The organism is Lysinibacillus sp. FJAT-14745, from assembly GCF_001275675.1.
GTDB lineage: Bacteria > Bacillota > Bacilli > Bacillales_A > Planococcaceae > Lysinibacillus.
The window spans coordinates 489813-545128 of record NZ_LITM01000006.1; the positions used below are offsets into that span (position 1 = coordinate 489813).

A 55316-nucleotide genomic window follows, 5' to 3' on the forward strand; every position below is an offset into this window, starting at 1 on the left:
TGATTTTCTAGAAGATAAGCCTTTGAAGCAATATAAGGATGTAGAAATTTTTAGTAAATAATATAAGAAAGGCGGGATAGTATGACTATATATATTGCGCTTCTTAGAGGAATTAATGTAGGCGGGCACAATAAAATCATTATGGCAGAATTAAGAAGTTCTCTTGAGCAACTAGGATTACATAATGTGAAGACATATATTCAAAGTGGAAACATCCTTTTTGAATCTGACGAAGCCGAGGAACTTTTGCAAACGAAAATTCAGGATAAAATTAAAGAAGATTTTGGAATATCAAGTGTTGTTGTCATTAGGACCGCAGAAGAAATACAGCAGATTGTTAGTCAATCCCCTTTTTCAAATCAGGAGATTTCAGAAGCAGAGCAATCATGTAAAGGGGAATGTCTACATGTTGCTTTGTTGCCGACAGCTCCTTCGAAGGTTAATAGTGACCTGTTTTTATCTTTTACAAATGAAAGAGAACTTAGTGTCATAGATGGAAGAGATGTGTATCTTTTATTTTATGACAGCATTCGAAATTCCAAACTCGGTAATAATCTGAAAAAACTTGAGATTCCAGCAACTGTCCGTAATTGGAAAACGCTCATGAAGCTTTCGAATATGGTCGAAGAGCTCAAACATTAAAAAGTGAATACAAGAAATGAATTATTCAATTGACTTTTTGTATTTTTCCTTTATATTAGAAAAAAATGAAGTAAGAGGGTGATGGATAATGACAAACAAACTTGTAAACAAGTTCTTGCCATTCAGTTTGTCCAATTTCTCTCACTGCTTGTGTACGTTGTAAACTAGACGTATACTCTCTTGAGCGTGGATGAAACCTTGTGACTGCTGAAGGCAAACACGAGGTTTTTTATTATGTAAAAAAACGAGGGAGTAGATTATGTATTTATGAGGTAAAAGGGCCGGTAGTAGTACACGTAACTAAGATATTTGAAAGAGTAGAGGATACGAAAGAGTAGTTTAGTATACGATGCTGGCATTGAAATTGAAATTGCAACTGACGAAAGACACCAGCGTAAAGGTTTAGCTGCGGCAACAGCTGCATTGCTAATTTTAGACTGTTTAGAGCAACGAATTTACCCAAACTGAGATGGGTAAATTTTCCATCAATTAAGTTAGCTGAAAAGTTAGGTTATGTGTTGAAGGAAGAGTATGATACGTATTTTATAGAAAAATAAAGAGCTATAAAATATTCATCTAAAAGGCTGAAGGTTGAAAGTAATGAGTAAAAATGCAATGTGACTTGAAAGCTTAAATGAATCAGAAGGCACGCTCAATGCCATTTGTCGGAGTAAAACAAACATACATTATAAGATCAAAAAATAGAGAACTTCATGATTTGTTCAGAATTTGTTTAGAATGATGTGGTAACCTAGTTATGTCATGGTTAACAAATGAACACGCATAAAAACGGCTAGGTATTCACAAATTTTTTGTGAGCCTAGCTTTTTTTGTTGATGAATTATCACAGTAAAAGTCAATAAAGCTAATTGAACAGAACCTCTATTATTTAGTTAGTTCCAAATAATGGAGGTTCTGTTTTGTGTAGATTATCACTACTAGAGATTTACAATTAATAAATTTGTAAGGAATGAGTAAGAAAAAAGAGATGATCGATCCGTACAATTAAGTACATGAAAGGGGTCTTTTCGGATGGAAACATGTATGTGAAGAAGGGTGAAGTTCTATTGCTTTTTTTGATTGAGAGTGCTGAACGGATATTAACTCATGTTAGCTACTCTCGATTGAAAATATCAATAACATAGCTCTTTATAGGAGTATTTTTAAATAACGAACGGAGAGAGAATCCATGTTTAAACTGATGGAACTAGGATGGAAAAAATATCATTTATCTAAATATTTTACAGGAATAATCATTTTTCTTGTGGCAACCAATCTTCCGGTTAATCTTGTACCGTCTGGATTTAAAGTTGTAAGTGGACTGATGTTTTCAGAGTATATAGGACAAATGCCTATATTGAATATTCTTTTTAAAACAATATTGACGATTATTTTAGCTATTATTTTATTACGTTTAATAATTGATGAATACAAGAATAGTTATAGGCTATCACTATTCAACATAATGAGTATTGTTTATTTTATCATGCAATAACAAACTGAAGAGGAGAGATGGTGCTATGCTACATCTACTAAAGCTGGAATTGAAGAAATGTAACTTAGGTTGGTATGTAAAAGGAGCGATGATTGCAAACGTTATTATAACTGCAGTAGTGTGCTCTGTAATTTATATAGCACAGAGAGAGGGAGATATACCCATTTCAACGTATCAAGATGTTTATGTACTGATTGGTGCAAGCGTGAGGGCAACGTTTATTGTGTTTGCCTCTGTATTAATTGCAAAATTAGTTATTGAAGAATATAAAAACAGAACAATTTTGATTATGTTCTCTTATCCTGTTAGTCGAAAGAAACTGATTGCTAGTAAATTGACCTTGATCGCTTTTTTAACATTCACGACTACGATGCTGTCGAATATCGTTGTCGCTGTTCTATTTTCGATCATTAATAATTATTTTCATATCGTTCCATTTACAATAACTGCAAACCAGTTTATAGGTGAAGTCATAAACATAGTCCCTTTTGCTATTGCCGCAACAGGAACAAGCTTAATTCCATTGTATTTTGGGATGCGTAATCATTCTGTTCCTGCTACTATTGGTTCATCTCTACTCGTGGTGGCAATTGCTTGTTCTTATAACCCAGAAATTTCATTCGTGACCTTCATTCCACTGCAATTAGGGCTTGCTGCAGTTGGAGTAATAATTGCGTATCTAGGAATTCGTAATATTGAAAACGTGGATGCGATGTAACTTGGAGTACGGTAAAACTGAATCGAAAGACTAAGTGAAACGGAAGAGTTTTAGTAATAGATATTGGCGTTTACAATAGAAAATGTAAAGAGAGAACGAACAAGTAATGGGAATGATAATAGGGATTATTACAGGTGCGGTTTTGGGTATCATTTTATTATTAATCAGCATGATATTAATTTGGATAATCAAGGGGTACCGTCAGGAAAATGCGGATTTACAACGTTAAGGAAATTTAATGTGAAAAAGCCGGATTCCAATAGCTATGGAATCCGGCTTTCATGACGTTTTTTAATAAAACCCGTTATTCAACTATCGCGTGTTCGTTAGCTTAAGGTACTTCCGCGATATGAGTAAACAAAGCAAACGAGGTCATTATTTACTTTTATTTAAAGGAACGACTAATTCTAATTCCTTTATTTCTTCACTAAATCCTTCACTATTTGTTCGACTTGGCTTGAGTGTAAATGATTTTGGTATGGTATCCATTGGAGGCAAAGTCAGTACCATATGATGACCATAGTTCCCAATAGCCATGCCTTCCTGTAGTTTTAGTTTATCATATACATGACCATTATCATCGACTACAGAGAAATTAAACCATGGCCAACTATCGTTTTTATCCATTTCGGCAGGGTAATCAATCGTTAGGTCTATTCTTGTTGATAAAGGTGAGAATGTTACTTTGTCGGCTGTTAGTGTATACACTTCATCAACAGTTTGAGTTGTAACTTCTGGATAAAACTCAAATACATCACCTTTTATTTTTTCAAGTGGGAAAGCCACCTTCAACTTGCCTTCATAGCCAAATAAATCTTCTCCATGGACCTCAATCTCAATGTTATCGCCATATTCATTATACTTAGAAAAGGTAAATTGATGATGTTCAATTATTGTTTTCGAGTTTACGTCATCTTGCCCTGTTGAACCCATCGCTGGTTTAACTTCTTGTTGTCCATTAACTGTTATATAGCTAAAGCCGGCCTTTTCTTCTTTCATCGAAAGTTCTTTTTGACCTGTGTAAACAACTGTTACGATTAACCGGTTTCCATCATAAGCTGCTTCTTTTACAGTCATTGTTAAGCCGTTTTTACTATCTTGTTTATCAATTACTGTCGTAAGTTGATCGTGTTCAATTTTATCTGAGGCAATGTCTCTAAAATCTTTATAAATTGGACCAATTAGGGGAACATTTGATAAGGCTTCCGCCATGCCTGTTGAAACAAATCCAGAACCAAGCAAAGATAGACATAACCCACATGCAACCAAGATCGACCGTTTTGTGGTTCTTCCGGATTTTCTTTTTTTCTTGGCTTGAAAGATAGCCGCCTTCTCCCTAGCCATTAGCTTTTCAACAGGTACATTTATGTTGTCGATGGATCGATTGAATTTGTCTTTATTCATAAAGATAGCCCTCCTTTAAAATGGGTCTTAACTCTTTTTTCGCCCTATTTAAGTGTGATTTCACGGTTCCTTCCGGGTAATTCATAATGGTGGCAATTTCCTTAATGGACAAATCGTGATAATACCTCAACAAAATAATGGTCTTAACAGTAGGATTTAAGAATTTAAATGCTTCTGATAAATCCATCGAATGCATGATAAAATCAACATTTTCAGAAGCGATTAATTCAGTAAAGATTTCCTCATTATCTGTAGTAAAATGGCGAGACTCTTTCCGAATAAAATCAATCGATTTAAAAACTAGAATTTTTGTAATCCAACTCGAAAAATGTTCAGGCTTTTTTAATGTCTTTATTGAAATATAGGCTGTATAAATTGTTTCTTGATAGACATCAAGAGTATCTTGTTCATTTCTAACATATGCATAGGCTGTTCGATACAGCTTTTGTCGAACAGAATCAATCAGTTGTTCAAATGCTTCATCATCACCCTTTTTTGCTTTTTTCACTAATTTTGCTATATCCATTTTGGTTCTCCTCTCCGTTACACAATAAAGTCGAATGAGGAAGTAAATTGGTTGCAAAATAATTAAATATATTAAAATTGTTATCCATTATCTTTTTCCATTTCCTTTAGCCTACGATAAAATGCCGCCTGACTGATTCCTGTAATTGCACATATCTCCTTTACAGTTTTATTGGTAGTTTTACGTAATTCAATGGCATGATTCATACCTTGATGCTTATCTGTATATTTTTTAACTCTTCCTCGATATTTCCCCTTTTGCTTGGCCAATTTAATTCCTGAACGTTACTTCTCTTTAATCATTTCTCGATCTAGTTCACTAAAGGCTGCCATTACCGTTAAAAAGAATTTACCAGTTGGTGTTCTGGTATCTATTCCTAAGTTAAAAATAACAAAGTGTATATCTCTTTCTCTAAGTTGTTCAACTAACTGCAGTAACTGAATAGTGTTTCGACCAAGACGATCCATTCGTGTCACAACTAATGTATCATTAGGAGCTACCTTGGAAAGAAGTTCATCTAAAAGTGGCTTTTGTTTAGAAACGCCACTTATTTTCTCCTCCACAAGTTCATCTACTCCGTATTTTGTAAGTTGATCAATCTGGCTATCTAGATTTTGATCTTGTGTACTTACTTGAGCATATCCATAAATCATTTTTATCCCTCTTTTAATCTATAATTTTGATAAGTGTTATTGAGAGTCTATTAAGCTAATAATATCAAGGAGCCAATGTCTTCATACATGCGCCATTGAGACACATTGGCTAGTTGCTTATATGAATCTCTAAGAAGAAAAATACAAAGAGGATTGAATAAAGGAGAAGCCATGAATGGACTGGCAAGAGATATTTTCTTTGGAAAACAAGGAGAGCTTAGGGAGCGAACCATACAGCATCAGCTTCAAAGAGCCAGTGCATTAAATATAATTATCAATGCCATCAGTATCTGGAATACTCTACATCTAACAAAAGCAGTTGAATATCAAAAACAAACAGGTAGTTTTAATGAAGATTTATTGCACCATATGTCACCTTTAGGCTGGGAACATATTAATTTATTAGGAAATACCATTTTAATTCGGAGAAAATAGTCTCGTTAGATTCTTTAAGACCACTGAAACTTTCTTAACGTTGTTAAAAACAGAGGAATCGTCAGGGAAATGGCCTTAGCGTTGTAAATCCTCATTTTCCTGACGGTACCCTAGCAAGAGAAAACAACAAGAGAATCGCTATGCAATATGGATCATGGTTGCAGGTCTTTTGGCGTAAGACCTTTGTTGGGGGGTTCGAAAGATTTTAATGGTTCCATATAAAAAGAAAAAATTATGGGTATATATGCGAAATCATAAATTTCCCTTTATGTTCTTTGTTTGATAACGTATAAGAAAGGAGGCGGTAAGATGAAAATTTTTGATGCACACTTTCACATTATTGATTTTGATTACCCTATTACTGAAAATCAAGGATATGTACCACCTAGCTTTGTTGTAGAGGATTATCAAAAAGAAACAGCGACTTATCATATTGTCGGTGGTGCAATTGTATCAGGTTCTTTTCAAGGTTTTGACCAAGATTATTTAGTGAATGCTTTAGAGAAAATGGGTTCTGCATTTTGTGGTGTTACGCAGCTACCATTTTCAGTGACGGATGATAAGATTATGGATTTACATAAAAAAGGTGTAAGGGCACTACGATTCAATGTGAAGCGTGGCGGCTCTGAAGATTTAACGAAGCTCGATTATTTTGCGAGACGTGTGTATGATTTAGTTGGCTGGCATAGTGAATTATATATCGACGCAAAAGATTTGCCTGAAATTGCACCAACGATTGAAAAATTACCGGCGATTTCAATTGATCATTTAGGGTTATCCGAAGAAGGCTTACCTCATTTGATGCGACTCTTAGAAAAAGGTGTACGAGTAAAGGCGACTGGTTTTGGTCGTGTAGAGCTCGATGTAGAACAAGCTTTGAAATCAATTCATGCTGTCAATCCAGAGGCGTTAATGTTCGGCACAGACTTACCTTCCACACGAGCAAAAAGACCTTTTGCTTATGCAGATATCGAACTAATTCAAGAATTGTTTGATACAAAGTCAGCTGAGAAAATTCTTTATCAAAACGCGATGGATTTTTATTTCAAGTGATTTTTTAAGAAGTACCTTTATTACGCATTTAAATCGCAAATTGCCTTTCACAACTATTGTGGAAGGCAATTTGCGATTTGAGAACAATAGAGAGCGTAATGGTTTTCGAAGCTTTTGAAAGTTAAATAATGTTATTACTGCAACATGTTTCAACAATCAAGTAACATCTTGAAAAATGACAACAGGAATAGAACGTTAATTACACTAATACCTGTTGCCAACAGTCTATAATAATCAATTGAGTTACAATTTAATCGAAACAGTTTTAGTTCAAACTCCCAGCATCGTTACTTTCTTTTAAAATATCTTCTTTCTTTATATTTGCAATAAATACACCTATTAAAGTAATCAAGCCACCTGTTACGGCAGAAAAATGTGGAACCTCACCAAGCCAAATCCAGGCGATAAGAAATGCAAAAACAGAGGTTAAATAAAGGGTACTTGTTGCTTCAGCAGCTCCTGTTCGTGAGGTAACATAAGCTAGCGTAAAATAAGGAATGATTGTTGGAAAAATGCCAAGATACAAAATAATGAATGTTGCATTTAACGGGGCATTCGAAATTGCTTCACCTAGGCCAGGTGAGAATAGGAGCATAAAAATAGTACCTGACCAAATGGCGTACATTGTGAAGGGAATAGCCCCATATTTTTTTAGATAACGATGTTGAAAAACAAAGTAAATACTTTCTGAAAGGGATGCTATTAAAACGATGATAATCCCAGAATTAAAAGAAAAACTTGCAGTTGAACCTCCTACTGAAATAAATGCTACACCAGAAAAACTAAGCAGCGAACCTACCCATCCCCATAATCCAAGCTTCTCACGATAAAAGAATACAGCTAACAGAGCAGTGAATATAGGGGTTGTGGAAACAAGTAAACTTGCAACGCCAGCACTAATCGTTTGCTCTCCATAATTTAGTGCTACTTGATACACGGTGAAACCTAAAAAGCCAAGTAATAAAATAATAGGGATATCTTTTAACGCAGGTAAAGGAATTTTTGTAATAACTGCGATGATTACTAAGACGAATGAGCCGACTAATAATCGTAAAAGAGATATATGTTCAGGTGAAAAAGCCGTCAAGGCCACTCGTATTCCTGGAAAAGCTGATGCCCATAAAATGATTGTTATGAAATGAGCAGAAATAATTTTAAGATCTAATGTTTTTAACATGAATACACCTCGTTATCCAACCAATTAAATTTATATTTTCAATATTAATAGGATTTTGGTAAAATTTCTCCAACAGGTTAAAATGAAAAAAACCAACCAGTTTAACTTCTTTCAGCGGGTAGCTAAACATCCGCTGAAAGAAGTTAAAGCCTCCGGCGGATGTCACGGAATCGGAAAGGAGTTCTTTGTGCCAGCACAAAGCCGATTCCAGACACAATTATGCCAAGGCATAATTGAATTAGATGAGGGCGTACATATGAAAAAACCAAAATATCAATTGATTATTGATTTTATAAAAGAAAAAATTGCAAAAGGGGAGTGGGCGATTGGTAGTCCCATACCAAGTCAACGTAATCTGGCAAAACAGTTTGAGGTTAATCGTAGTACAGTTATAACAGCATTAGAGGAACTAATGGCGGAAGGCTTAATTGAAGGTAAAGCAGGTAAGGAAACAGTGGTCACCAATAATACTTGGACTTTAATGGGGGCAAAATCCTTAACGAACTGGAATGAAAATGTCACTTTAGGCATTCATAAACCTAGCGTTACGATGGTACAGGAGATTAACGAAGCGGAATCGAATACGAATCTTATTCAATTGAGTAAAGGGGAGCTATCACCAGAGATGTTCCCTTTAGAAGAGATGAAATTCATTGTTCAAAAGGTATCGAATCAATTAACCTCGTTTGGCTATGAAGAGCCAAAAGGAAATATAAAATTACGGCAAGCCATTAGTGACTATTTAAAGGTAAGAGGGGTCGAAGCGTCTCCGTCGTCCATTCTCGTAGTTTCTGGTGCGCTCCAAGCTTTACATCTAATTTCAATTGGACTCCTAAAACGAGGTTCAACGGTATTACTAGAAATGCCGTCCTATCTTTACTCGTTGACTGTTTTTGAGTCTGCGGGGATGGAGTTGCAAGGATTAGCGATGGACAATGAGGGAATTATCATAGATTCTATTTATCCGATAAAGGAAAAAGGGAAGAATATTTTATATACGATTCCAACTTTCCACAATCCAACAGGTGCCTTAATGCAAGAAGACAGACGGGAAAAATTAATGGCCTACTGTGAAAGAGAGCAATTGCCAGTTATAGAAGATGATGTGTACCGTGATTTATGGATTGATAATCCACCACCTAAACCACTAAAAGCCATGGACCATTACGGGAATGTATTATATGTTGGAAGTTTATCAAAAACTCTCAGTCCAGGATTGCGAATTGGTTGGATTGTTGGCTCGGAGTCAGTCATTAATCGATTAGCAGATTTAAAAATGCAGTCCGATTATGGATCAAGTACTCTTTCACAACTCGTTGCCGCAGAGTGGCTATCTAGTAATTTCTATGATGAACACCTTGATAAAGTAAGAGAACAACTTAGGATTCGTAGAAAAGTGGCATTAGATGCAATGGACAAATTTTTGAGTCCGTACGCTACATGGGACATCCCAAAAGGTGGATTGTTCATATGGATGAAAATAAAACCTGAATTTAAAGTAAAAAGACTATTTGAAAAAGCATTATCCAACAATATTCTTCTAAATCCTGGTAGTATTTATGCTGAAAAGTCAGGACAGTTTATACGAATCTCCTATGGCTATGCTGCACTCGATGAAATTAACGAAGGCATATTCCAATTAAGTGAAATTGTTAAAAATCAATAGATCGTAATGGAGGGTTTAAATGAAAATACTAAACAAATTGCCAAAAAGTAACCCAAATTTACATGTGGACTTAATTAAAAATGGTTGGATTCCAATGAAAGAACCTAAAAATTTAATAAGTGCTATATTGTTATCGATCCCATTAATGATTATAGCTTCAATGATTTCTATTGGGGTAATAAATATTTTTTCTAGTATTTCTTTGAGAGATTTTGGATTTACATCTGGTGGAATATCAATAACCATTAACTTAAGCGTTATTTTGGGGCTAGTCTTACTATTAATCATTCACGAATTACTTCATTTGATGTTCATTCCTAATTTTATGAAATCAGAAAAAACTTCTGTAGGGCTTACTCTGTTCGGGGGTTTTGTAGTTTCGGAAGAAGAGATTTCAAAATCAAGATATATCGTCATTACGATTGCCCCTTTTTTGATCATTTCGATAATATTCCCACTAATTTTAAGTGTATTTGGACTTTTAACAACAACATTAAAGTTCTTGATCATACTAAACTCCATAGGATCGTCAGTGGATTTACTAAATCTTCTACTTATCATGAAACAGGTACCGAAAAATGCAACTATAAAAAGTAATGGACCAAACACTTATTGGAAAAACGCTCAGACTAAACAAAAATGCTAAAGATAGCTTTGCTCTGTGCGAAAGCGAAGCGACAGCAACAAAGCGCCCAGTTGGAACAGAATTCAACTACACGTTATGATGATGATCAATATTTTTCATTAGGCTAGACCTTTCATATATTTCGTTACATTCCCTAAACAACAACTACCTTGAGGATTGTTTATCTCGCAGCCACAGCGGTTTTCTTTTATATTTGCACGAATATGTTCTAATGGATTAGGCGTAAATTCATTTTCAACATATTGTTTAATTTTTTCTTTAGTCCAATCAAAACAATAACAAACCGGTGTACTTAATGAATCATCCTTTTGATGTACTTCTACCTTTATATCAGCTAGAAGGTACTCTTTATTACTCGTATCAAAATAAGCGACATGACAATCTTTAGTAGCACAAAAATAGTGATTTTCCTTAGCATTTATTGATCCTAATACAGATGGTTTCATCATTGATTTAATTGTTATTAGCTGCACATTTTTAGCTTTATTTTTGCAAGAAGGACATACAATAGCGTTTTCATTTACATTTTTTTTATGGCTACTTTCACAACAGTTTCCCATCATTTTTCCACCTTTACTTATTATTTTTAGTCTCTAAAAGTTTCAATAACAGGATAATCGCACATCATTTTTTTTGGTTAGGATTCATAATTCATCTTATATTAAGTATAAACCATTATGCTAAGGTACAGGGTAAAGAAAATTAATAATTATTTGAAAACAAGATCGTGAACACGTATGAAAAAATGACGAGTTACTTACATAAATTGCACTGCAATTATATTCTTTTACAATAAACGCTGTTAAGGCATTTGTCCGTGGTCATGATTGGTTAACAGTAGATGAATTACTACAAAATGTCGGGGCTCACTACTCGAATCCAAAAGCATTCTTAAGGCTACATTGCAAACAAAGTGGAATGAAGATTGATATGGAAGAATAATTATTTAACGAAAAAAAGGGAGATTTATAGAGTAGAAAATAGTAAAATATATAAGCTGATAGCCAAAAGAGTATTTGTTTGGAAATTTTACAAGTGTTAACGAAAATGAACAAACACTTCGAGGTTCATGTCAGAAGGATAATGAATTAAACGTGAAGAGGGGGCTATTGGAAATGTTTATAGTGGCAATATTGATTACTTTAATTTTCGGCAGTATTTCTTATATGCTGTTGAAGCATCCTGAGGGTGCTATACAGCTGAGTTCCTTTTCAGATGATTTCAAAAAGAAACCATTTTTAAAAATGTTCCTAAAGTTTATGGGTTGGTGGTTTTTATTACTTGTTATAGCAGCGTGGATTGTTGCATTCATCTCCCTGTTTGAATGAGCTTTTTGAGGAAATTTGACTGAATGAAAAAAGCTGTAGCGGAGTAATACGCTACAGCTAAAAATTGGTTATGCCCATCAATGACTTGTTCATATAAGCATAATAATACATAAGAAGGGCAAGTATAGCTATATTTGGTTATTAAACTCATATTGGAAGATACACATGCGAAGGGCGTCTCGATATTTACCTTCAGTAAAAAATTCTTCTTTAAGTTCTCCCTCAATATGAAATCCAGCTTTTTTATAAATGTAAATGGCTTTTTCGTTTTGTTTATCAACAATTAAATATAGTTTGTGTAGATTTAAAATATGAAAGGCGTATTTCATTGCCAAAATAGTAGCAGAATAGGCATATCCTCTTCCTTGGGAATTAGGATCAATAATAATTTGAAATTCTGCATTACGATGGATTAGGTCAATTTCAACTAATTCAACTAATCCAAGAATTTCCTTTTCTTTTTCAACTATAAAACGTCTTTCACTTTGTTTATGGATATGCTTTTCAAATAAATCTTGTAGTTCTACAAAAGATTCATAAGGTTCTTCAAACCAATATGACATGATTCTAGAATCATTATTTAATTTATGAACATATTTTAAATCTTCTCTTTCTAACGGTCTTAACTTAATACTTTCTGACATAATCGATGTTCCTCCCAAATTTATAAAAATGTATGTTTTACATACAAACAATTATTCTAGGTATAAACTATATGCTGTATAGTAACTATATAGTCAAGGAACCAACGAAAAAAATACTTTTCAGAGGTATATGGTAAAATAAGCGGGGAATTATTCCAGAAAATGTATTGCTTCATATCTTCAAACCTTTGTACCGTGGAGAGTACTCTCGTAATCGTCAAACAGGAGGTTCGGCTCTTGGATGAACGATTGCTATGCATATTTTTGTCTTTCTCTGCCAAACCCGTTTGATGTACCTCAGGAAAGATGTTTAGTGACTCTGTTAAGAAGACAGGGAGATTAATAAAAATGCTTTAAGCAGCGCCCCTTTGGCCAAGTTTACAATACAAATTTAGTGAAAAGAAGGTAGATTAGTATTTATGTTCTCAGGATTTGAATGGTTACCGAAAAAATGGGGCAAAAGAAAAGTTTCGGAACGGTTTCTTCAAGCGAAATTTACTGAAGAAGGTAAAGGGATTACGATTACTACATATGCTATTGATTTATATATAATATCGATTCCTTTAGAAGTGAAAAAATATAATTCACTTTAATGTCGGCAGAGTGTCAACAAATTTTGTTGACATTTTTTTCTATACAGCTTAGGTTCAATGTTTTAGTCTTAATTTGAAAGTGATGTTTTTAGATAAGTTGTTTTTGTTTTAAAATGCGAAAATAACAAACATCCAATAATAACAATCAATCCCCCAATCCCTTGCGTCCAAGAGATGCTCTCTCCTAAAAATAAAAACGCTAGAAGTGCCGTGAAAATCGGATTGAAATTAAGGAAAACACCGGATGTTGTAGCCCCTAATTTTTGAATACCAATGTTCCAAAGTACCATACAAACGACAGTGGAGATTAACCCTGTATATAAAAGGGATAGTATAAAAGATTGATTAACATTAGAAACGGTAAAATCCCTAAAGTTAAACGGCAATAGTACAAGAAGTCCAAATATTCCTGAATACAAATTAGCCATTAGTGGCGAGGTAGTTTTCATCGCCCATTTACTACAAACAGAATAAATTCCCCATACACATACAGCTGCAAGCATCCATAAATCACCCAAATTAAAATGGAAAGACAATAATAGGCCGATATTCCCCTTTGACAGGACGAGAAGAACACCGAACAGTGAAAGAAGCATTGCAAGTGCTTGAAGTATATTTATCTTTTCTTTTAGAAAGACAAATGAAAAAAAAGCAATTGAAATTGTATTTAATGTTGAAATGAGGCCAACATTCGTCGAGGTAGTTCTTTCCAATGCTAAAAATTGAAAGATATTGAACAATACCACACCTGTAATGCCCATTAACAATAATGGAAAAAGGGCCTCTCGGGAGGGAAGCAATCTTTTTTCTTTCCACCAAACCATTGGAAGAAGTACAGCGACGGCAATGAGCCATCTTAAGCTCGTCAATGTTAAGGGAGAGGCATGATCGACAAGAGATTTGGCAACTACAAAATTGCCTCCCCAAAGTAAACTAGTTAATAGCATTAATAAAACATAGACATTCGGCAAATAACGTTCTCTCCTTTGATTCTCGTATGTATAAATCGAGTTATATTAGATAAAAGAATAATAACATTTTCGCTTTTTGTGCAGTATAAAATTTTGTATAATGAATAAAAATCAAAATAATAGTAAGAAAAAGAGGGTTTTACAGAACAAAATTAATTATAACCTTCGAATATAGATGGAATTTCGAAGAATAAAAGGAGAGAAAATAGCATGAAAGATATTGATAGAAAATTATTAGATAGCGTTGATACTCAAATACTAGATATTTTACAGAGAGAAGTTCAAATAAGTAATGCAGAGATAGCGAGACGTGTGAATTTGTCTCCACCGGCAACACATGCAAGGATAAAACGTCTAGAAAGTGAAGGATTTATTGACAAACAAGTTGCCATTTTAAATCATGAGAAACTGGGATTCGATTTACTGTGCTACGTTTTCATGAGTACAAATATTCATCAAGCTAAGGAATTAGAAGCTTTGGAAAATGCTTTAAAAACAATGACAGAAATATTAGAATGTCATTGTTTAACGGGAGAGTATGATTATCTATTAAAGGTTATTATAAGAGATCGAAAAGAATTAGATCGCTTTATAAGAAAATTAAATAGGCTGGGTATTTCCCGCATTCAAACTAACTTATCTTTAAGAGAAGTTAAATATTCTACAGTTTTACCAATATCAGAGGATGAACAGTAGAAGTTCTTCCGAGCACTGTGGATTTTTAGCTTCGTTGCATATGGTATAGGTAAAAACTCAAGCATAATAGGAGGCATTATGAAAACATTCATATACATGGTACGACACGGCGATTCACCAAAAGACGGAAATGAGAGAACGAGAGAATTAACTGAAAAAGGTAGAATAGACGCTCAACGACTAACTGATATTCTACAAAAAGAGGACATTGATACAGTTATTTCAAGCCCGTATAGTCGTTCAATCCTAACTGTTCAGAAAATAGCTGAACAAATAGAAAAAGAAGTAATTATAATGGAAGATCTTAAAGAGCAAATTTTTAATGCAGAAGAGAAACGCATCTCTGACAAGGAATTATACCCTTTATTAGAAAAGTCATTTTCTGACCCAACCTATGCTTTAAAAGGGGGCGAGTCGAATGCTGACTGTCAGCAACGTGCTATAAAAGTTTTAAAAGAATTATTAAACACCTATCAAGGACAGAAAGTAATCATTGGCACACATGGGGCTGTAATGACTTTAATGATGCAGTTTTATGATAGTAGATACGATTTGAATTTTTTACTGCATACATCAAAACCAGACATATACAGAATGGAATTCGAGGGGCAAGAATTGGTTGATGTAAAAAGATTGTGGGAGATTTAACTACTTTCAGCAGAATAATAAAGAAAAGCATGGCATTGATTACTATATTGTTTGTACCTAAAATATGTACCCTTTTCAAAATTTTTGGTTCATCACTAAAAGTCGTGGATGACTTTTGGTAAAACGTATACTATGTAAATAAGTTGATTGAAGTGGAGAATGGGCGACTCCTTGGGGATTAGCGTCACAGATGAGACCCTGCAGCGAAGCGAAGCGGCTCATCGGACGCCCCCAGGAAAGCGCCCAGTCGGAACGGAAATCAACCACACGTTTTGGTGATGAGCCAAATTTTTGTATATCGTAATATAACAAAAATTGTATGTATAATACAGACAATTACTGAACAATTTGTGTAAATCTTAAAACAATCTGGGTTACTATAGGTGAGCCGATGATGATAAATAAACTGTTCAAAAATAAGAAACAAGGTAGATGATACTGAACGCTTTGAGGAAAGTAACTAAAAGGGTCACCATGCTGGGGCGACCCTAAAATCGGAAATGTTAATACCCTCTATGCATAAAAGTAGCGCCGATAATAATTAGAAGTATAAATAGAACAACAATTAAGGCAAATGTTGAACCATTACCATATCCGCGACCATAGCCGCATCTATTATTTATACCACCAATGTTTCCGTAGTATCCCATAAAATATCCCTCCTTTCTACAATCTATAATATGTAAGTTATAGAGAAGGAGTGGGGGTGTTAAACCATTTAGCTGTAGGCATTAAAAAATATATTTTCGTGAGATAAGACAATAAAAAAGGGTCACTTGGGATAGGAGTGACCCTTAGAAAAAAGTTTCGGAGGTGTAAGGCTAAATTAGCTTTACCTTACTATTATTATGAAGTGATAGCTATGTTTGTATAGTGAATTGCCTGTGAAAAAGATTTATAAAAAAGTTGCAGCGTCGTCACACGCTACAGTAAACTAATGAACAATATGAACATTATCAAGACCTAATTTTAAAAAAGATAGAAAATTTAAAGGGTTTTACATATTAGATATGACTAATATGTAGAACCCTTTCTTCTTTTACTAAAGCACTCCGTTAGCTTAGTAAATCAAATGGGAAGTATCATTAAATTTGTTTACAACATTTTGCTGAAAACTATTTTGACTGAGAACTGTAATCCCACCTACTGACGATGAAAAGTATGCATTAACTATCATTTCTGGCTCAAATTTCATCCACCATGCAAGTATGTAACCCAAAGTTCCTCCGTGTGTGACAATCAACAGGTTTTTATCCTTTTCTGATTCATATATCCTATCCATACAACAGCAAACCCGACTATAAAATTCTCCCCAGCTCTCACCATCTTGAAATTCCTGATAATCTAAATCAAATCCACTTCTTGTTCGGGGGTTTCTATTTGCTCTTGCCCAATCTTTTGTTTTTCCTGCGGCGACACCAGTATTTATTTCACGTAGTCCTTTATCTTGAATGACATCTAAATCTAAATGTGTTCTAACTATCTCCGCTGTTTGTTTAGCTCTGAGTAAATCCGAAGAATATAAAACAAAATCATCTTTATTTACTTTTTCTTTCAAGCACTTTCCGACAATTTCAGCTTGAGTTTTTCCAAAATCAGTTAATGGAGTATCTGTCCAACCACCAGACATATTATTTATGTGATGTTCGGATTGACAATGTTGAACCAAAATAATTTTATTCAATTCTATTCTCCTTATTTAAATTGATTTTTTTCTATTTCAAATTTGTATTCTATTATTTTCATCTGTAATCCTTCTTGCACTAAACTGTTTAATATAAGTGAAATACTTCAAATTCAATATAACATTGTTAATAGGGGGCATGGTAAACCTTTTACGGTTTGAGGTAAAAAGAGAAACCATTATTTATTTCGCAAAGATACATAAATTATCAAGAAAACAAGTGAACCAACTGATTTATTTGAATATAATGTTTGAAACTAAAAGAATAAGGGAGACGGTGTAATGAGCGAAATAGATAAACGAAACAGATTAGGTGAAGAACCATTTGCTTATCAAATAACGAAAAAGGGAACGATAGTAATATATTATGAAGGTAAACAAATTAAAATTGTAAAGGATAGGGAAGCCGAGCGTCTTATCGCAAGAATCAATGAAGTTAAAGAAGATATAACTGCAGTACAGTTATTGTTAGCTAAAATTACGGGTAATTTTAAACGTGGTAATGAGAAATTTGGGAAAAATAAAAGAAAATAAATCAGGTGTGTTGATTAACCATTTTTATACATCCAAAGAGGCTGATTTCCGCTACGGGCTACTCACTTTGTTGCTGACGCTTCGCTTTCGCACAGAGCAAAGCTTCCTGCGGGCGAGCGTCGAGCCGCTTCCTCCGCTTCGCTCCGTGCAGGGTCTCGGGCCAACACGATGTTGGTCACGAAGGCGTTATCACAGGATGTGATGGTTTTAGCCTTCGTTCCTCTATCGCTTTCCCGCGGGAGTCGAGTAGCCCTACGCTACAATCAGTTAAAATGGAAATATATTGGCAAAGTGGTAACGAAAAAATCCTTTTATCGCTCAACAATAAACTTATTTTTTCCTAATCAACACGCCTGATCTATTTATATTTTACAGTAACTTCCTGACTATAATTGTGTGAAATACGTGTAATGAAACGCTTATTTTATTACTAATTCATTTGGTCCTTTCCAAGGGTAAGTGAATATTTGAAATTATACGTAGCAAAGGAAGCTTGAAGAATGCGAAAAGTGACTGAGCAAAGCGATTGGTATGTAGAGCAAAGCTGAATTTGATAGGATTCACCGAGGTGTATCTAAGCACAAGAAACTTTTTTATTAAATACAAAAAGGCTGACAAGCTACTCAGCCTCTTGTTAGGAAAATAATAAGTAATAATGCATAAACAAAAAGGATAGATTATACTTACAGCCTCTAGCCCTATAACGGGGAATATCCGAGCTTATTAAGAGCTAAAGCCATTTGATAGTATCCTCTACTATTAGGGTGAACTCCTCCTGATGATATAAAAGCTTTTTCATTTCCCTTAAATACACTATAGATATCAGCTACTTTAACATTCATTTCCCGACCAAAACTTTTAATCAATGAATTAAACGCTCTAATCCCCTCATCTGCTATAGGAATATCGCTAAATGGATTGTATAAATTCTGTAACCGTAAAATATATTTATCTTGTTTGTCTAGATGATGAATTCTTTCTAATATTTTTGAGATGTTTTTCCCTGCTTGCTTAATAGCACGAGATACACTTTCTTCGTTTTTATTGATTTGAAATTTTTTAGCAGCGTTGATTAAATCATTCCCTCCAGCTGTGATCGTGATGATATTTGCACACTTTACAGCTTCCGTCACAATCGGGGCATTAAGTATAGTTAAAACATCCTCTGTCGTTGCTCCGGACCTTGCGAATTTTTGATGAAAAATTCGCTTTTTTAATATTTGCTGGCTTAGACATCTGTAATATTCAACAAATCCAGGGTCCAAAAACGGAACACCGATACCAACAGTAAGGGAATCGCCTATCGCAAGATAACGTAAATGATTGAAATCCATATTTCACCTCAACTAATTAGTTATAATTCTTATCATATTCAGCGAAATGTGGATGGGAAGCATTAAAAAGAATGGGGAAACGATGCCTAGACAAAGATAGCAATTCTCGTCACAAAGAATCGATAAAAAAATTATCATTACTTCTTTTTAAACTGAAATTGACACAGTAACTTGTATAGTTTAGCTTTTTTAGACATCAAAAAATCTCACTTACTTATGATAAGGTTCTCCTTAGTGTTAAGGATTGTCAGAACTAATTGTTGGAACTATAAAGATCTTGGTGGTTGGTACAGTGAGACAATTTGAGGGGAATGTGCAGTAAAAAAGCTGATTAGAATATTCAAATCAGCTTTTGGTTTTTAGCTTTTTTCCGTTTCCTCTTTTTTGCTTCTAAGTAGCAATGCCATGAATAAAAAACTTGCTACCCAAAAGGAAAAGAGAAAATTTTCAAGCAAAGGCAAATTACCGTTTTTGAAATAATCCCAAACAGTAGTAAATAAAAACAGTGTGACAAAGAAAGCGATATATAAGCATTTTCCGAATGTCGTCAATTAAAGCACCTCTTTATGTAATAATAGGAAATAAAAATATAAATTGTAGCTGTGAATAGAAAAAGGGTCGCTGATATAGAAAGAATTACTCTAAGTAACAAATGGGGAGGTCATGACGGTCAACTAACGCCACAACCTAATAAGTGCGTGCGATACACTCAATATTAATTTGTGCAAATTGATGATACTTATACATTAAAAATGCCGCTGCTTTTGCAGAATCAAAGAGAAGTTCGAAAAAAGAATGATTAAGGTTAAAAAAACGATAAACGATGGCTGCAATAAAAGCTGGATATGCTCCTGATAGCGCTCATGTAAGAGGGAGTAAGCTAGTAAGGTTGCCGCTGAAATCCGTAGACTGAAAGGTGAACAAGGGAAAGGGATATTTTTAGATGCTATGGATGTTTTAGATAAATACATCCGCATCGCATTTGCTGATATTACCGAATACGTTTCATTTGGTCAACGAGGGCAACAAGTCATTGGTATGCATGGACCTTTAGTGGACAAGGGAACTAAAAAGCCTATAATAGAAACGGTGAATTTTGTGGACTTGAATAAATCATCACATATAGATGGTGCTATCGTAACAGAAGTAAAACAGGGGAAAGATAGTATTGGAATCAAGTTAGCTGACAAAATGAAAGCATTAGATTTTCAGGCTAAACACTTTGATTTACTTGGTGACAGAGAACAACGACAATTACATAATGAACAAGCAAGATTGAACATTGATAAAACGAAAGTAGAAATAGAAAAGCTTGGTTCAGATGACCAAAACGGACCGATTGAAATTAAGATTGTTAGCAAAAAAGAGAATGATATTATACAAGAAATATTGGCGTTTGCGAAATAATCATTTTTCTGCATAAAAAAAGCAACCTTAATTGGCTGCTTTCTTATCGTTTTGTTCTAATCCTAAAGCATCTTTAAGAGACGCTTGAAGAATCTGAGAAAAATTTAAACCAGCATCTTCAGCAGCATCTCTTAACCAACGAGGTAATGTGCAGTTCTTTGTGACAGCTTTATTTGCTGCCTCGTTTCGATATGGTGGCATGTAAACATCTACAAAGATAATTCGATCAGTCGAGTCGAATAACTCGATCTTGTCAGGAGTTGAAGGTACTGGAATTGGTAAATCCTTCTCTTCTAATTCAAGAATACGAAATGCCAACATCTCTTTTGCTTCTCGGATGCCTGTTAAAATATCTTCAGCAGTAATCGCTGTACCTGGGAAATCAGGAAAGTACATTGAGTAATTGCTTTCAGCTACTTCAGCAACAACTGGGTAAACGAAATGATTTGGGTAACTCATTTGTTAAATACCCCAATTCTAATTTATTTTTTGTATTTCTTTATTTAATTTCGTTAGAAGGTAAAGTAATGGGTGAAACAGAGAGGGGTTAGAAATTAACCCCTGATGTCTGCTCGATACTCTTTAGAGTACCACGTTTGATAACTTGCAGACTTTATCTCATGTGTAACATGGCGCAAACAAGCTGAGAACCTAGCTAACTTCATGAAGAAAGGTAACTTAATAGGTTTGGAAGGGCGAATCCAAACAGGCAGTTATAAGGGGCAGGATGGCAAGCGTGTGTACACTACAGACGTTGTAGCCGATAGTATTCAATTTTTAGAACCACGTTCAAACGGCACAGGAGGCTCACAGAACAATTCAAACTATGAATCTAGTACAAATACAGGTGGAACGTATAAAGGCGGTTCACAGGGCAATTATGGAGGAAATAATAACCAGCCGAATTATGCAAGAGTGGATGAAGATCCGTTTGCTAATAGTAAGGGGCCGATTGAGGTTTCAGACGACGATTTACCATTCTGATTTTGGTTGAACAGGGAATAAGGAGCCAACACAGACCCGTATTACCTTATAACATACTATTTTTATTCGAATACTAGGAGGAATTATAATGCAAAATCAAATGATTAATCTAGACAACTTCGCTGGTGGAGCAGTAACAGAAAAATTAAATGCTGAGTTGCAAAAGGTCTTAGCTAACATTGCTGACCCGAATACAGATCATAAGAAAGCTCGTAAAGTTAGCATGACAATGACTTTGAAAGCAAATGAAAGTCGAGGTTTAGCAACAGTTACTGTAGATGTGAAATCAACTCTTGCACCAAGTAAAGGTGTAGAAACTCAAATGATGATTGATTTTGATAGCAAAGGAAATGTAGTAGGTGCTGAATTAAAATCTGGTATTCCTGGACAAACGTACTTCGATGGTGATGGTGTTAAAACTGACACTGGGGAGCCGGTAGAAAAGGTTGAAAATGCGCAGCCTTTAAAAGTTGTGCAGTTCAAATAAATCAAACAAAAAAATAAAAAAATTAAATGAAAAGAGGAAAAAAATATGTTAAAAAACGCAATGGAATATTTAGTAGGATTAGCACGCCCAACAGTTATCGAGGTAGAAGGACAAAACTTTTCAACAGTTGATTTAACACGAATTAAAGAACAGGCAAATGTTAGCGAGTTGCAAGTGAATACACTTACAGGATTAGTTGATTATATTAAATCTCAATTCGATGGCGAAAAACAATTAATGATTCAAGTTAAATCACCAACTGATGTGCGCCTGTTTGATGCACTTGATAGCACAAATGACCGTCGTACTTATATTCAAGCAAAGGCATTGCTGCCAACTATCACATTCGAAAGATTTATCGATCGTGAAGAATTCCAAATTATGATGCAGGCTAATTTCGTGGATAACACCGACAAGCAAATTGTTTTAGACATCATCAGTAACATTGTTGAAGATGGTAGCGCTGAAATTAAGGACAATGGAATGGCTCAACAGGTTACTGTGAAAAAAGGTGTTGCATCTGTAGGGTATGAAACGATTCCTGGACGTGTGGCATTAAAACCATTCCGAACATTTGCTGAAGTCACTCAGCCAGAGAGTGAATTTATTTTAAGATTACGAGAAGGTTCAAGAGTTGCATTATTTGAAGCTGATGGTGGGGCATGGGAACTCAACGCTATTCATTCAATCAAAGAACATCTGACAACTGAATTAGAGGAACAAATTGCGGCTAAAAAACTATTTATCATCGGTTAATTAAATCGAAGGTGCTTCGGCACCTTTTCCTTTTATGACATGGAGGGCAAACATGAGTAAAACAAAATACGGAAATAAGAAAGTTGTACATGACGGAATTACATTCGATTCAGCGATGGAAGCAAAGTATTATGATCTTTTGAAACAGCTACAAGCACAAGGTATTGTGACCTCCTTTGAATTACAGCCAAGGTTTGTGCTATTGCCAAAGTTCGAAAAGAACGGCAAGAAATATCGCGAGATTGGTTATAACGCTGATTTTACTGTTCATTATGCAGATGGGCATACAGAAGTAGTCGACATTAAGGGAATGGTTACACAGCAGTTTGAGTTGAGAAAGAAGTTATTTGAATATCGTTATCCGCACGAATTAAAGCTTCTAACATATTCAAAGATTGATGGTGGTTGGATAACTCATGATGATCTTAAAAAGGCTAGGAAAGCACGTAAGCAAGCAAAAGTAGGGTGAGGAAAATGAACACGGTACGCAAGGAAGTTAAACAGCGTAGAGAAAGGTTAATCAATCAACAGGACCACATAGCTTTTCTCGAATGTCGAGGATGTCCGAAACGTAGAGCATATGACCCTACTAAAAAGTGCGGAAGATGCAAGACTTATAGGCAACTAAGAAACATCGGGAAAGAGCTTGAGCAGATTAGTCGTTTGCGAAGGTGGAGTAAGTGAATTTTTGAAAGAAAATGTTCAGTAAAATTCAATTCCTTAGTCAATTTGTAAATTCAGATAGCTTTTTGAATTCTTCTGGAGTAATGTTTTTGGCTTCATATGAAATCACTTTATTCTTATTTTTAAAATCTCCAGCAGGGATACGAAAAGTAATGCGTATTTGTGAATAAGGTGGATTTATAGGGCCTTCGTAACCAAGCGCTCTTAACGTTACATCATAATAGTCTTCCTGAATATTTCTTTGAATTTTTTCAATTCGTCCAGATGTGAATAATTGCATTTTTCCGTGTGTAGACATTGCTTCAAGGATAGATGGACCTAATTCACGTAAAAATGCTAACTCTAATATACTCGGTGGTTGATCTTGAGGTAAATATTCTATATCTGATTTTGCAAAAGCAGAATTTATTATTAGGAGACTCAATAAAAGTAAGGAGACGATTTTTATTTTTTTCATATATTTAAATCCTTTCTGCATTTGTTCTTGTTATTTGCAGATATAAGAAATTTTATGTATATGAATTTGAATAAATATCAAATTAACCTAACTGAACAATATGAGGAAAGAAACTATAAAAAAGGCCACTCGGTGGAAAGTGACCCTAAACCCAAAAATCAGAAGGGAGGTGCCTAACTATTATTATTTATTGACCATCATAGCTATCAACAGATGTTTTTGTTAATACGATCTATTCATGAAACTAGCACCGACAATAATTAGAAGAATGAACAGTACAACGATAAAAGCGAATGGGTTTCGTTCGCGACGCTCTTCGCGAAATTCTCCACAGTATTCCATAAAATATCCCTCCTTTCTATAATCTATAATATGTAGAGTTATAAAAATGAGAGGTGGCGTTAATCTAATTAATATTTTCTTTTGAAAAAAATATACATGTTACGTATTTTGAGAAAGGTTTTGAGAAGGGAGGAGATTGAAATATGAAAGCTATAGAAGAGTTAGAAAAAAGACTTAGAGGTGAAATGGCTTCCAGAATGGATGATAGGGATATTGTAGACATCCTTGAAGTTCTTCAGGGTGCTAGACAGGAAATCGAACGTTTAAATCAAGTAATTACCAAACTTAGGGTAGAGCCATGTCCAATTTGTGATGAACAATAATTACTGTACACTTTGAGGAAAGAAACTATTAAAGGGTCACCAGACTAGGAGGCGACCCTTAAATCGGAAATGTTAATATCCAGTCATGAATGTAGCGCCGACAATAATTAGAAGAATAAATAGAACAACAATTAAGGCAAATGTAGAACCATTACCGCCGCCGTAATAGCCGCAGTTATTAAAGCCACCAACATTTCCACCATAGTATCCCATAAAGCACACCTCCTTTCTACAATATATAATATGTTAGCTGTAGAGAAGGAGTATGGTTGATAAACCATTTAGCTATAGGCATTAAAAAATATATTTTTGTGAGATAAGACCATAAAAAAAGGGCCACTTGGGATGGAGTGACCCTTAGTAAAATAGATTAGGAGGCGTAAGGCTAAATTAGCTTTACCTTACTATTATTATGATGTGATAGCTATGTTTGTATAGTGAATTGCCTGTGAAATAGATTTAAAAATAAAAAAGCCGCAGCGTCGTCACACGCTACAGCTCAGAATTGGTTATGCCCTTTGAGGTTTATCAAAAGTATTATACCACAACTTAGGAGGGCAAACCTATGAAACAAGGGCAAAAACAATTAAATCGTTATCAGTTGGACAAGGCAATTAAGAAGTATCACGACAACATGTGCAAGTACATGAGAATGAAGGATGAGCTTGATTCATTAACAGTTGCTGCATCTACAGCACAATATGGAATTGAAGCAACAATGCCAAAAGCAGTTGGAAGTACAAGCGATCCAGTACATGCACATGTTCAAATTAGAGCTTCACGTGAGGTTCGTATTAACAAAATCAAAGATGAATTATTAATGGTTCAAAATCTAACAGACAAGGTAACTGGCGACATCGAGCAAGAAGTGCTTTATTGGTTGCTTGAGGGCATGCCTTTCCGTTGGATTGGTGCAAAACTTAATATGAGTCATACAAGCGTACAGCGAGTGCGTGAACGAGTTATTGATATGATGATGAAGTAACCTTCGGGTTGCTTCTTTTTTAATTTAGCAGAATCTTATGTACTATTATGAATATAACTGAAAAATTTGGAAACCTTATGATACGCTTAGTTTTTATAGTTTTTAAGATATAAACATCGTTTCTAATTCAACTAACGGTGCAGTTTAGTTCAATAAGAGGTACGATATTTAGGAATATTAGAACTAAAATATGAGGGAAACAGGAGGATGAATTAATGAGTAAAACAGTTGCTTTTTCAGTTACTACAAAACAAGTGAAAGAAGCTGCTACTTTACAAGAATTGGGTATAGATGAAGATATGGACAATAAAGCATAGTCCATACTTCACCACTATACAAAAAGATATTGTTACTTATCTGCTAATCGTTTTTACACTTTGTTGATATATGAAAACACTGCTTATTATTCCAAGGCTACCAAGTAACAAAATCCATACGTGGTTAGAAAAAAATCCATACACCAGAATTGCACTACCAATAATTCCACTTGAAAATGCGCTGAATACTATGGATTTTTTTGTTGGTTTAGGGAATCGAATAGAGGTTCCTAGATTTTTATTTCCCCATTCACAAGCGGCATCCATTATCATATACATTTTGTCCAACATCTTTATCTCTCCCTTTTCTCCTAAATTTAAAATACGATGTAAGAAGCAAAAGCGTTAGAAAGAGCACCCAAAAAAGCTAACAATGAAGCTGATAAAAAAACCACTCCGACAAACTTTTTCTTCTTCTGTTCTCTATTCTTTTTGGATATTGATATTAAAATTAACCCTAAAATTAATAGGACAATCGCTACACTGATATCAAATAAGATAAAGAAAGGTGCTGTTTCTTTAAGAAAGTCTATAATACTCCAAAATAAACTCATTTCTATCCCGCCTATTCTATATTTGAAATAAATCCTCTACTCAAAAACACTTGCTACCAACTGTTTAGTCATAAATTTAAAAGCAGTTAAATGATCACAATTCTTTGAAATTCCTTCTTTACTTGCAATACTTGAAAGAAGTACCGAGAAAGTAGAAAAGGCTAAATTTTCAGGAACTTTTAATTTGAGATCTGCTTGTTTGATTGCAGTACGAAAAAGATCATTACTATCAAATGCTAATTTTCCTTTCATTTCCTCGGATAATTTACTATAAAATGATGTGAAATCGGTCGTTTTTACGTCATAAAGAAATGGTTTGCTTTCGTATTCATAGTAAAGCTGAATTATTGCTGTTTCAAAGCCGGACTTTTCAGGGCATAGTTTAATTCGCTCAATAAAATTCCCATAAATAGTTTCTTGAAGGTCGTTCAAAACCTCAAAAAAAAGTTCTTCTTTACTTGAATAAAATTTATAAAACGTACCTGTTGATATTTCTGTTTTCTCACACAATGCGCCAATGCTCGTCTCTTTATAACCCTGAGAAATCCAAAATGTCATACATTCATCTTTCAATTTACTTTTAATCAGAACTTTATCTTCTTCTGAAAAAACTTTTTTTCCTCTCGCCACAGGTGAACACCTCCTTTACGAATCATTTACACGAATATTCTTTATGAATATTCGTAATTTATATTCATATACTACCACCAACACTGACTCTTAACAAGGGATAAACAATAAATAATCCCTTTTTTTATCTGTGGCTTTAAAACGAAGTCTAAGAGCAATTACAGCTGAGGGTAGTAATTGCAACAATCTTTTAGAAAACAGCCATTTTAAAAGAGCCTTTATTTAATAAATATAGATGTTACAAACGTGCCAAATGTGACAGATGTTCCAAATGTTCCAAACGTATCATTTTAAACAATATACAGTGTAAACTTAAGGGGAGGTCGGACAGGTAAATGTTTCTTCCCTTGGTATTTATAAAATCCTAAATATTAGGGGAAGACAGACCGACGACCGACCTGCGCTTGACAGGCTAGTCCGGAGCGTGACATACATGGCCGGCCCATATTTTTAAGAGATTAGGTATCTTAATTAATATAAAAGGCTAAAAATTGCTGAAGGAGTGGTTTTTATGTGAACTTCGTCCACTTTCCATGATTCAGTCAAACTTACTAAACTTACTGAGCAACAAGTGCACGGAAATGCACTATAAATAAAAACACAATTTGCTTTACGATATAACGTGGTGCAGCTCTACCACGGTTCTAAAAGTGAGCTATCGACAATTAAATATTTTTACATGTAGAAAAAAGCCTTAAGAGGTAGTGTTGAAATCTACAACGAAACTTTTTATGTCCAATTCCGTAGAAATAATTGGAAACATATTAGGAGTTGTGGGTGAAAAGAGAATGAGAGATTTTTTTAAGGAAATTATTAAAGAAGTTAAAAGGCAACTAACAAACGAACAACCATCAATTGAGAACATTTTAGATGGAACAATTATAGATTGGTTCGTACCTATTTTCGATTTCATACTGTTCCCAGAAGTTTACCTTTTCCTAGCTTCTTCATTGGTGTGGAAAATGATTTTTTCATTACTATTGGCAGGAATGATTATTCTCATTACTTTATTGATAGAAAAAGTTATAGAGAAAAAGACTAGTAAAGAAAAGGTTAAAGAATTGGATGAAAAATTAGCATGGTTTATTCTCGCTCCTATTCTATTCTATGGAGTAAAAGGGTTAGCCTATGGTTTTCTTTTATTCAAACCAATGTTGTAGCTATAAGCTATCTCATATAGAGATGGCTTTTTCTTTTGCTTTGAAAACTGCATCAAACAGCCAATTGGAGAATGCGCGAAATGCAAATAGAGGGCGGAGTTTGGTGTGGTTTTGAAAGTAGACTTTGTAGAAAATTGTTCCAATTTGTTGCCTCTCGAATTATTATTGAGTGGGAGGTGAAAATATGAGTGATGATATTAAACGATATTTAATATATACTTTCTCTTTTTCGTGGATACTTTGGGGGATACTAATTGGCTTAGTAAAAATGGGTATTACTACATTCGGCACTCCATTAGCGATGGTGTTTTTTATTTGTGGAGGTATTATGCCAGCTATCATTGGAATTAGTCTAAAGAAAATATATAGATCAAATGAGGAGTTTAGTGTTTATATCAAAAATATTGTTAACCCTAAACATCATTTTGGATGGTATATTCTGATTATTGTTCTGGCTTTTATTAGTAGTTACTTGCCAACGTTATTTGGTGGAGCAACGATGCAAAAACCCTTATACATGGCATTTCTTAGTTTCCCAATGATGATTATTGGTGGCGGAGTTGAGGAAATTGGATGGAGGGGGTTCTTGCAACCTGCACTCCAGAAAAAGTTTTCGATATTTATTAGTACCATAATCGTGAGCATAATATGGGCTTTTTGGCACCTGCCGTTATGGTTCATTCCAGGCACTAACCAGTCTCAAAGAAACTTTATTTACTTTATTATCACGTTAGTTGCCATATCATTCATCTATTCTATAATTTATAATGCAACTAAAAGTATCTTCATGTGTATCGTTTACCATGCATTTATGAATTCTTTTTGGAGCGTATTTGTACCAAATGATAAGATTTTACCGGCTTTTTCTACTCTTATCTTTGGAATTTGCATTTTTACGGTATATAAATTAGTGATAAAAAGAAAAAGTGTTTTATTAACTGGATAATAAGGATAAAGAATGGAAATCATTTTAATTCTTACGTATTCTATAGGGGAGAAAAATAGAAAACGATATATCAAAAACAACATCGATTTTGATGTTGTTTTAATTTTTTTTAGAGCAAATAGCATAATGGGGTGATTACAAAACAAACAAATGACGTTGGAGGTGGTGGTTATGAGATATGGCTAGACCAAGGAATCCGAAACGTGATGAGGCGTTTCAAATGTGGCTTGAAAGCAAAGGGCAAATGCTCTTGAAGGATATTGCCGAGCATTTAGAATTATCTGATTCGCAAATCCGAAAGTGGAAGAATCAAGATAAATGGGATGACCAATTGAAAGGTAACGTTACTAAATCAAATGGTAACGTTACTAAACGCAGTAGAGGGGCACAAGTTGGGAACAACAACGCTAAGGGCCATGGTGCACCTAAGCAAAATCAGAACGCTGTTAGTCATGGTTTCTTTCAAAAGTTCCTACCCGAAGAAACACTTGAAATCATGGAAGCGATGAACGAACGTTCTCCTTCTGATTTAATCTGGGATCAAATACAAATTCAATATGCTGCAATCATTCGAGCACAAAAAATCATGCATGTTGAATCCAAAGACGAAATGATTAAAGAAGTAAAAAAAGTTAAATATGACGTTTGCAACGTTGAAGATGGCGTGATAAATGAAAAAACATCCGTGCCATTTGAAATTGAATATGAATTCCAACGTTCTTGGGAAAGACAGGCGCAACTACTCACTGCTCAATCGAGAGCAATAGGGGAGTTGCGTTCTTCTATTCGTCAGTTTGTTGAGATGGCTGATGCTGATGATGAACGTAGGCTTAAACTTGAGCAGATGCAGTTAAATATTGATAAGACGAAAGTAGAAATCGCTAATCTTGATAAAGACCGCGATAAATCAGTTCGAGTGGTGATTGTGGATGATGTGTAATGACTGATAAACGAATAAGTATAGCTAGTATCATTACAGAACAGTTTAAACCGTTTTGGCGTGCGTCCAGAGCGAAAGTACATCTACGCTATGTCTTAAAGGGTGGCCGTGGTTCTGGGAAGTCATTTCATATTCCAATGCGTATCTTGTTAGACATCATGGAGTATCCAGTATCTTCCCTTGGTATCAGGAAAGTGCAGAATACCATTTTGAAATCGGTGTACGCTAACTTTAAGGCTGCCGCAAACATAATGGGAGTTCGTGATCAATTCCGTTTTGTTGATTCTAAACTTGAGATTACTTACTTAGGCAGAGGGAACAAGATTTATTTCGCTGGTGCTGATGATCCAGAGAAGATTAAATCTATCAAAGATGCTGATTTCCCATTAGCTATCGTTTGGTTTGAGGAATTAGCCGAATTTAAGTCAGAAGATGAAGTAACGACAATTGAAAACTCAATCCTACGTGAGGAGTTGGAAGGGAAGATATTTTCGCAAGCTGACAGACAGCAAGCGTACCCTTTTGACTACTCTTTTTATTATTCCTACAATCCACCAAAGCGCAAGCAATCTTGGGTGAATAAGAAGTATGAAAGTTCAATGATTGATGCCAATACTTACGTTGATCATTCAACTTATTTAGGAAATCCGCATCTATCGAAAAAGTTTATTGAAGAAGCAGAAAATGTTAAGAAAAATAAACCTTTGAAATATCGATGGGAATATCTTGGCGAAGCAATCGGTAGTGGTGTTGTACCATTTGACAACTTACAAATTGAAAAAGGCTCAATCACTGATGAAATGGTTGCATCATTTGACAACATCCGAAATGGTAATGATTTTGGATATGCAACGGATCCACTAGCATTTGTCCGTTGGCATTACGACAAAAAGAAAAATGGTATCTATGCAGTTGATGAAATTTATGGTGTGAAAATCAGTAATCGAAAACTAGCCGAGAAATTGAAAGCTAAAGGCTATCAATCAGATCGTATTGCAGCTGATTCAGCGGAACCTAAGTCTATCGCTGAATTACGTGATGAACAAGGAATACTACGTATTTATGGTGTTAAGAAAGGTCCTGACAGTGTGGAATACGGCGAAGAATGGCTCGATGATTTAGATTTCATTTGTATTGATCCATTACGTACTCCTAACATTGCGAAAGAGTTTGAGAACATCGATTACCAGACAGATAAAGACGGTAATCCTATTGCTCGTTTAGAGGATAAAGACAACCACACAATTGATGCTACACGCTATGCATTTGAAGAAGATATGCGAGGCAACACATACAGTTTTGACTAGAAAGAGGTGAGAACATGGGTTTATTTCCGTTCCAGGGGGCTGTTACAGACACTGAGATTATCAACGAAAACATAACAGATGGTGCAAATGATGTTATAACAGATATCAAATGGCTAGAAAATGAGATTAATAAGTTTAAAAAGTCAGAGAAGAGAAAGTGGATGTTAATAGGCGAGGCTTATTATGAAGGTGATCAAGAAATTTTAAAGCGTAAACGTTGGGTTATTGGTAAAGGTGGGAAATTAGAGATAAATGATAACCTACCAAACAACAAGATATTGGATAACCAGTATGCCAAGCTTGTTGACCAAAAAGTAAATTATCAACTTGGCAAACCAATAACAATGGAAACTGAAAATAACAAGTACTTGAAGAAATTACAAGATATTTTCAATAAACGATTTCATCGAATATTGCGAAGTGTTGGTCAGGATTCTTTGAATGGCGGTATTGGTTGGCTATATCCGCATTACGATGGAAACGGTGAGTTTGCTATCAAAAGGTTTCCTCCACATGAAATTATTCCGTTTTGGAAGGATTCAGATCAAACGATTCTTGATTTCGCAATTCGTATATATGCTGTAAAGGTATACGAAGGTGATAGAGAAGTTGTAGTTGAAAAGGCAGAGGTATATAGCGAAAATGGTGTGGAGCATTATGAATGGTTCGCAGGTCGACTTATACAAGATGCAACAAAGGCTACAACGTCCTATATCACTATGAATGATGGCGAAATTGAATTAAATATGAATTGGCAGCGAGCACCTTTAATTCCTTTTAAATTTAATAACAAGGAAATACCTCTAATCAAGCGTGTAAAGTCTCTTCAAGATGGCATTAACATTATGTTAAGTGACTTTGAAAACAACATGCAGGAGGACGCACGAAATACAATTTTAGTTCTGCACAATTATGATGGGCAGGATTTAGGAGAGTTTAGACGCAATCTATCCATATACGGTACAGTTAAAGTACGTTCAGCAGATGGGGCAAAGGGTGGCGTAGAAACTTTAACGATTGAAGTCAATGCCGATAACTACAAATCTATCTTATCGCTATTTAAAAAGGCGCTGATTGAAAACGGCAGAGGCTATGACGCAAAGGATGAGCGCATGGCAAATAACCCAAATCAATTAAATATCAGAGCTATGTACAGTGAGATTGATCTCGACGCTGATGGTATTGAAACGGAGTTCCAAGCTTCATTCGAGGAATTGCTATGGTTTATCAATGTTCATTTAGCTAACACAGGACAAGGCGATTACGAAGGTGAATATGTAAATATCATTTTTAATCGTGATATCCTCATCAACGAGATGGAAGTAGTTGAGGTATTAAATAAATCTCCTTATTTATCTGAAGAAACAAAGATTGCACAGCATCCTTACGTAAAAGACGTACAAGAAGAGTTAAAACGAAACAAAAAAGAACGTCAAGAACGTATGAATGAGTTCGATGGATATGATGATCATTTTAAAGCTATAAATTCAAAGTCTGGTGATGACAATGGTCAAGAGTAGAGACTATTGGCGACGACGTTTTGAAATGTTGGAGCAAGCACAACATGAAAAGAGTGAGAGCTACTACAAGGATCTCGAAAAAGCATATATCAAGACGATGCAAGAAATCGAAAAAGACATTGCTAGATGGTATCAACGTTTTGCTGAAAACAATGAAATGACTCTTGAAGAAGCGAAACAGCTACTAAAGAGTGAAGAATTAGAAGAGTTTCGCTGGACTGTTGAGGAATACATCGAATATGGCAAAAAGAATGCTATTAATCAGAAGTGGATGAAACAACTCGAAAATGCATCTTCTCGTGTCCATATAAGCCGTTTAGAGAGTTTGCAACTACAATTACAACAACATGTAGAAAAGCTGTATGGTGGTCAAATTGAAGGGTTTCAGGAGTTAATGGAAGAGGTATATCAGTCTCAGTATTATCATACAGCATTTGAAGTGCAAAAAGCTTTTGAGATTGGTTTTACTTTGCAGCCACTAGACGAAACAAAATTAACGAAAATAATTAGTAAGCCTTGGACTGCTGATGGTCAAACTTTCAGCCAAAAGATATGGAGAGACCGCAATCTATTGTTAGATACACTGCACACTGAACTTATTCAATCAATGGCCCGTGGTGAAGCACCTGACCGTATGATTAGTTCTATATTTAAGAAAATGAATACCTCACGTTCCAACGCTGCTCGTCTAGTAATGACTGAATCAGCGTTTTTTAGTGCTTCTGCTCAAAAGGATGCATTTGATGAGCTTGATGTAGAAAAGTACGAGATTATAGCTACATTAGATTTTAAAACGAGTTCTATATGTCGAACGATGGATGGCAAGGTTTTTAAACAAGATGATTTCATGCCAGGCGTAACAGCGAATCCGTTTCATCCAAGATGTAGAACAACAACAGCACCGTATTTTGATGATGATTACAACGAAAGAATTGCTCGTGATTTAGAAGGTAAAACGTATTACGTACCGGGCAATATGAAGTATGAAGAATGGTATCAAACTCAAGTTGATAAACATGGCGAAGAGAGAATTGAACGCTATAAGAAGATGCAACGCAATCAGAAAACCGATAAAGAGCAGTATAATAAATACAAAAATATACTTGGTCAAAATGCACTTAAATCTTTTGAAGAATTCCAAGATATTAAGTATAGTAATGGTAACGAGTGGAATAAACTGCAAGATAATTTGTATGTTAAAACAAATCTACAAAATGGCACTTTCGGGACCTTGGTTAATCCAGAAAAACAAGCTCCACATATGGATTCAACTCAAACAGAAGGGAAAAGTTACTTCTTCGATACGGTGGATGTACAAAAGATACTAGACAAATACGCTGGGACAGGTATTGTTGAAAAAGACAGGCACGGGAAAAGAACTGTTAAAGAAGTAATCGTTGTTGATGATATAGTAGGAATAGCAGTTTCAACAAACGGTACTTATGAAACAAACAAAATAAAAATCCATCACTCGAAAAAACGGACATACTTAGTGCCGATTAGATCAGACTGAAAGGAGTGGAAGCGTGGACATTTTCTATGATCCAGGGAAAAAGATTAAAGTTACTTTTACTGACAATCAAACTCTAGTAGGGATAGTTGACCATTGGACTTCCGCAATTGATAGTGAAGATGGCGTTCAGGAATTAACTATAATGCCAGTTGATGGTGAGTTTAAAGATCAGTTAGTTAATTTTAATGAAAATGAAGTAGAAAAGATTGAAATTATCAAGTAGGCACTTAACCAATGAAAAAGGTTGAGTGTTTTTATTATGCCTTTTCGTCTTTTTAGCGCTTGTAGACGTTAAAGAACAAGTGTTTAATACCCTAACAGGTCGTTGCCTGTAAAAAACGAATTAGGAGGCTAATCAGATGAAAAAAGAAGATTTAATTGCAATGGGATTAAGCGAGGAGCAAGCTGATGCTGTTGTTGGTAAATATGGAACTATGATTCCAAAAGAGCGCTTTGATGAGGTCAACAAGGCAAAGAAAACACTTGAAGATCAAGTGAAGAATCACGAAACTCAGTTGAAAGATTTACAAGACAAAGCCAAAGGTAACGATGAGTTGCAATCTGAAATCTCACGATTGCAAGAGGCTCAGAAAGAGGCTAAAACCCAGTATGAGCAACAGATAAAAGATGAACGCTTATCTAGTGCATTGAAGTTGGCCCTTGCTGGTAAAGTACATGATACAGACTTGGGTTCAGGTCTTATTGATCGAAAGACAATTGAATTAAGTGAAGATGGAAACATCACCAAAGGACTTGAGGAGCAGCTTAAAACGTTGCAAGATTCAAAGTCCTTTTTATTTATGCCAGAAAAGGAGAAACCGACTTTTAAAGGATGGGTTCCTACTGGAGGATTAGGAGATGGAGAGGGCACGAGTGATCTAGGCACTAACTTCGCAAAAATGGCGAATGAAAAGGGTTCAAGTGGTTCGAATAACAACCCTTGGGACTAAATAAAAGGAGGATTTTATATGCCGTATGTAAAAGCAATTGAAAAATTCCAACGAGCAAATTTTTTAGCATCATCAAAAGTACAAGCATTTACTTATTTAGTGAGTGATGTAGGTGTAACACCCGATGCGAATGGTAAGAAAATTGTAAAGGCAGGTACAATCTTACCAACTAATGATGCGACAGCTGTAGGCATCTTGTATACCGATGTTGATGTAACAAATGGACCACAACCAGGTTCTTTAATCGTTGAAGCATATGTACTGGAAGCACGATTGCACACAGCACCAGAAGATGCTGCTAAAACAGCATTAAAAGAAATTAAATTCCGATAATTGGAGGGAAATCAATATGCCAGACATTTTAGAGTTATTTGGTCAAAAAACAGTATTAGATTACATGAAAGAACGTCAATATCAAACTTACGGTATTGGAGAAGCGCTTTTTCCAGAAGTTAAACACGACACGCTTGAATTTGAGTACCTCGTAGGAGCAAATGAACTGCCAGTCATTGCAAAAGTACACTCTTTTGATACAGAGGCAGAGATTGGTTCATTGGAGGCTGCTAAACAAGTGTTGGAGGCTGCTTATATCAAGAAAAAGTATCAAATTACTGAAAAGGATTTGATTGCTTTACAATTCCCACGTACAGCGCAGGAACAACAATTTTTAATGCAACGTGTATTCAACTTAATCGACAAAGCAGCAAATGATGTACGTGCTCGTGTTGAATTAATGCGTATGCAAGCATTAACAACTGGTGAGTTGAAATTAGCATTAAACACTGCAAACAGTACATCACCGACCGTTACAGTTGACTATGGTGTACCAACAGACCATAAAGAAGCACTTGCTGGTACTGATCAATGGGGAACTGGTTCAGAAGATATTTTAGGAGATTTAGAACGTTGGTCTGGCGCGTTAGATATTACGCCAACTCGTGCTTTAACTTCTAAGAAAATCGCAGGACTTATTTTACGTAATCCGAAGATTATCGGATACCTATATGGTGCAGGTTCTGCACGTGTAGCTAATTTAGCAGACTTAAATGCATTCTTTGCACAACAAGGTTTACCAACTATTGCTGTATACGAAGCAAATTCAAACACGAAATATCGTGAGCAAAATGCTGATGGCACATATACAACAAAGAGCTACTTCCCAGACAATAAATTTGTAATGTTTGGTGATGGACCACTTGGTGAATCGTTATATGGCCCAACACCAGAAGAATCTCGTCTTATCCGTAGTGCTTCTGACGTTGAAATGTCTACAATCGGCAAAGTTATCGGTATGGTGTATGAAGAAGGAAAAGATCCAGTATCAACATGGGCAAAAGCAGCTGCTACAGCTATTCCATCATTCCCGGAAGCTCAAAATGTATTCCAAGCACAACCGATTGCATAAGGAGGTTGCTTCTAGTGGCAAATATTAAAGTAAAAGTTAAAAATGACGCTTTCCCAATTCGTTATAAAGGAGAGCGTTTTTTAGTCGGCGATGAATTGACTATTGATGAAAAACATTTTATAGAATCAACAATGGAACAATTAGAGGAGCCTAAAAAAGCTACTCGATCTACTAAAACAGTAGAAAGCGAGTGATTTGCATGTATCTTGATACAGTAATGCGGTTATCTGCTTTAGGAGTCACTCTATCAAGTGCTCCAAGTAGTTCAGACGATATGTTACTAAAATTCGCTATCGATAAAGTGACCAATCACATCAATAACCAAACAAACCTTTATACAGTGCCACAAGGCCTACACGAAATTGCTGTAGATATGGTTGTTGGAGAATTTCTGCTTACAAAAAAGTCTATGGGCCTACTTGATGTTGAAACACTCAATTTTGAAGTCGTTGCTAAACAGGTGCAGGATGGCGACACAAATGTGGTGTTTGCAGTCGAAGCCAACAATACTCCGGAAGCTCAATTCAATGCCTTTGTAGTTTACCTACAGCACAATGAAGTTGATTTTGTCCGTTATAGGGTACTAACATGGTAAGCGCGAGACGTAAGGCATTAGAAAAGCTATGGCGAGGTAATTGTACAGTGAAGGCGTGGCAAGAAGTTGAGGATCCTATTACTCATGTTACGCAATCTAAAGAAGTGACGTTATATGAGAATCTTATGTGCAAGCTATCACATAAAACGCTAACAAGCGCTTCCTCAACGGGTGGGCCAGCTATAATTGCTGAACAAATCAAACTTTCGTTAGGTAATGAATATGAAATACCTGCAGGGTGTAAAATTATCGTTACTCAAGATAAGGTTACTGAACAATACACTCGCTCAGGTAAGCCAGGTATCTTTATGGATCATCAAGAGATTGTCCTAGATCTATTTAAGGAGTATGCATAATGGGCAGAGGTGGACGTGTTGATTATCGACAACTAAAAGCATTCGAGCGAAAGTTAGCTAAGTTAGCTGGTGCTGATTTTGATAATTTCTGTGAAGCAGCAGCCAAGGAGTTAGCAGCTAGAATGTTAGGGAAAGTAATTAGACGTACTCCTGTAGCTCCTATAGATGGAGGAACTTTAAGGCGTGGATGGACTATTGGACAAGTAAAAAAGAGTGGTTCTATCTACGGAATAGAGGTTATCAATGGTGTGGATTACGCGCAGTACGTTGAGTTTGGCCACAGAACAAGAAACCATGAAGGTTGGGTAAACGGTCGCTTTATGATGACTATTTCAGCAGATGAAGTAGAACAACAAGCACCAAAGCTACTTGAAAAAAAGCTATACACTATGCTAAAGGAGGCTTTTGATGGAGATTAATGATATTCAAAACGCTATATCCGTTAAGCTTCACGAAGCTTTTGGTAGCGACTATAAAAAATATATTGATGAAGTACCGCAGGGGTTTAAGACTCCTGCTTTTTTAATTCAATTTTTGAGTTTAGAGCATATAAGACAAATCGGAAATCGATGGAAAGTAACAACATTATTTAACGTTCAGTATTTCCCTAAAAACGGCTTGTCTGAGGCATCCAATATGACTTTGAAGGTACAACAAGCACTAAAAGAAATAACACTGTTAAATGGCTCTCTAATGCTTGGTACAGGAGCAAACAGTGAGGTAGTGGATGGTATAGGTCATAACTTTATTCGTTTCAATTTCTTTCTACAGGAAATTGAAGAGAAGATTTTCATGGGCTCGCTAGAGCAACACATAAAAACGAAAGGGTGAATGTGGTGGTAACAAAGAGTGAGTCAAATAAAGGCGAAGCAAAAAAAGAGCCAGAATTTACAAAAGAACAAATTGTGAAAAGTAATAAATACATGGCTCGTCGTGATGCACTAAATGCATTACTGGAAGATGGCAAAACATACTCATTCACTGAAGTGGATGGGGTTCTAAAGAAATTCGATAAGGGAGGTAAATAACGTGGCATTAGGTGGAGGTCCATTTTTAACACAAAACAAAGTACTACCAGGTACTTATCACAACTTTATTAGTAAAGCTCGTGCTTTTGTAAATCTAAGTGATCGTGGTTATGTCGGTCTACCAATACCTCTAGATTGGGGCGTAGACGGCGATGTATTCGCAGTAACACAAGAGGATTTACAAAAAGATTCTCGTAAAATCTTTGGCTATGATTACACTGATCCAAAACTAAAAGGCATTCGCGATGTATTCAAAAATGCTATCACAGTATTTTTCTACAAGCTTGCTGTGGGTGCAGTAGCAGCTAAAAATAACTATGCAACAGCAAAGTACAAAGGTGTACGCGGAAACGATATCACCATTGTTATTCAAGCTAATGTGGATGAACCAACGAAGTTTGATGTTCAAACTCTATTAGCTAACGTACTAGTAGACGAACAGATAGCTGTAGATAATGCTGCTGATTTGAAAGCTAATGACTTCGTTACATTTAAGTCAGATGCAACACTAACATTAACAGCTGGCACACCATTAACAGGTGGTTCAAATGGCTCTGCTATCACAGGCGGTGCACATCAGGAAGCGCTAGACGCATTAGAGGCTTACGGTTTCAATACACTAGGCTGTTTATCAAAAGACAATCTAATCAAATCTTTATATATTGAATATACAAAACGTATTCGTGATCAAGTAGGTGGCAAGTTCCAACTAGTAGGCCATAAACTCGGCACACCTGACCATGAAGGTATTATCGATGTACAAAATGATGCTATTAGCGATGGCGAAGAAGTATTCGGAGCAGTATATTGGGCTACCGGTGCACAAGCTGGCGTCGCTGTAAATAAATCAAATACTAACAAGAAATACGATGGTGAATTCACACTTGATATGTCTGAAACAAAGACACAATCTCAACTAACTGCGCTTTTAAAAGGCGGGAAATATATTTTCCATCGTGTAGGTGACGAAGTTCGTGTCCTTGAAGATGTGAACACATTTACTTCGTTTACGGTGGATAAAAACGAAGATTTTAACATGAACCAAGTTATTCGTGTTCTTGATCAAATCGCAATCGATACAGCTCATCTATTCAATACTCGATACCTTGGTCAAGTACCAAATGACCAAGACGGACGCATTTCATTATGGAATGATATTGGTGCTCACCGAATGGAAATGCAACGTATTAGAGCACTCCAAAATTACAACAAAGATGAGTTAACTGTAGAGCAAGGTAATTCTAAGAAAGCTGTTGTAGTGAATGAAGTTGTGAATCCTACTGTAGCGATGTCTCAACTTTATATCACAACTACAGTAGCGTAAGGGAGGGAATCAAATTGAAACCAAACAAATTGTTAATTCCGTTGGATCTTCAGTATTTCGCAAATACTACCATGCATGCTCGTGATGCCATTCATGGTGCACAAGGACGAGCGTATGTGACGATTGAAGGCAATCGTTACTTATTTGCTCAGTTAATTAATTTAGAAGCTAAAATGGAAAAAACAAAAACACAAGTGCCAATCATGGGGCGCATTAGTAAAGGTAATAAAGCAACTGGTGCTGAGTATTCAGGCAATGCGACATTCTACTTCAATACATCGATATTCCGTAAATTATTAAAACGTTACAAAGATACTGGTGAGGATGTTTACTTTGATATTCAGGTGACTAATGAGGATGGTTCATCTACGGTCGGTCGTCAAACAACTATTCTAATAGACTGTAATATGGATGGTGGTACTATCGCTGCACTTGACGCAGACGCAGAATACCTAGAAGACGAAATCGACTTTACGTTTGAGGATTGGGATATGCCAGAAGAATTTTCAACGTTAAAAGAAATGTTATAAGACTTGAGCTCACTTTGTGGGCTCTTTTCATCTATTCAAAAAAGGAGCGATTCTTAATGCCGTTAAATGTAAATGATATTACAGATACATTTGTAAGTGGTGAAGAACCTAAAGAAGTATACAAAAAAGTTATTGAAGATATTGGTCATCACTTTATTAACAATGCTGAAAGGTTATCTGCCAACATGATAGATATACATGCAGGTATGAAAATAGAAATCGATATTCCTGTAAGTGGCATTGTCACAATTGATACTACAAACACGGAATATGTAATTAAGAAAAAATAATCGGAGGTAAAATAATATGTCAAATTTAACTGCATTTTTAGCACAAAACGCATTAAAACCTGAGAATGAGAAAGTTGTTGTTTCAAAACGATTTGTTAATCCAGAAACTAAAAAGCCAATGGAATGGGAAGTTGCTGCCATCACTTCTGATGAAGATGATTTATTACGAAAAGACAATACAAAACGCATGCCTGTACCAGGCAAAAAAGGTGTGATGGTGCCAGAAACAAACTACACAGCTTACTTAGCTGATTTAGCTGCTAAATGTACTATATTCCCTAATTTACATGATGTAGAGCTACAGAAATCATACGGAGTAATGGGTGCTAAAGAATTATTGAAAAAGATGTTGTTACCAGGTGAATATGACGAATACTTAGCAACTGTACAAAAAATCAACGGCTTTGATGTCGGTATGGATGAATTAGTTGAAGAAGCAAAAAACTAATTGAGGACGGTGACTATGAGGCGAATGTGGCTTATTACTGTTTACATAAGCTCCATAAGTGGCCGTCTGAGTTTGATAATTTACCAAGGTATGAAAAAGCATTTGTTATAGCTGCTGTTCAACTTAAACGTGATACAGATGAACAACATGAAAAGGAAGCTAAAAATGGCAAAGGCAGAAGACGAAGAAAGCGATAAATACCAATTATGCCAATTTAATATAGTGAAATCTCTCCATATTAGGTATATTTATTTATGAGGGGGGATAAAAATGGCACGAAATAAAGTTATAGCCGGTGAGTATGAGGGAAGTTTAGTTATGGGGTTCGTAATAGCAGGTGTTTATCCAAACCCTAAACAACCTCCGATTGAACTAACGAAAGAAAATGTATCGAATTATGAGGTAATAACTGAAGAACATCGCAAAAGTGCAGCTTCTGGTATTACAAGAGGTTTAGTCGGAGGCGCATTGTTAGGACCTGTAGGCTTGTTAGCAGGACTTACTGCCAAAAGTAAAGGAACACATGTAATAGCAGTAGAATTTAAAGACGGAAAGAAAAGTCTTATTGAAATTGATGAAAAAATCTATAAAGCATTCATCCAAAAGATGTTCTAAAAAGTATTTAAGCACTCATTTTGAGTGCTTTTTATTATGCCTAAAAGGAGTGAAATCATGGCTACAATACGTACAGCAATTCAAATTCAAGATCAATTGAGTCAACCGATGCGTGCAATGCACAACGCTGTTTCAATGATGGTTAATCAGATGGAAGCCATGCATGCTGCATCTGGACAAATGATAGATACATCTAGTGTTGGATTAGCACGTAGAGAATTAGCGATGGCTGCAGATGCAATGAATAGAATTGAAAGTGAAGTTACGGATGCAGCTACGACACAACAAAGATTCACCAATAATATTAGGGATGGCACAAGTGCAGCAGACGGATTATTAAATAAAATTATTGGAATAGCAGCTGCTTATTTATCATTTCAAACAGGAAAAAACATTATTGGTTTATCTGATGAAATGATTAATACTCAAGCTCGACTTGAGTTGATGAATAGTACTTATCACAAAAATGCAGAATCTGCTAATGGTGTAAATAGCATGTTGATGAAAACATCTGAATTACAACAGATGATTTTCGAGTCAGCTCAACGTACAGCTACATCATATCAATCTACAGCAGATATGGTTGGTAAGTTAGGTATGCAAGCATCTGGAGCATTTGCTAATACTACAGAAATAGTAGCATTTGCTGAACAAATCAACAAGACGTTTGCCATTGCAGGTACTTCAGCTGAAGGTGTCAGCTCAGTAATGTTGCAGTTAACACAAGCGATGGCGGCCGGGAAATTACAAGGTGAAGAATTAAATGCAGTTTTAGACAATGCTCAACCAATTGTAGCTAATATTCAGCGTTACTTGGAGGAAGCGATGAACATTGATGCATCAAACATTAAAAAGTTAGCATCAGATGGTGTAATTACAGCGGACATTATTAAAAATGCCATGTTTTATGCAGCAGAAGAAACAAATGCAGCATTTGGTAGTATTCCTACTAAGTGGTCAGATATTTGGACGATAATGACTGACAGAGCCCTTATGGCTTTTACACCAGTTTTGCAAAAAATAAATGACTTGGCTAACAGCGACAGAACTAAACAGATAATGGAAAGTACAACAGTTGCTTTAAAACAAATGGCTGATGTAGCAATATTTGCGATGGATATTTTGGCAGCTGGTGGAAGTTTTATTTACGATCATTGGTCAATAATTGGTCCTATTGTAGGTACAGTAACTGCTGCACTTATTGCTTACGGTATTGCCTTAACTACAATCAAATTAATAACAATGGCAACTGCTATTTGGCAAGGTATTTTAGCAATCCGCACAGCAGGTCAAGCAGCAGCTACAATGATGGCTACTGGTGCAACATTTGCTCAAACTGCTGCTCAATATGGCTTAAATGCAGCACTTTATGCATGTCCATTAACATGGATTATCCTACTGATAATTGCATTAGTTGGTGTTTTTTATTTAGCAATTGGTGTAGTAAATCACTTTGCTGGAACCTCAATCAGTGCAACTGGTGCAATTGCAGGAGCATTTATGATGCTAGCTACTCACATCTACAATATAATAGCTTACTTATGGAACATCTTTGCATCCATCGTAGAGTTTTGGGTAAATATCTGGTTTAACGGAAACTATACAGTAAAGCGCTTGTTTGCAAATTTAGCAAATAACGCTCTAGATATGGCAATAAGTATGATTGGAAGCTTTGATAGTGCTGCCACAAATTTAGCTAATATGTTCATTAGCGGTGCTAATATGGCGATACAAGCAATCAACTGGGTTATCGACGCTCTTAATAAAGTACCTGGTATCGACATCGGAAAAATGAGTGAATTTAATGCTAGAACATCCGTAACGGCAGATTTATCGAAATTAAAGAAAGGTGTAAATGATTGGGTTGGAGAAACTCCTGCTGATTACTGGGAAGCCCCTAAAATGGAAATGAAGTCTTTGGGCGCTGCTTGGGACACTGGCTACAACTGGGGAGCTGATTTATTTAGTTCTGATAAAAATAAAGACAAGAGTAATTCTGGTAAAGCAATTGAAGATGCAATGAAAAACGCCATGAATGGCGCTGGAAAAGGTGCTGGTATAGGCGATAAGCTAGATAAGGGAAATCGCAACGGTGGTAAAACGGCTGGCAATACAGCAAAAATGGCAAAGTCAATGGAAGGTTCTGGAGAAGATTTGAAATATCTTCGTGACATAGCGGAACGCGAGGCTATTAATAGATATACAACGGCTGAAATTAACATCGACATGAAGAATGAAAATCATATCAATAACGAAATGGACATCGATGGTGTTATTGATCGTTTTGGTGAGCGTGCCGAGGAAGTAGCAGATATGTTAGCAGAAGGAGGTCCAACAGAAGATGTATAACTTTTTTGTAGATGGTGTACAATTTCCTGTTGCTCCATCTGAAATGTCTACTAAAATTAATGGGCGTAACGAAACGATTGTGCTGATGAATGATGGTGAAGTAAACGTAATAAAGAAACCAGGGCTAACGGATATTGAGTTTGAGGTATTACTCCCAAACGTCAAATATCCGTTTGCTGTTTATCCAAATGGTTTTCAACCAGCTGCTTATTATCTCGAAAAACTAGAGAAATTAAAAGGTTCGATTAAGCCATTTCTGTTTATTGTCAATCGGATGATGCCTAACGGTAATCTACTTTTCGATACCAATATGACAATGACCATAGAAGATTACGAGATCAAAGAATCTGCTGAAGAAGGCTTTGATGTAACGGTCAGTATCCAACTAAAACAATATCGAGCATATGGTAATAAACGAATCGTTGTACAGCCCACTACAAAGCCTAGTAGCACGTCTAACACCGCGACTACACAAAAGGCTGTTGTAGAGCAAAAACGTCCTACAACAGGCAAAGAGAAGCCGAAAACACACACTGTAGTCAAAGGTGATACATTGTGGGCTATTGCTAAAAAGTATTTAGGAGACGGTTCAAAATACACTGAACTAGCAAAACTCAATAATATTAGCAATCCAAACGTTATAAAGGTTGGGCAGGTGATTAAACTTGGCTAAATCACAATTATTCATCATGAGTAGAGGTCGTATTTTCGAGTGTGCGGTTGAAGAAGGTATTGAATGGGAAACACATCGTAAAGGTACACCAGGTAAGCTCACGTTTAACATCGTCAAGGATGAAGTATTAGGTTTCCACGAAGGTGATGCCGTTCGCTTTGATTACGATGGCCATAAGATATTTTTTGGCTTTGTTTTCACGAAAAAACGTAATAATAATCGTATTATCAGTGTTACTTGTTACGACCAATTAAGATATTTTAAAAACAAAGACACCTATGTATACGCAAATAAAACAGCTGCTCAAGTACTTCAAATGATTGCGAATGACTTTAAATTAAAGACAGGCATAATTGCCAATACAAAGCATGTCATAGCTTCAAGAATAGAGGATAATCAAGAGTTATTTACAATAATGGATAACGCCTTATCAGATACAACTCTAAGTACCGGTGATTTATATGTACTGTATGACGACTATGGATCGTTAAATCTACGCAATATAAAGATGCTCAAATCCGATTTACTCATAGATGAAGATTCAGGTGAATCATTTGAGTACACAACATCCATCGACGAAAACACATATAACAAGATCAAATTAGTGCGTGAGAACAAAAAGACAGGTAAACGTGAAATATATATAGCTCAAGATAGTTCCAAAATCAATGAGTGGGGCGTCTTACAAATGACAGATAAGCTCGATGAGAAAGGGAATGGTAAAGCGAAAGCTGATGGGATGCTGAAACTTTATAATCGTAAATCAAGGAAGCTACACATTAATAAAGTATTTGGTGATCCAAAGATTCGTGGAGGGAGTCAAGTTGCTGTTCAAATGTACCTTGGTGACATGACTGTAGCTAATTTTATGATGGTTGAAACAGTAAAGCACACCTTCAATGAGTCTTCCCATCACATGGACTTAAAGCTAATTGGCGGTGATTTTATTGCGTGATATGAGTGATATTTTAAAGCTTATTAAAAGGATTGCAATAGATGCTGTAAACTCACAAAAACTATCTAATATCGTTTATGGCACTGTCATTAGTATAAGCCCTCTGAAGGTCCAAATTGATCAAAAGTTAATTTTGGAAGAAGTGCATTTAAAATTAACTCGCGCTGTTCAAGATTATGAAGTCGAAATGAGTGTCAGTAATGGAGCAAAACAGATTTATAAAATTTATAACGGCTTAGTTCAAGATGATAAAGTTACAATGATTCGAGCACAAGGCGGCCAACAATATATCATTATAGATAAAGAGGTGGTTGAATGATTCCACAAGTTGACAACGATGGTCTGACACTCGATTTCGAGGAAGTCATTGAGCCATCGAAAAACTATAGATTAATATCTGACAAGAATCGCTGTGTTGGCTATGTAGATGAATTAGAAGCCATGAAACAAGCGATTTTTTTAATGCTCTCAGTGGAGCGATATGATCACATTATTTATTCTTGGAATTTCGGTGCCGAGTTTAAAGATTTGTTTGGTAAGTCAGTATCTTATGTTGCTAGTGAGGCAAAACGTCGAATTCGAGAAGCACTACTACAAGACGATCGCATTAATGAAGTTGATTCTTTCGTTGTCACCACTCATAAAAGTAAAGTACATGTACAATACACAGCTCACACCATATTCGGTGAAATCACAGCAGAGAAAGAGGTGGAATACTGATGACCGAACCATTAAATTTAGATACTACCTACGAAGATTTAATGGCACAAAAATTAGCGGGTGTCGATAACTCTCTTGATAAACGGGAAGGTACTTCCATGATCTATAACGCAACAGCAGCCAATAGTGTTGAAACAATACAAATGCTGATGACAGTTAAGAATTTTATCGATATGGTATTCGCTGACACAGCACCTAGAGAGTATCTAATTCGTCGAGCAGCCGAGCGTGGTTTAAAACCATATGAAGCTACTTATACAAAACGGAAAGGTGTATTTAACATTGATGTACCAATTGAAAGTCGGTTTAGTTTGGACGACCTAAATTACAAGGTAATTGAACGCATTTCACAAGGGCAATTTATTTTGCAATGTGAAACAGCAGGAAATGCCGGTAATTTGTTTTCAGGTCAATTAATACCGATTGAATATATCGATGGATTGCAAACTGCTACATTGACTGATGTATTAGTGCCAGGGGATGACGAAGAAGATACAGAGAATTTCCGTACTCGCTATTTTAACAGTTTCGAGTCAGTAGCTTTTGGAGGTAACAGAGCAGATTATAAAGAAAAGGTTGGTTCCTTACCTGGTGTAGGTGGTGTACGTGTTTATCGCGCTTGGAATGGTGGTGGTACGGTTAAGTTAGTAATCATCAATTCTCAATACGAAAAGCCAACACTGACACTTATCAACGAAGTACAAACAGCTGTTGATCCACTGGACCATCAAGGAGAAGGGTTTGGCACAGCACCTATTGACCATATTGTAACAGTATTTGGAGTAAATGATATTCTGATCGATGTAGTTCTAAACATCACTTATCAATCAGGTTGGACATGGGATGATATAAAAGGGCAAGTTCAGAAAATAATAGACGACTATTTTAAAGAGCTTGCAGAAGAGTGGGCTAAGGCTAATAGTTATGAGGAAGATCATATCGGTGTTGTAGTTCGTGTTGCACAAATCGAAAGTCGACTTTTAGGTGTTGCAGGTGTACTTGATATTGCTGATACAAAATTAAACGGCATGCAATCGAATATAGCATTAGACCCTGAATCAATACCGAAGCGAGGTGTTGTAAGTGGCTAGAGAGGTCGATATTATCGGTTATTTGCCTCCAATCTTACATGAGATAAAAGAAATAGTTGCAATTGCCAATGTTGAAAAGCCTGTGTTAGATAGCTTGTGGCAACAAATCGAAGACACACTAGACAATCAATTTGTGGTAACAGCAAATGAACAAGGCGTTGAGAGATATGAAAAAATGTTGAAGTTAAATGTTCTCGCAACAGACACCATTGAAACTCGAAGATTTAGAATCCTAACTCGATACCAAGAACAGGCACCGTATACTTATCGAGTCCTAAAACAATTACTGGATAGTTTGTTAGGCGAAGGACAATATGAACTAAAACGTGATGTAGAAGCTAAAATACTAAGTGTAAAAATTGAATTGACCGTTAAAGGCATGTTTGATTCAGTAGTAGTTATGCTTGAACGAATAACGCCTCAGAACATGGTTTTAACTGTTCAATTACGATACAACCAACACAATACATTAGCACGCTATACACATGCTCAATTAGCTGCATTTACACATAAACAATTGCGAGAGGAAGTGATGTCATAATGTCTACTAATACGCCTAATTTCAATTTAGAAAAACCTAGTGTAGAGGAATTCTATGATGTTGGAGTGCCAAATAGTAATATGGATAAAATCGATAATGTGTTAAAAAAGTTATCAGACGATGTACACGGTCTATCAACAATAGCTGATGTTACTTACTATGTTAATGCTAATGGTAAAGATACAAATAACGGATTAACAACAACGACAGCATTTAAGAGTATAGTCAAGGCGATAAGTAAGATACCACAAATAGTAAATCATAATGTAACTATAAATATCGCAGAAGGGAACTATAATGAAACGTTGAATTTATATGGGATTTTAGGAGGATCTGGCACTGTCAATGTGCTCGGAAGCACGACTTTAACAGATACACACATCGTTAGTAACATCATTGTCAATCGTGTACAAGTTCCAGTTGTATTAAGGGGTTTAAAATTCTCATCAGCAAATTCACATGGTTTATTAGTTTCTTACTCTACGTTTGTTTCTGCTCAGTATCTTAAAGATGTTACCCCGTCTACGTTTGACGGAATACACTTTTTAGCCGCAAGTGGACGTGTTTATTCTTGCGAATTATCGAATAAAGCTACTGCCCTACACACGGAAACTTGTGCTAATGTTTACAGTGAAACAAACACTGGGACAGGAAACTCATTTGGCCTAGTCGCTTATAACTCAAGTAAAATCGGTAAAGCTGGTACTCAACCTGTTGGCATAACCAATGAATCGAAGAGCAGTGGTGGTGATATTCTATGAAGCAACTAAATTTTGCAGGACAGACATTCGAAGCTGAATGCATTGTAAAATCAAACGATGCGATTATCGGTTATAATGGTGATTTTGAGGTTTTTTCATTTATAGGTGTATTGGATTTTAGGGAGTTTATACTTTCGGATAATCAAGAATTTGACATCGCTTTACCTTCATTAAGTGAACGTGTTAAGCAACTCGAAGATGTGATTTTGTTACTGATGAAAGGAGAAATGTAAAATGAATGATAAGATAGTATATTTATTTCTCTTAAATATGTGGATTATGAAAAGGATTGACGAAGCATACCTATCTGAGCAAGTGGTTAAGGGACGAATCAATGAAGGAGAAAAAGCAGTAATCTTAGTAGCGTCGCAAGTTGTATAACGTTTTGTACAAACCGAAAAAACAGAAGCTATACAAAATATTATTGATTATATAGGTGTTCAATCTTTTATTTCTTAATGGAATTTTCATAATTGAAATAGAAAATATAGAAATTAATAGTAATCAATGGTATAAAAAGGAGTGTGATTATAAAAGTTCTTTGAAAGGTTGTTTAAAATGCAAAATAAAGAGTATTTGAACTGGATTGATATATTAAAAGGATTAGGGATTATTTTAGTGATATTGGGACATATAAGATTATCTCCTGAGTTAATAAGTTATATTTACTTATTTCATATGCCATTATTCTTTTTTATTTCTGGCTATTTAATGAATATTAATAAGTACGATTCCTTTAATCAATTGCTAAAAAAGAAGACTAGGACATTATTGATACCTTATTTTACTTTTTCTGTCATATCAATCATTTGCTATAGTGTTATTGGTCACAAAGATATAGATGTATCTGCTACTATTCTAAGCTTCATTGAAGGGAAACGTAATGAAATTTATTTCAATGTACCTCTTTGGTTTTTAGTAGGTCTCTTTGTTGTGGAAATAATGTATTATATCCAAAAAAAATTGTTGAGAAACGATATATTACTTTTGATTCTAGCAATATTTATTAACTTTATTGCTGTAGTATTTTTAAATGTAATTGAAACTCCAAATTGGATTTGGAGTATTGATACAGCAATGTACTATTTACTTTATTATCAGCTTGGAAATCTATTTAGAATATATAAGGATAAAATAGATTTTAAGAAAGTGTTTAACAAAGTGGCCGTAGGGATTTTTGTTTTCTTATGTATATCATTTAATTTACTTTCATTAATAAGTCCTGATTTGATAAATTATGTGTATAATTCCCTAAATGCAAATAGTGGATTTTTATTTATTCGGTTGATTATTTACGCGATTTCCGGAATTGTTACTTATGTTTGTCTAGCAATGTATATAAAAAAATCCACAACTTTAGAGTATATCGGGAAGAATTCATTAATTATTTTTGCATTACATTGGCCAATTGGTATTTGGGCATTGGATATGTTAAAGGTTCAATTGCAAATTCAAATAGTGCATTCAAATGTTCTTGCGATAATAGAATTAATTATTATTTTATTAATTTTAAAGCCGATTATTAAAATTATTAATAAAAATTTTCCAATTATATTAGGCAGAGGGGATTTTTTTGGTACTCCTAAATAATAGTTCCATATTGTTCAGTAAGCGCTACTCACATTGGGTAGCGTATTTTTATTAAAAGAAGGTGATAAAACTTGATATATGTCACTTCAATTGATGGTACTAAGGTAGAACCACTTATCAATATCGGTACAGATTTTAAGATGGAACAATCAGTAGACGGCACTTTCACAGTGTCGTTTACCTGTTTTCAAGAACAAAACAATCCCGGTTACGAATTACTGAAATCAGAGGCAATTATCACTGTAAATGACAACGATTTTCGAGTTAAACAATACAGTAATACTGATTTCAGCAAAACAGTAACAGCAATAAGTATATTTTTTGATCACGCTAAGACAAGGCAACATGCAACATTCAGTGGCAGTCACACATTACAAAATCATGCTAATTTCGCGTTGAAAGATACAGGATGGACTTTCACAGCAGAAAGCAACATAGCTAATATAACAAATTACATCTCCAAATTTGGTGACGATAATGTCGTTTCTTTGGTTACGAAAATCTGTAAATATCATCAATGTGAGTATATGATTTTGCCTGGTAAAATGCTTTATTTTGCTAAACAAATAGGTAGCGATAATGACTACCAATATAGTTATAAGCACAATGTTAGCAGTGTTATGTTAAAAGAGGATACTAATAATCTTGCTACGATAATTTACGGGTATGGTAAAGACAGATTGGAGCTCGAAACACTTTACGAACAAAGGTAGATGACGTAGATAGCACACTAGATAAATTGGAACCAGATATTAATAAAATGGATTACATTTTAATTAATAATGACATGTTGATCTTCAAACATGCTTTCCAGCATGCTGAATAAGTAAACAGAAACGCAAGCATAAGCTTAGCGTTATTTTTTATGCTTTTTTAGTGCTGTGAGAGTAATCGAGATGGGCAACGGTACATGTTACTGATTCTCGACGCTTCTCATGGCATTATTTATTTTAACTAAATAGGGCAAAGGATTGATGTGAATGGATGTAGCAGCAGTAAATGAAATCGCAACAAGCCAAGCGGTTTGGGCAATAGCTTGTTTATTAATTGCGTTTGGAGCGTTTCGATATTTAATCAATAAAAACGATAAACTTATGAACAGAGCAGAGGAACGCGAAGACAAACTCATGGATCACTTAGAACGATCGAATGAATCTCAAGAAAAAACGGCAATAGCTTTGGAAGGCATAAATCGAAATATAACCGTTTTAGAAGGTCGTATGGATCGCATGGAAAAACATACTTATAAAAAATCAGAAAAGGATGATGAATAATGGATTTAACAAACATTTTTATGATTGCAATGGTTATGGTAGCTATTGTTTTAGCGGTAGCAGAGGTTCTTAAAAACACATTCAAAATTAGTACTCAATTCATGCCAATCACTTCTGTTGTGATTGGTATTTTTATTGGTGTTATTTGTTGGCCACTAACAGAGTATCCTCTTTATATGATGTTGATGGCTGGATTTATTGCAGGACTAACAGCGTCAGGTACATTTGATCTTTTAAAAGCAGCTAAAAAAGAGGGTGAACAGTAATGGGGTATGCTATCGAACAACGTTTAATGTCAAGTCTACCAAACAGAGCATTAACGGCAGCGAAATACGTAATTGCTCATGAATCAGGTAACGCAAAAAATTGTGGTCCAAATGCTTTGGAAAATGAAATAGCGTTTATGAATCGTAATAAAGCCAATGCATTCACGTCTCATTGGGTAGGTGATGGTGGCAAAATTGTACAAGTCGCACCTGTAAACAAAGTACAGTACGGTTGTGGCCCTAAAGGTAATCCACTTAGCTATGCACAAGTAGAATTAGCGCGTACATCTGACAAAGAACAATTTAAAAAAGATTATGCAGCATACATTTGGTTGTTACGAAAACTCGCTAACGATGCTGGCATTCCAATTGTTTTAGATGGAACAGGTAACGGCATTAAATCACATCGATGGATTACAAATAATTTAGGTGGTACTACCCACGTAGACCCATATTCATATTTACAAAGCATGGGAATTTCAGAGGCGCAGTTCAAACAGGATATTAAAAATGGAATTATTAATGAGCTTGCAAAACCAACAACACAACCAAAGGAGGAAACAAAGATGGCAAATTCATTAACATCGACAGGAAAACAGGATTTAAAAGTATTATTAAAAGATGCAAAAACAAAAGGAATTTTAAAATTAGACCACAGTGAAAAAGTAGGCTCTATGACGGATGGTGAAGCGTTAAGCTTACTGATTTCTGTAGTGAAACGAACATTATAATTAATTGACTATGACCAGGTAATCACAAAACATTGTGAGCCTGGTCATTTTTTATTTCGTTATAATCTTACTAAATTCATGTAAATATGCCCATCTGTAACCATTAATGTATAATTGTTTGAAAGGAGGGATATTGATGAAAAAAATAATAACATCAATTATAACATTTATTTTAGTCATTTCTTTTGTTTTACCTGGAGCATCGGCAAAAGAGACGCAAGTATTTGAGGATGTACCAACTACTCATCCTAACTTTAATGACATTAATTATTTAGTAGAACATGGTGTGTTAGAAAAGGGTGGTAAGTATAGACTTACAGATATGATCACAAGAGAAGAAGCTATTGTAATGATCGCTAAAGCTGTGGGACTTGATGGTACACCACGAGAAACAAAATTTGATGATGTACCGAAATCAAATATAAATAGTGGTTATATTCAATCTGCTGTTGAAGCAGAAATTATTTATGGATCTACACCATATGATTTTATGCCAAAAGCTCCTTTAACAAGAATGCAAATGTCTGTAATTTTGGTTAGAGCGTTTCAATTACCATTAGATGAGGTACCAATAGGAACTAGGTTGTTTAAAGATGTGGATTATTTAATTTATGGTGCTCCTTTTATTCAAAGTATTGTAAAGCTGGGTATAACAAATGGTTACCCTGATGGAAATTTTAAACCACACAATGCATTAACTCGAGCTCACATGGCAGCATTCTTATCTCGTGCGATGAAATATGTAGAAGATAATAAATAATATACAAAAGCCACTCAACTGAGTGGTTTTATTTTAGAATGTTACCTTTAAAGGACCAGGGACTCGTCAAAATTGAGTTCCTGGTCTTTTTGTGTTTATTCACGCTGTAATTCCTTTTCTCTGTCCTTAATCAGCTGCTTTAATTCTGCTAAATCGTCTAAATCACAGTATTTATTAATGTAAGATTTTGCTGAACTTTTAGCAGATTGCTTACGTGTTTTTTCTCTATTTTTTTCTCGATAAGCTTGGGTAGCGCGTTTCTGGGCTTCAGATGTTTTTTGATCAGTCAATGTTTAACCTCTCCTTTTCATAAAGTGTACAACGATATTAATGATTACTAATAAGAAACAGATTGAGTAACTAACAATCATGAAGTAATCAAAAAACTTTGGTTCTTGCCAGTTAACCATATCAGTCAAAATGTACAAGGCAATTGCTAAGGCTGCAACATATCCAATATTTTTCATAATGAATAGGATGTGATAAGATTATAGGGAAGGAGGGGTTAACCTCCTTCTACAAGTTATTTGCGACGTTTCTTCTTCGCGGGAGGGCGTCGCTTTTGTTTTTTCTTACTTTTCATATCGCTTATGTTTTTCGCTGTACTTGTTAGCAAGTTTGCGATAGTTACTAGGTAAGCTAGAATCTTATCGTAATCCACTTTGTTCACCTCCTTTCTTATATACTTATTATATACCGTGGTATATAATAAGTCAACTGTTTTATTCATTTATTTTCCTTAAATACAAATAAATCTCATTGTAAAATACAAACGTTTGTTCTATAATAAAACAAACAAATGTTCTTTTTTGAGGAGAGATTAAATATGACAATACAATATAAATTTACACCTAGACCATTTCGAGATGTTACAAAACAAAAACCTGATGTACTTAAAGTCGTCACTGCTGATATGTCTGATGATGTAATTACAAAAATTTACGAATGTAAAGAAACAGTAATTATACATAGCAAAAATAGTAACTCAAATCATGCAAGTATTTCTAATGCTAAAGGTTATGATTCTATTCAACAATGGGAAATCAAATATGCAATTGATCATATTTTAAATGAAGACTATTCAAATGTAAGTATGCTGGTAAGTAGTAATGGCGTGATTCATTTATATGCTAATAAAGAAACAGTTCTTTTAAATTAATAAAAGGGGTTTAAACAATGCCAATAATAAATAAAAATATACAAGTAGTTTTTGGAACAGGAGATATTTTAGCGCGAATAGGGTGTAAAAGTGATAGGGCATCTGGTGTTATTCAATTTATTGAAAATGAGCCTATGCCAATAGGGCAATTTGTAGAACCAAACGACGACATAATGGAAATTGATGAAGCGCCTGTAACATTTATATTTAATAAAATTGAAAGTATAGATGCTGTTATTTTTCAACTACAAAAATTGAAAGACATAATGGGGGTGGACGACAAATACGAATGGACAGCCAGTGGAAGAATTGTAGAAAAAGAATAATACATAAAAAAAAGCCACTCATTTAAAATAATGAGTGGCTTTCTTCTATATTATTATTTTATAGCGAATTCTTTTTTTCCTAATTCTTTACCTTCGTAACCTTGTCTAGCTACTAATATTACAGGTGTTTCCAAATCTTCGAGGTCATATGCAATGGCGTTTTCTACAGTCTCATCTTTTTTGATATTTTCTGATTTTGTTTCTATGAATCTGTCATCAGGTAAATAACCAACTCCTAATTTGTTATCAGCGTTTGGATCACCTTGAATTGCAGTAAATGTAGATTGCCATGCCAACCCTGGATCTATCTCTTTGTCGCTTTGGTTTGTTACACTATACCAGATTGCAAATACTGGTGTTTCACCACGTTCGTTACCTTTTTCACCCACAGGAATTACTTTTGTTTCAGTGATGTTTATT

General features: G+C 35.2%; 76 protein-coding genes and 5 pseudogenes (2 of these 81 cut by a window edge). 61 read left to right on the top strand and 20 right to left on the bottom strand.

The window, feature by feature from the left end; genetic code table 11:
- The 5 genes and pseudogenes from AMS59_RS12370 to AMS59_RS12385 all read left to right on the top strand — a co-directional run.
- Positions 1–61, top strand: the end of a protein-coding gene (locus AMS59_RS12370; protein WP_053484039.1) for an alpha/beta fold hydrolase. The gene continues 758 nt to the left of window position 1, outside the view; 61 of the gene's 819 nt are visible here — the last part of the coding sequence; the start codon falls outside the window, past its left edge; it ends in the stop codon at positions 59–61.
- 20 nt (positions 62–81) lie between these two features.
- Positions 82–642 carry a DUF1697 domain-containing protein gene (locus AMS59_RS12375; RefSeq protein WP_053484040.1) on the top strand — a complete coding sequence of 187 codons (561 nt, stop codon included), beginning with the start codon at positions 82–84 and terminating at the stop codon, positions 640–642.
- Positions 643–984: 342 nt separating this feature from the next.
- A pseudogene (locus AMS59_RS24235) lies at positions 985–1199 on the top strand (GNAT family N-acetyltransferase); the annotation flags it as partial.
- Between the two features lie 632 nt (positions 1200–1831).
- On the top strand, positions 1832–2137 hold the full coding sequence (locus AMS59_RS12380; RefSeq protein WP_053484041.1) for a hypothetical protein: 306 nt from the start codon (positions 1832–1834) through the stop codon (positions 2135–2137).
- 25 nt (positions 2138–2162) lie between these two features.
- A complete protein-coding gene (locus tag AMS59_RS12385) occupies positions 2163–2855 on the top strand; it encodes an ABC transporter permease (RefSeq protein WP_053484042.1) in 693 nt (230 codons plus the stop codon).
- A gap of 375 nt (positions 2856–3230) precedes the next feature.
- Here the strand turns inward: AMS59_RS12385 and AMS59_RS12390 are convergent, their stop codons facing one another.
- From AMS59_RS12390 to AMS59_RS26700, 3 genes and pseudogenes are all read right to left on the bottom strand, one after another.
- Positions 3231–4259: a DUF4179 domain-containing protein gene (locus AMS59_RS12390; protein ID WP_053484043.1), complete on the bottom strand. Its 1029-nt coding sequence runs from the start codon at positions 4257–4259 to the stop codon at positions 3231–3233.
- Positions 4252–4785 (bottom strand): sigma-70 family RNA polymerase sigma factor, encoded by a 534-nt coding sequence (locus tag AMS59_RS12395; RefSeq protein ID WP_000350214.1) that lies wholly within the window; start codon positions 4783–4785, stop codon positions 4252–4254. Before AMS59_RS12395 ends, AMS59_RS12390 begins: the two co-directional genes overlap by 8 nt.
- Positions 4786–4865: 80 nt before the next feature.
- Positions 4866–5438: pseudogene (locus tag AMS59_RS26700) on the bottom strand (recombinase family protein).
- 123 nt (positions 5439–5561) lie between these two features.
- Between AMS59_RS26700 and AMS59_RS12405 the strand changes: the two are divergent.
- Together AMS59_RS12405 and AMS59_RS12410 are read left to right on the top strand one after the other, a co-directional pair.
- A pseudogene (locus AMS59_RS12405) lies at positions 5562–5911 on the top strand (Tn3 family transposase); the annotation flags it as partial.
- A 271-nt stretch (positions 5912–6182) separates the two neighbouring features.
- Positions 6183–6926, top strand: a complete 744-nt coding sequence (locus tag AMS59_RS12410; protein WP_053484044.1) for an amidohydrolase family protein — start codon at positions 6183–6185, stop codon at positions 6924–6926.
- A gap of 265 nt (positions 6927–7191) precedes the next feature.
- On the opposite strand, the gene AMS59_RS12415 is transcribed toward AMS59_RS12410, so the two are convergent.
- Positions 7192–8103 (bottom strand): DMT family transporter, encoded by a 912-nt coding sequence (locus AMS59_RS12415; RefSeq protein ID WP_053484045.1) that lies wholly within the window; start codon positions 8101–8103, stop codon positions 7192–7194.
- A 256-nt stretch (positions 8104–8359) separates the two neighbouring features.
- On the opposite strand from AMS59_RS12415, the gene AMS59_RS12420 reads away from it, so the two are divergent.
- Both AMS59_RS12420 and AMS59_RS12425 read left to right on the top strand, forming a co-directional pair.
- A complete protein-coding gene (locus tag AMS59_RS12420) occupies positions 8360–9769 on the top strand; it encodes a PLP-dependent aminotransferase family protein (RefSeq protein WP_053484160.1) in 1410 nt (469 codons plus the stop codon).
- A gap of 19 nt (positions 9770–9788) precedes the next feature.
- Positions 9789–10415, top strand: a complete 627-nt coding sequence (locus AMS59_RS12425; RefSeq protein WP_053484046.1) for a DUF3267 domain-containing protein — start codon at positions 9789–9791, stop codon at positions 10413–10415.
- A gap of 98 nt (positions 10416–10513) precedes the next feature.
- Here the strand turns inward: AMS59_RS12425 and AMS59_RS12430 are convergent, their stop codons facing one another.
- Positions 10514–10975, bottom strand: coding sequence for a copper chaperone Copz family protein (locus AMS59_RS12430; RefSeq protein ID WP_053484047.1), 462 nt, complete (start codon positions 10973–10975; stop codon positions 10514–10516).
- A gap of 555 nt (positions 10976–11530) precedes the next feature.
- Here AMS59_RS12430 and AMS59_RS12435 point away from each other — a divergent pair.
- Positions 11531–11743, top strand: a complete 213-nt coding sequence (locus AMS59_RS12435) for a hypothetical protein (RefSeq protein WP_053484048.1) — start codon at positions 11531–11533, stop codon at positions 11741–11743.
- Positions 11744–11871: 128 nt separating this feature from the next.
- Here AMS59_RS12435 and speG read toward each other — a convergent pair whose 3' ends face one another.
- Positions 11872–12387: a spermidine N1-acetyltransferase gene (gene speG, locus AMS59_RS12440; protein WP_053484049.1), complete on the bottom strand. Its 516-nt coding sequence runs from the start codon at positions 12385–12387 to the stop codon at positions 11872–11874.
- 419 nt (positions 12388–12806) lie between these two features.
- On the opposite strand from speG, the gene AMS59_RS25845 reads away from it, so the two are divergent.
- Positions 12807–12980 (top strand): hypothetical protein, encoded by a 174-nt coding sequence (locus tag AMS59_RS25845; protein WP_199777737.1) that lies wholly within the window; start codon positions 12807–12809, stop codon positions 12978–12980.
- 68 nt (positions 12981–13048) lie between these two features.
- Here AMS59_RS25845 and AMS59_RS12445 read toward each other — a convergent pair whose 3' ends face one another.
- Positions 13049–13927: a DMT family transporter gene (locus AMS59_RS12445; RefSeq protein WP_082337495.1), complete on the bottom strand. Its 879-nt coding sequence runs from the start codon at positions 13925–13927 to the stop codon at positions 13049–13051.
- A gap of 234 nt (positions 13928–14161) precedes the next feature.
- Between AMS59_RS12445 and AMS59_RS12450 the strand changes: the two genes are divergently transcribed.
- Both AMS59_RS12450 and AMS59_RS12455 read left to right on the top strand, forming a co-directional pair.
- Complete coding sequence (locus AMS59_RS12450; protein WP_053484051.1) at positions 14162–14647, top strand: Lrp/AsnC family transcriptional regulator; 486 nt, start codon at positions 14162–14164, stop codon at positions 14645–14647.
- Positions 14648–14725: 78 nt separating this feature from the next.
- Complete coding sequence (locus tag AMS59_RS12455; protein ID WP_053484052.1) at positions 14726–15295, top strand: histidine phosphatase family protein; 570 nt, start codon at positions 14726–14728, stop codon at positions 15293–15295.
- 503 nt (positions 15296–15798) lie between these two features.
- Here AMS59_RS12455 and AMS59_RS24245 read toward each other — a convergent pair.
- A complete protein-coding gene (locus AMS59_RS24245; RefSeq protein ID WP_082337479.1) occupies positions 15799–15945 on the bottom strand; it encodes a YjcZ family sporulation protein in 147 nt (48 codons plus the stop codon).
- Positions 15946–16355: 410 nt separating this feature from the next.
- Positions 16356–16979: a histidine phosphatase family protein gene (locus tag AMS59_RS12460; RefSeq protein WP_053484053.1), complete on the bottom strand. Its 624-nt coding sequence runs from the start codon at positions 16977–16979 to the stop codon at positions 16356–16358.
- A 282-nt stretch (positions 16980–17261) separates the two neighbouring features.
- Between AMS59_RS12460 and AMS59_RS12465 the strand changes: the two genes are divergently transcribed.
- Positions 17262–17513 carry a hypothetical protein gene (locus AMS59_RS12465; protein ID WP_053484054.1) on the top strand — a complete coding sequence of 84 codons (252 nt, stop codon included), beginning with the start codon at positions 17262–17264 and terminating at the stop codon, positions 17511–17513.
- Between the two features lie 698 nt (positions 17514–18211).
- On the opposite strand, the gene AMS59_RS12470 is transcribed toward AMS59_RS12465, so the two are convergent.
- A complete protein-coding gene (locus AMS59_RS12470; RefSeq protein ID WP_053484055.1) occupies positions 18212–18847 on the bottom strand; it encodes a GDSL-type esterase/lipase family protein in 636 nt (211 codons plus the stop codon).
- A gap of 897 nt (positions 18848–19744) precedes the next feature.
- On the opposite strand from AMS59_RS12470, the pseudogene AMS59_RS12480 reads away from it, so the two are divergent.
- Positions 19745–20254 (top strand): annotated as a pseudogene (locus AMS59_RS12480) (terminase small subunit); the annotation flags it as partial.
- A gap of 27 nt (positions 20255–20281) precedes the next feature.
- Here AMS59_RS12480 and AMS59_RS12485 read toward each other — a convergent pair.
- The gene (locus tag AMS59_RS12485; protein WP_053484058.1) at positions 20282–20713 is read right to left on the bottom strand and encodes a type II toxin-antitoxin system HicB family antitoxin; all 432 of its coding nucleotides are present in this window, start codon (positions 20711–20713) and stop codon (positions 20282–20284) included.
- 147 nt (positions 20714–20860) lie between these two features.
- Here AMS59_RS12485 and ssb point away from each other — a divergent pair.
- The 4 genes and pseudogenes from ssb to AMS59_RS12505 all read left to right on the top strand — a co-directional run.
- Positions 20861–21238, top strand: a pseudogene (gene ssb, locus AMS59_RS12490) (single-stranded DNA-binding protein); the annotation flags it as partial.
- An 88-nt stretch (positions 21239–21326) separates the two neighbouring features.
- Positions 21327–21725: a replication terminator protein gene (locus AMS59_RS12495; RefSeq protein ID WP_234007756.1), complete on the top strand. Its 399-nt coding sequence runs from the start codon at positions 21327–21329 to the stop codon at positions 21723–21725.
- A 45-nt stretch (positions 21726–21770) separates the two neighbouring features.
- Entirely contained in the window at positions 21771–22481 is a 711-nt protein-coding gene (locus tag AMS59_RS12500; RefSeq protein WP_053484059.1) for a hypothetical protein, read from the top strand.
- Positions 22482–22533: 52 nt separating this feature from the next.
- Positions 22534–22950 carry a DUF1064 domain-containing protein gene (locus tag AMS59_RS12505; protein WP_053484060.1) on the top strand — a complete coding sequence of 139 codons (417 nt, stop codon included), beginning with the start codon at positions 22534–22536 and terminating at the stop codon, positions 22948–22950.
- A 255-nt stretch (positions 22951–23205) separates the two neighbouring features.
- Here the strand turns inward: AMS59_RS12505 and AMS59_RS12510 are convergent, their stop codons facing one another.
- Positions 23206–23622, bottom strand: a complete 417-nt coding sequence (locus tag AMS59_RS12510; RefSeq protein ID WP_053484061.1) for a DUF3888 domain-containing protein — start codon at positions 23620–23622, stop codon at positions 23206–23208.
- A gap of 222 nt (positions 23623–23844) precedes the next feature.
- Entirely contained in the window at positions 23845–23964 is a 120-nt protein-coding gene (locus AMS59_RS24250) for a YjcZ family sporulation protein (RefSeq protein WP_082337482.1), read from the bottom strand.
- A gap of 143 nt (positions 23965–24107) precedes the next feature.
- On the opposite strand from AMS59_RS24250, the gene AMS59_RS12515 reads away from it, so the two are divergent.
- Positions 24108–24287, top strand: coding sequence for a hypothetical protein (locus AMS59_RS12515; protein WP_053484062.1), 180 nt, complete (start codon positions 24108–24110; stop codon positions 24285–24287).
- A gap of 72 nt (positions 24288–24359) precedes the next feature.
- Here AMS59_RS12515 and AMS59_RS24255 read toward each other — a convergent pair whose 3' ends face one another.
- On the bottom strand, positions 24360–24500 hold the full coding sequence (locus tag AMS59_RS24255) for a YjcZ family sporulation protein (protein WP_082337483.1): 141 nt from the start codon (positions 24498–24500) through the stop codon (positions 24360–24362).
- 352 nt (positions 24501–24852) lie between these two features.
- On the opposite strand from AMS59_RS24255, the gene AMS59_RS12520 reads away from it, so the two are divergent.
- The gene (locus AMS59_RS12520; RefSeq protein WP_234007757.1) at positions 24853–25272 is read left to right on the top strand and encodes a hypothetical protein; all 420 of its coding nucleotides are present in this window, start codon (positions 24853–24855) and stop codon (positions 25270–25272) included.
- 353 nt (positions 25273–25625) lie between these two features.
- Here AMS59_RS12520 and AMS59_RS12525 read toward each other — a convergent pair whose 3' ends face one another.
- Genes AMS59_RS12525 through AMS59_RS12535 form a run of 3 tightly spaced genes read right to left on the bottom strand, consistent with a single transcriptional unit; the run spans position 25626 to position 26773 of the window.
- Positions 25626–25880, bottom strand: a complete 255-nt coding sequence (locus AMS59_RS12525; protein ID WP_053484063.1) for a hypothetical protein — start codon at positions 25878–25880, stop codon at positions 25626–25628.
- A 26-nt stretch (positions 25881–25906) separates the two neighbouring features.
- The gene (locus AMS59_RS12530) at positions 25907–26143 is read right to left on the bottom strand and encodes a hypothetical protein (RefSeq protein WP_053484064.1); all 237 of its coding nucleotides are present in this window, start codon (positions 26141–26143) and stop codon (positions 25907–25909) included.
- 36 nt (positions 26144–26179) lie between these two features.
- Positions 26180–26773, bottom strand: a complete 594-nt coding sequence (locus tag AMS59_RS12535; protein WP_053484065.1) for a TetR/AcrR family transcriptional regulator — start codon at positions 26771–26773, stop codon at positions 26180–26182.
- Positions 26774–27480: 707 nt separating this feature from the next.
- Between AMS59_RS12535 and AMS59_RS12540 the strand changes: the two genes are divergently transcribed.
- The 38 genes from AMS59_RS12540 (at position 27481) to AMS59_RS12720 (ending at position 53411) form a co-directional block, all read left to right on the top strand.
- Positions 27481–27933: a hypothetical protein gene (locus AMS59_RS12540; RefSeq protein ID WP_053484066.1), complete on the top strand. Its 453-nt coding sequence runs from the start codon at positions 27481–27483 to the stop codon at positions 27931–27933.
- Between the two features lie 184 nt (positions 27934–28117).
- Positions 28118–28879 (top strand): CPBP family intramembrane glutamic endopeptidase, encoded by a 762-nt coding sequence (locus AMS59_RS12545; RefSeq protein ID WP_053484067.1) that lies wholly within the window; start codon positions 28118–28120, stop codon positions 28877–28879.
- 178 nt (positions 28880–29057) lie between these two features.
- Positions 29058–29819, top strand: coding sequence for a phage terminase small subunit (gene terS, locus AMS59_RS12550; protein ID WP_082337484.1), 762 nt, complete (start codon positions 29058–29060; stop codon positions 29817–29819).
- Positions 29819–31126 carry a PBSX family phage terminase large subunit gene (locus AMS59_RS12555; protein ID WP_053484068.1) on the top strand — a complete coding sequence of 436 codons (1308 nt, stop codon included), beginning with the start codon at positions 29819–29821 and terminating at the stop codon, positions 31124–31126. The genes terS and AMS59_RS12555 overlap by 1 nt, the downstream gene beginning before the upstream one ends.
- Positions 31127–31140: 14 nt before the next feature.
- Complete coding sequence (locus AMS59_RS12560; RefSeq protein WP_199777739.1) at positions 31141–32646, top strand: phage portal protein; 1506 nt, start codon at positions 31141–31143, stop codon at positions 32644–32646.
- Positions 32633–34159, top strand: a complete 1527-nt coding sequence (locus AMS59_RS25850) for a minor capsid protein (RefSeq protein ID WP_234007758.1) — start codon at positions 32633–32635, stop codon at positions 34157–34159. The genes AMS59_RS12560 and AMS59_RS25850 overlap by 14 nt, the downstream gene beginning before the upstream one ends.
- Positions 34160–34172: 13 nt before the next feature.
- The gene (locus AMS59_RS12570; protein WP_053484069.1) at positions 34173–34382 is read left to right on the top strand and encodes a hypothetical protein; all 210 of its coding nucleotides are present in this window, start codon (positions 34173–34175) and stop codon (positions 34380–34382) included.
- A gap of 136 nt (positions 34383–34518) precedes the next feature.
- The gene (locus AMS59_RS12575) at positions 34519–35109 is read left to right on the top strand and encodes a phage scaffolding protein (RefSeq protein ID WP_053484070.1); all 591 of its coding nucleotides are present in this window, start codon (positions 34519–34521) and stop codon (positions 35107–35109) included.
- A gap of 18 nt (positions 35110–35127) precedes the next feature.
- Complete coding sequence (locus AMS59_RS12580; RefSeq protein WP_053484071.1) at positions 35128–35442, top strand: hypothetical protein; 315 nt, start codon at positions 35128–35130, stop codon at positions 35440–35442.
- Between the two features lie 16 nt (positions 35443–35458).
- On the top strand, positions 35459–36514 hold the full coding sequence (locus tag AMS59_RS12585; RefSeq protein ID WP_053484072.1) for a major capsid protein: 1056 nt from the start codon (positions 35459–35461) through the stop codon (positions 36512–36514).
- A 14-nt stretch (positions 36515–36528) separates the two neighbouring features.
- Positions 36529–36708, top strand: a complete 180-nt coding sequence (locus AMS59_RS12590) for a hypothetical protein (RefSeq protein ID WP_053484073.1) — start codon at positions 36529–36531, stop codon at positions 36706–36708.
- 5 nt (positions 36709–36713) lie between these two features.
- Positions 36714–37109, top strand: coding sequence for a hypothetical protein (locus AMS59_RS12595; RefSeq protein ID WP_053484074.1), 396 nt, complete (start codon positions 36714–36716; stop codon positions 37107–37109).
- A complete protein-coding gene (locus AMS59_RS12600; protein ID WP_053484075.1) occupies positions 37103–37465 on the top strand; it encodes a hypothetical protein in 363 nt (120 codons plus the stop codon). Before AMS59_RS12595 ends, AMS59_RS12600 begins: the two co-directional genes overlap by 7 nt.
- On the top strand, positions 37465–37884 hold the full coding sequence (locus AMS59_RS12605; RefSeq protein WP_053484076.1) for an HK97 gp10 family phage protein: 420 nt from the start codon (positions 37465–37467) through the stop codon (positions 37882–37884). The genes AMS59_RS12600 and AMS59_RS12605 overlap by 1 nt, the downstream gene beginning before the upstream one ends.
- Positions 37874–38296, top strand: coding sequence for a DUF6838 family protein (locus AMS59_RS12610; protein ID WP_156304638.1), 423 nt, complete (start codon positions 37874–37876; stop codon positions 38294–38296). The genes AMS59_RS12605 and AMS59_RS12610 overlap by 11 nt, the downstream gene beginning before the upstream one ends.
- A 5-nt stretch (positions 38297–38301) precedes the next feature.
- Positions 38302–38493: a hypothetical protein gene (locus tag AMS59_RS25200; RefSeq protein WP_053484165.1), complete on the top strand. Its 192-nt coding sequence runs from the start codon at positions 38302–38304 to the stop codon at positions 38491–38493.
- 1 nt (position 38494) lies between these two features.
- Positions 38495–39817, top strand: a complete 1323-nt coding sequence (locus tag AMS59_RS12620; protein ID WP_053484077.1) for a phage tail sheath family protein — start codon at positions 38495–38497, stop codon at positions 39815–39817.
- Between the two features lie 14 nt (positions 39818–39831).
- Positions 39832–40347 carry a phage tail tube protein gene (locus AMS59_RS12625; protein WP_082337485.1) on the top strand — a complete coding sequence of 172 codons (516 nt, stop codon included), beginning with the start codon at positions 39832–39834 and terminating at the stop codon, positions 40345–40347.
- A 56-nt stretch (positions 40348–40403) separates the two neighbouring features.
- Entirely contained in the window at positions 40404–40637 is a 234-nt protein-coding gene (locus tag AMS59_RS12630; RefSeq protein WP_053484078.1) for a hypothetical protein, read from the top strand.
- A 16-nt stretch (positions 40638–40653) separates the two neighbouring features.
- On the top strand, positions 40654–41085 hold the full coding sequence (locus AMS59_RS12635) for a phage portal protein (RefSeq protein ID WP_053484079.1): 432 nt from the start codon (positions 40654–40656) through the stop codon (positions 41083–41085).
- 26 nt (positions 41086–41111) lie between these two features.
- On the top strand, positions 41112–41282 hold the full coding sequence (locus tag AMS59_RS12640; RefSeq protein WP_199777741.1) for a hypothetical protein: 171 nt from the start codon (positions 41112–41114) through the stop codon (positions 41280–41282).
- A gap of 73 nt (positions 41283–41355) precedes the next feature.
- Entirely contained in the window at positions 41356–41700 is a 345-nt protein-coding gene (locus AMS59_RS12645; RefSeq protein ID WP_053484081.1) for a hypothetical protein, read from the top strand.
- Positions 41701–41757: 57 nt separating this feature from the next.
- The gene (locus AMS59_RS12650; RefSeq protein WP_053484082.1) at positions 41758–44049 is read left to right on the top strand and encodes a tape measure domain-containing protein; all 2292 of its coding nucleotides are present in this window, start codon (positions 41758–41760) and stop codon (positions 44047–44049) included.
- On the top strand, positions 44042–44722 hold the full coding sequence (locus AMS59_RS12655; RefSeq protein ID WP_053484083.1) for a LysM peptidoglycan-binding domain-containing protein: 681 nt from the start codon (positions 44042–44044) through the stop codon (positions 44720–44722). The genes AMS59_RS12650 and AMS59_RS12655 overlap by 8 nt, the downstream gene beginning before the upstream one ends.
- Positions 44715–45677 (top strand): hydrolase, encoded by a 963-nt coding sequence (locus AMS59_RS12660; RefSeq protein WP_234007759.1) that lies wholly within the window; start codon positions 44715–44717, stop codon positions 45675–45677. The genes AMS59_RS12655 and AMS59_RS12660 overlap by 8 nt, the downstream gene beginning before the upstream one ends.
- Before the next feature lies 1 nt (position 45678).
- Positions 45679–45996, top strand: coding sequence for a DUF2577 domain-containing protein (locus AMS59_RS12665; protein WP_053484168.1), 318 nt, complete (start codon positions 45679–45681; stop codon positions 45994–45996).
- The gene (locus tag AMS59_RS12670) at positions 45993–46397 is read left to right on the top strand and encodes a DUF2634 domain-containing protein (RefSeq protein WP_053484084.1); all 405 of its coding nucleotides are present in this window, start codon (positions 45993–45995) and stop codon (positions 46395–46397) included. Before AMS59_RS12665 ends, AMS59_RS12670 begins: the two co-directional genes overlap by 4 nt.
- A complete protein-coding gene (locus tag AMS59_RS12675) occupies positions 46397–47488 on the top strand; it encodes a baseplate J/gp47 family protein (protein ID WP_053484085.1) in 1092 nt (363 codons plus the stop codon). Before AMS59_RS12670 ends, AMS59_RS12675 begins: the two co-directional genes overlap by 1 nt.
- Positions 47481–48029 (top strand): putative phage tail protein, encoded by a 549-nt coding sequence (locus tag AMS59_RS12680; RefSeq protein WP_053484086.1) that lies wholly within the window; start codon positions 47481–47483, stop codon positions 48027–48029. The genes AMS59_RS12675 and AMS59_RS12680 overlap by 8 nt, the downstream gene beginning before the upstream one ends.
- Entirely contained in the window at positions 48029–48790 is a 762-nt protein-coding gene (locus AMS59_RS12685; RefSeq protein ID WP_053484087.1) for a hypothetical protein, read from the top strand. Before AMS59_RS12680 ends, AMS59_RS12685 begins: the two co-directional genes overlap by 1 nt.
- Positions 48787–49023, top strand: a complete 237-nt coding sequence (locus tag AMS59_RS12690) for a hypothetical protein (RefSeq protein ID WP_053484088.1) — start codon at positions 48787–48789, stop codon at positions 49021–49023. Before AMS59_RS12685 ends, AMS59_RS12690 begins: the two co-directional genes overlap by 4 nt.
- A gap of 1 nt (position 49024) precedes the next feature.
- The gene (locus AMS59_RS25855; RefSeq protein ID WP_199777742.1) at positions 49025–49171 is read left to right on the top strand and encodes a hypothetical protein; all 147 of its coding nucleotides are present in this window, start codon (positions 49025–49027) and stop codon (positions 49169–49171) included.
- A 177-nt stretch (positions 49172–49348) separates the two neighbouring features.
- On the top strand, positions 49349–50380 hold the full coding sequence (locus tag AMS59_RS12695) for an acyltransferase family protein (protein ID WP_053484089.1): 1032 nt from the start codon (positions 49349–49351) through the stop codon (positions 50378–50380).
- A gap of 71 nt (positions 50381–50451) precedes the next feature.
- Complete coding sequence (locus AMS59_RS12700; protein WP_053484090.1) at positions 50452–51093, top strand: prophage endopeptidase tail family protein; 642 nt, start codon at positions 50452–50454, stop codon at positions 51091–51093.
- A gap of 267 nt (positions 51094–51360) precedes the next feature.
- Complete coding sequence (locus AMS59_RS12705) at positions 51361–51654, top strand: hypothetical protein (protein ID WP_053484091.1); 294 nt, start codon at positions 51361–51363, stop codon at positions 51652–51654.
- The gene (locus AMS59_RS12710; RefSeq protein WP_053484092.1) at positions 51654–51920 is read left to right on the top strand and encodes a holin; all 267 of its coding nucleotides are present in this window, start codon (positions 51654–51656) and stop codon (positions 51918–51920) included. Before AMS59_RS12705 ends, AMS59_RS12710 begins: the two co-directional genes overlap by 1 nt.
- Positions 51920–52651, top strand: a complete 732-nt coding sequence (locus AMS59_RS12715; protein WP_053484093.1) for an N-acetylmuramoyl-L-alanine amidase — start codon at positions 51920–51922, stop codon at positions 52649–52651. Before AMS59_RS12710 ends, AMS59_RS12715 begins: the two co-directional genes overlap by 1 nt.
- Positions 52652–52787: 136 nt before the next feature.
- The gene (locus tag AMS59_RS12720; RefSeq protein ID WP_053484094.1) at positions 52788–53411 is read left to right on the top strand and encodes an S-layer homology domain-containing protein; all 624 of its coding nucleotides are present in this window, start codon (positions 52788–52790) and stop codon (positions 53409–53411) included.
- 95 nt (positions 53412–53506) lie between these two features.
- Here the strand turns inward: AMS59_RS12720 and AMS59_RS12725 are convergent, their stop codons facing one another.
- The gene (locus tag AMS59_RS12725; RefSeq protein WP_053484095.1) at positions 53507–53701 is read right to left on the bottom strand and encodes a hypothetical protein; all 195 of its coding nucleotides are present in this window, start codon (positions 53699–53701) and stop codon (positions 53507–53509) included.
- A 233-nt stretch (positions 53702–53934) separates the two neighbouring features.
- A complete protein-coding gene (locus AMS59_RS25205) occupies positions 53935–54072 on the bottom strand; it encodes a hypothetical protein (RefSeq protein ID WP_199777747.1) in 138 nt (45 codons plus the stop codon).
- Between the two features lie 165 nt (positions 54073–54237).
- Here AMS59_RS25205 and AMS59_RS12730 point away from each other — a divergent pair, with 165 nt between their 5' ends.
- Both AMS59_RS12730 and AMS59_RS12735 read left to right on the top strand, forming a co-directional pair.
- Positions 54238–54570: a hypothetical protein gene (locus tag AMS59_RS12730; protein WP_053484096.1), complete on the top strand. Its 333-nt coding sequence runs from the start codon at positions 54238–54240 to the stop codon at positions 54568–54570.
- Between the two features lie 17 nt (positions 54571–54587).
- The gene (locus AMS59_RS12735) at positions 54588–54896 is read left to right on the top strand and encodes a hypothetical protein (RefSeq protein WP_053484097.1); all 309 of its coding nucleotides are present in this window, start codon (positions 54588–54590) and stop codon (positions 54894–54896) included.
- 53 nt (positions 54897–54949) lie between these two features.
- Here AMS59_RS12735 and AMS59_RS12740 read toward each other — a convergent pair whose 3' ends face one another.
- Positions 54950–55316, bottom strand: partial view of a DUF5067 domain-containing protein gene (locus tag AMS59_RS12740; protein ID WP_053484098.1) — the 3' portion only. The gene runs 194 nt beyond the window's last position; the window shows 367 of its 561 coding nt (coding positions 195–561); its start codon lies off the right edge, out of view — the gene reads right to left on this strand; the stop codon is at positions 54950–54952.

Coding starts and splice junctions, on each gene's coding strand:
- AMS59_RS12375 (WP_053484040.1), top strand. CDS start 82: ATGACTATATATATTGCGCTTCTTAGAGGAATTAATGTAGGCGGGCAC.
- AMS59_RS12380 (WP_053484041.1), top strand. CDS start 1,832: ATGTTTAAACTGATGGAACTAGGATGGAAAAAATATCATTTATCTAAA.
- AMS59_RS12385 (WP_053484042.1), top strand. CDS start 2,163: ATGCTACATCTACTAAAGCTGGAATTGAAGAAATGTAACTTAGGTTGG.
- AMS59_RS12390 (WP_053484043.1), bottom strand. CDS start 4,259: ATGAATAAAGACAAATTCAATCGATCCATCGACAACATAAATGTACCT.
- AMS59_RS12395 (WP_000350214.1), bottom strand. CDS start 4,785: ATGGATATAGCAAAATTAGTGAAAAAAGCAAAAAAGGGTGATGATGAA.
- AMS59_RS12410 (WP_053484044.1), top strand. CDS start 6,183: ATGAAAATTTTTGATGCACACTTTCACATTATTGATTTTGATTACCCT.
- AMS59_RS12415 (WP_053484045.1), bottom strand. CDS start 8,103: ATGTTAAAAACATTAGATCTTAAAATTATTTCTGCTCATTTCATAACA.
- AMS59_RS12420 (WP_053484160.1), top strand. CDS start 8,360: ATGAAAAAACCAAAATATCAATTGATTATTGATTTTATAAAAGAAAAA.
- AMS59_RS12425 (WP_053484046.1), top strand. CDS start 9,789: ATGAAAATACTAAACAAATTGCCAAAAAGTAACCCAAATTTACATGTG.
- AMS59_RS12430 (WP_053484047.1), bottom strand. CDS start 10,975: ATGGGAAACTGTTGTGAAAGTAGCCATAAAAAAAATGTAAATGAAAAC.
- AMS59_RS12435 (WP_053484048.1), top strand. CDS start 11,531: ATGTTTATAGTGGCAATATTGATTACTTTAATTTTCGGCAGTATTTCT.
- speG (WP_053484049.1), bottom strand. CDS start 12,387: ATGTCAGAAAGTATTAAGTTAAGACCGTTAGAAAGAGAAGATTTAAAA.
- AMS59_RS25845 (WP_199777737.1), top strand. CDS start 12,807: ATGTTCTCAGGATTTGAATGGTTACCGAAAAAATGGGGCAAAAGAAAA.
- AMS59_RS12445 (WP_082337495.1), bottom strand. CDS start 13,927: ATGCTATTAACTAGTTTACTTTGGGGAGGCAATTTTGTAGTTGCCAAA.
- AMS59_RS12450 (WP_053484051.1), top strand. CDS start 14,162: ATGAAAGATATTGATAGAAAATTATTAGATAGCGTTGATACTCAAATA.
- AMS59_RS12455 (WP_053484052.1), top strand. CDS start 14,726: ATGAAAACATTCATATACATGGTACGACACGGCGATTCACCAAAAGAC.
- AMS59_RS24245 (WP_082337479.1), bottom strand. CDS start 15,945: ATGGGATACTACGGAAACATTGGTGGTATAAATAATAGATGCGGCTAT.
- AMS59_RS12465 (WP_053484054.1), top strand. CDS start 17,262: ATGAGCGAAATAGATAAACGAAACAGATTAGGTGAAGAACCATTTGCT.
- AMS59_RS12470 (WP_053484055.1), bottom strand. CDS start 18,847: ATGGATTTCAATCATTTACGTTATCTTGCGATAGGCGATTCCCTTACT.
- AMS59_RS12485 (WP_053484058.1), bottom strand. CDS start 20,713: ATGAGTTACCCAAATCATTTCGTTTACCCAGTTGTTGCTGAAGTAGCT.
- AMS59_RS12495 (WP_234007756.1), top strand. CDS start 21,327: ATGCAAAATCAAATGATTAATCTAGACAACTTCGCTGGTGGAGCAGTA.
- AMS59_RS12500 (WP_053484059.1), top strand. CDS start 21,771: ATGTTAAAAAACGCAATGGAATATTTAGTAGGATTAGCACGCCCAACA.
- AMS59_RS12505 (WP_053484060.1), top strand. CDS start 22,534: ATGAGTAAAACAAAATACGGAAATAAGAAAGTTGTACATGACGGAATT.
- AMS59_RS12510 (WP_053484061.1), bottom strand. CDS start 23,622: ATGAAAAAAATAAAAATCGTCTCCTTACTTTTATTGAGTCTCCTAATA.
- AMS59_RS24250 (WP_082337482.1), bottom strand. CDS start 23,964: ATGGAATACTGTGGAGAATTTCGCGAAGAGCGTCGCGAACGAAACCCA.
- AMS59_RS12515 (WP_053484062.1), top strand. CDS start 24,108: ATGAAAGCTATAGAAGAGTTAGAAAAAAGACTTAGAGGTGAAATGGCT.
- AMS59_RS24255 (WP_082337483.1), bottom strand. CDS start 24,500: ATGGGATACTATGGTGGAAATGTTGGTGGCTTTAATAACTGCGGCTAT.
- AMS59_RS12520 (WP_234007757.1), top strand. CDS start 24,853: ATGAAACAAGGGCAAAAACAATTAAATCGTTATCAGTTGGACAAGGCA.
- AMS59_RS12525 (WP_053484063.1), bottom strand. CDS start 25,880: ATGTTGGACAAAATGTATATGATAATGGATGCCGCTTGTGAATGGGGA.
- AMS59_RS12530 (WP_053484064.1), bottom strand. CDS start 26,143: ATGAGTTTATTTTGGAGTATTATAGACTTTCTTAAAGAAACAGCACCT.
- AMS59_RS12545 (WP_053484067.1), top strand. CDS start 28,118: ATGAGTGATGATATTAAACGATATTTAATATATACTTTCTCTTTTTCG.
- terS (WP_082337484.1), top strand. CDS start 29,058: ATGGCTAGACCAAGGAATCCGAAACGTGATGAGGCGTTTCAAATGTGG.
- AMS59_RS12555 (WP_053484068.1), top strand. CDS start 29,819: ATGACTGATAAACGAATAAGTATAGCTAGTATCATTACAGAACAGTTT.
- AMS59_RS12560 (WP_199777739.1), top strand. CDS start 31,141: ATGGGTTTATTTCCGTTCCAGGGGGCTGTTACAGACACTGAGATTATC.
- AMS59_RS25850 (WP_234007758.1), top strand. CDS start 32,633: ATGGTCAAGAGTAGAGACTATTGGCGACGACGTTTTGAAATGTTGGAG.
- AMS59_RS12575 (WP_053484070.1), top strand. CDS start 34,519: ATGAAAAAAGAAGATTTAATTGCAATGGGATTAAGCGAGGAGCAAGCT.
- AMS59_RS12580 (WP_053484071.1), top strand. CDS start 35,128: ATGCCGTATGTAAAAGCAATTGAAAAATTCCAACGAGCAAATTTTTTA.
- AMS59_RS12585 (WP_053484072.1), top strand. CDS start 35,459: ATGCCAGACATTTTAGAGTTATTTGGTCAAAAAACAGTATTAGATTAC.
- AMS59_RS12595 (WP_053484074.1), top strand. CDS start 36,714: ATGTATCTTGATACAGTAATGCGGTTATCTGCTTTAGGAGTCACTCTA.
- AMS59_RS12600 (WP_053484075.1), top strand. CDS start 37,103: ATGGTAAGCGCGAGACGTAAGGCATTAGAAAAGCTATGGCGAGGTAAT.
- AMS59_RS12605 (WP_053484076.1), top strand. CDS start 37,465: ATGGGCAGAGGTGGACGTGTTGATTATCGACAACTAAAAGCATTCGAG.
- AMS59_RS12610 (WP_156304638.1), top strand. CDS start 37,874: ATGGAGATTAATGATATTCAAAACGCTATATCCGTTAAGCTTCACGAA.
- AMS59_RS12630 (WP_053484078.1), top strand. CDS start 40,404: ATGCCGTTAAATGTAAATGATATTACAGATACATTTGTAAGTGGTGAA.
- AMS59_RS12635 (WP_053484079.1), top strand. CDS start 40,654: ATGTCAAATTTAACTGCATTTTTAGCACAAAACGCATTAAAACCTGAG.
- AMS59_RS12645 (WP_053484081.1), top strand. CDS start 41,356: ATGGCACGAAATAAAGTTATAGCCGGTGAGTATGAGGGAAGTTTAGTT.
- AMS59_RS12650 (WP_053484082.1), top strand. CDS start 41,758: ATGGCTACAATACGTACAGCAATTCAAATTCAAGATCAATTGAGTCAA.
- AMS59_RS12655 (WP_053484083.1), top strand. CDS start 44,042: ATGTATAACTTTTTTGTAGATGGTGTACAATTTCCTGTTGCTCCATCT.
- AMS59_RS12665 (WP_053484168.1), top strand. CDS start 45,679: ATGAGTGATATTTTAAAGCTTATTAAAAGGATTGCAATAGATGCTGTA.
- AMS59_RS12670 (WP_053484084.1), top strand. CDS start 45,993: ATGATTCCACAAGTTGACAACGATGGTCTGACACTCGATTTCGAGGAA.
- AMS59_RS12675 (WP_053484085.1), top strand. CDS start 46,397: ATGACCGAACCATTAAATTTAGATACTACCTACGAAGATTTAATGGCA.
- AMS59_RS12685 (WP_053484087.1), top strand. CDS start 48,029: ATGTCTACTAATACGCCTAATTTCAATTTAGAAAAACCTAGTGTAGAG.
- AMS59_RS12690 (WP_053484088.1), top strand. CDS start 48,787: ATGAAGCAACTAAATTTTGCAGGACAGACATTCGAAGCTGAATGCATT.
- AMS59_RS25855 (WP_199777742.1), top strand. CDS start 49,025: ATGAATGATAAGATAGTATATTTATTTCTCTTAAATATGTGGATTATG.
- AMS59_RS12695 (WP_053484089.1), top strand. CDS start 49,349: ATGCAAAATAAAGAGTATTTGAACTGGATTGATATATTAAAAGGATTA.
- AMS59_RS12705 (WP_053484091.1), top strand. CDS start 51,361: ATGGATGTAGCAGCAGTAAATGAAATCGCAACAAGCCAAGCGGTTTGG.
- AMS59_RS12710 (WP_053484092.1), top strand. CDS start 51,654: ATGGATTTAACAAACATTTTTATGATTGCAATGGTTATGGTAGCTATT.
- AMS59_RS12715 (WP_053484093.1), top strand. CDS start 51,920: ATGGGGTATGCTATCGAACAACGTTTAATGTCAAGTCTACCAAACAGA.
- AMS59_RS12720 (WP_053484094.1), top strand. CDS start 52,788: ATGAAAAAAATAATAACATCAATTATAACATTTATTTTAGTCATTTCT.
- AMS59_RS12730 (WP_053484096.1), top strand. CDS start 54,238: ATGACAATACAATATAAATTTACACCTAGACCATTTCGAGATGTTACA.
- AMS59_RS12735 (WP_053484097.1), top strand. CDS start 54,588: ATGCCAATAATAAATAAAAATATACAAGTAGTTTTTGGAACAGGAGAT.